Raw genomic sequence first — 56575 nt, 5'->3', positions numbered from 1 at the left:
GTCCACGAAGACGTAGCCCGCCAAGGCCGCCGGTGGGATCTCGCAGAAGTCGTACTCGACGGCGTCAACGCCCGAGCCGATGACGATCTCGCTCAACAGGTCGTTGGTGGCGACGCCCCCTTCGGAGCCCACCACTTCACCGCCGTCAAAGTAGCCCGTGGGCTGCAGCTCGCGGACGGTATAAGTGCCCGGCCGCAGGTTGTCGAAGCGGTACTGGCCCGCGTCGTCGGTCGTCGTCGTGGCGATGACGACGCCCTCGTCGTTGAGCAACTGCACCGTGACGTCGGCGAGCGGCAGCTTGTTGTCGCAGTCGCAAGAGCAGTCACCCGTCGGCGACCAGTAGACGCCACCCGCGATCGAGCCCGGCAGGATCTCGCCGAAGTTGTACTCGATGGCGTCGTCGCCGTACTCGAGCACCACGTCGCTGATCGAGTCGCCCGGATTGTTCGCGACGCCCCCTTCGGAACCCGGCGTGTCGAGGCCGTCGAGCCAACCGGCGGGATGCACCTCAACGACGCGGTACGTGCCGGCGTCGAGGCTCGTGAACTGGTAGAAGCCCGAACTGTTGGTCACCGCCGTCAGGCCCGTGTCGGTCCCGTCGCCGCGGAGCAGCTTGACGGTGACGCCGGGGATCGGTTCTTCGCCGAGGTCGCGGTTGCCGTCGTTGTCGCGGTCGTGATAGACGTAGCCGCTAAGCTGCGCGCCGACCTTCTCGCAGAAGTCGTACTGCGTGCCGTGCTGGTCCGATCCAATGAGGATCTGCGAAAAGAGGTCGTTCGACTCGACGCCGCCGGCCGTGCCGACGCGTTCGCCGCCGTCAAACCAACCATTGGGCTGCAGTTCGCGGACTTGGTACTCGCCCGGCGCGAGGCCATCGAAGCGGTACTCTCCCAGCTCGTTGGTTGTCGTCGTGCGGAGGACGTTGCCCTCGGCGTCGAGCAGCTGGATCGTCACGCCGGCGATTAGCACGTCGGGCGAATCGAAGTCGCAGTCGGGGCCGTAGTTGCCGCCGACGCGGCCCGAGATCGAACCGGGGAGCAATTCGCCGAAGTTGTACTCGACCGCGTCGTCACCGTATTGGATGACGATCTCGCAGATCCTGTCTCCGGGGTTGGTCGCGTTACCGCCGACCGAGCCGGGAGTGTCGATGCCGTCGAGCCAACCATCGGGGTGCTCCTCGACGACGCAATACGTGCCGGCCTCGAGGTTCGTGAACTCGTAGTAGCCGTTGGAGTCGGTAACGGCGCGGAGACCCGTGTCGGTCCCATCTGGGCGCATCAGCTTGAGTGTCACCTGCGGGATCGGCTCTTCGCCCGGTTCGCGCGAACCATCGTTGCTGCGGTCGTGGTAGACATAGCCACTAAGCGAGGCGCCGATCTTCTCACAGAAGTCGTAGTTGATGGCGTGGACATCGGAACCGATGTAAATATCGGTGATGTAGTCGTCAGTGACGGCGCCGCCAGCCGTACCGGCGCGTTCGCCACCGTCGTAGTAGCCCTCGGGCTGGAGCTCGCGGACCTGGTACTCGCCCGGCGCGAGGTTGTCGAACTTGTAGCGCCCTTGGGAGTCGGTCAGCGTCGTGCGGAGGATATTTCCGCTCGAGTCGAGCAACTGGATCGTGACGCCGGCGAGCGGGACGTCGGGGTTGTCGAACTTGCAGTCGGGGCCGTTGTTGGCGCCGACGCGGCCCGCGATCGAGCCCGGCAGCAGTTCGCCGAAGTTGTACTCGACGGCGCGGTCGCCCCAGTCGAGCGTGGCGCCGGTGAGCAGGTCGTTGGCGACGTCGCCGCCGTTCGAGCCGATTGTGTCCTTGCCGTCGAGCCAGCCGTCGGGTTGGGTCTCGCGCACGCCGTAGGTGCCGGCCGCCAAGTCGATGAACTGGTAGTAGCCCTCGGCGTTGGTCGTCGCGAAGACGCCGGTCCCCTGCCCCGCGGCGTTCAGCAGCTCGAGCGTGACGCCGGCAATCGGCGTCTCGTCGGTGTCGAAGACGCCGTCGTCGTCCTTGTCGTGGTAGACATAGCCCGAGAGGCGGGCCAGCTCGACCTGTGGCGCATGCGCGACGGCGCCCGCGGTGCGGACGGGGGTCAGCGGATCGTTGGGGTCGTCGTAGCCGTCGCCCGGCAGCTTCGACAGCTGCGCGCCGGCGGCCTGCTCCGCGCCGGCGAAGCGGCTGTCGAAGAAGTCATAGTAGACGCCCGTCAGAGTCAGATCGACAAAGCCCGGCGCCGAGAAGTCACCCGTGAGGATCGAGCCTTCGAACTCGCCGCCCTCGGCGAAGGCGTTCGAGTTGAGCCCCTCGATTGTCTGGCCGTACTCGTCGACATCGATCGAGAAGACCAGCTCTTCGCCCGCCTCGAAACCATCGAGGTTGATGACCAGCTTGGTGCCGCCGTCGATGACCTCAAACGACGTCACGCTGAAGCCGCTGCTGCTGACGACACTGAACGGCGAGTTGCCGAACGAGCCGGCGCCGCCGTCGGCGATATCAAAGAAGATGTCGCCCGCGGTGACGCCGTCGCCGAGCTTGTCGCCGTCGATGACGATGCGGTCGAGCGTGGTCCCCGCCGCGCCGCCGACAAACGAGACGCGGATCGTGTCGGGGGCGTCGTCGCTCCCCGACAGCGCGTCCTCCAGATACACGGCGCCGAGCAGCACGTCGGCCGCCATCATGCGGCGGTCCTCCATCTGCTCGACGTTCATCCGCCGAAGCGGCGTGCGTCGCGGGGCGCGCGTGACGTGACGCGACGGACGGTTAGTCAACTTCGTGAAAAGTCCCACAGGGTTTCCTCCTTGAAACCTCGGTGAGTGGCGGTTGTATCTTCGCTCCCGCGGCCCGGCTGCCTAGGCAACCGAGGGGCCACGGTCGTTGCTAGCGGGTCGGCTTGGCGGTTGGCTTCGCCGCGGTGCTCATCACTGGGAGTCTCGCCGGATCGATGTCCCAGACGCGGACTGTCGTGTCAAACGAACCTGAGACGATCCGCCGCCCGTCGGCACTAACGGCAAGAGCCGCCACCGTGCCCGTATGGCCCTTCAGGACATAACGCTCGGCGCGGGTGTCGGCGTCCCATAGCGTGATTTCGTTTTGCGTGTCGCCCACCGCTAGCAGCTGTTCGTCGAGGAACGCCAGCGAGTGGATCATGCCCGGACGCACCAAGAGTTCGTCCGGGGCGCCGGCGCCGAAGTCGTTGTCATTGCGACGCCACAACCGCACCGCGGGGCCGTCGCCGCCGGCGGCGAGGACTTCGCCATCGGGCGAGAACACGAGCGCGCGGACGCGACGGCCGTCGGTCGGCAGGTCGCGCGGACCTCCCGACGCGGTCAGGTCCCACATCCGGATGATCCCGTTGCGGCCCGCGGCGGCGATCCACCGGCCGTCGGGCGAGTACGCCACGGCGCGGGTGTCTTCGCAAGCACAGGGCCGCTCTTCCGGCGCCGACTCGTGTCCGGTCGTGAGGTCGAACATCCGTAGCGAGTCGCCAAAGCCCGCCGTCGCCAAGCCGGCGCCATCGGGCCGCCAAGCGACCGCTTGCAACGCCCCGGCCGCCAGCTTGCGGACCGCCGGCTCCGCCGGGTCGGCCGTCAACTTCCACAGGCAAACCGTGTGATCCGCCGAAACCGTGGCGAGCCGACCGTCGCCGGCGAAGCGGGCCGACCGCACCCAGTCGCCGTGCGTTTGCAGCGTGTGCAATTCGGCGCCGTCCGCAGCGTTCCAGACGCGGACCTGATGGTCGTCGCCGCCGGCCGCGATCTTCGAGCCATCCGCCGAGATCGCCACGGCGGTGATCACCGGCGAACGCCGCTGGTTCTCGTCCAGACCCGGGAGTTGAAGAACCAGCCGTTCGGCCGGCGAAGACGCTAGCACAGCGCCGGCGCAGAGCGTTAGCGCGAGCGTCGTAAGAGCTCGGGGCAACGAGGTTCGCACGTCGTTCTCTCCCGCAAGGTTTACCTAGAAGACACAGACTCTTCTTCGGTATCGACGCGCGGGCGTCCGACGTTTGACTGATTCGACGCGGGTTTGGAGCTTCCGTGACGCTGGCGCCGCAAGCAGAAGGAGCGGCTAGGTGGCGTCGGCATCGGACTTAGCGGGCTGTTCGATACCGTCGGTTGAGCCTGATTCGCCGTCGGCTTCACCCGCTTCGGATGCTTCTGAATCCGCCTCCGCTGACTCGGGCGCCTCTTCCTCGGCCGAGGGCGCTGGCTGCTCTCCTGCGGCTTCGTCAGTGCTGGCGCCGCCCTCAGCGCGGACTCGCTGAAGGTGCTCGCGAAGCGGAATCTGCAACTTCTGCTCGCTATCGAACTTCTCGATGATGTCCCAGAGCGGGAAGTCCTCGGGAATGCTCTCGTCGAGCTGTTCGAGCACATCCTGGTATTCGTAGATAAACACCATCACGTCGTCGCCGGTGGTGCCGTCCTGGTTCGTAAGGGCAGGGAATTCCTCAAAGACATCCGCCCAGCGCTCGAACGCCTCTTCGTAGAGCTCCTTCGCCTGGACGGTGTCACCCTCTTCCAGGAACAACCGCCTCGCCCGGTAAAGCAGCGTCCGCGCCGAAACGGCGGCGGTGGACTGCTCAAATTCAGTCCGCAAGGCCCAGTAATCGTAATTGGTGGTGTCCTTGTAATTGCGGATATAGCGGACGAGGGTCTCCTTCTCTCTCAGTTCTGCGGCTACCTCTCGCGCTTCACGGGCTTTGGAAGGCTCGAGCTCACCGGCCTTGGCGGCGAGCTTCTCCGGCGTCACCTCCATCGCGTTCTGCGCCTCGTAGTAGAGCTGAGACTGCTTTTCGTCGAGCTCGGCGGGCGGGATTTCTAGCACCGCCTCTTGCTCGGGCGTGAGATTCTCGCGGGCCTCGGCCTCGACCTTCTCACGCAAGCCATCGACGATGCCTTCGAGCTTGACGGTCAACCGCTCGACCTCTTCGTTGAGGTATTGCTGATCGTTGAAGATCAGGATCTTGCCCGTCGAGTGCTCGATGGGGATGTTGCCGAACTCCCGCCAGTCTTGCTGGGCGACTTTCCAGGCGGCGACGGCCGTGTCAAAGAGGCCCTCGTCCTCGATCGCTTCGGCGTAGTTCATCTGCGACTTGGGCGCGCTAGAATAGAAGATCGCGGGGCTCTTCTTGTCGAGGCTTTTGCCGAGCTCATCGACCGAGCGAACCGCCTCGAGGTACGCCTTCTTGCTCACCAGCCAGTTGTCGCGGTCCGCGGGCGTACGGTCTTTGGGGTGGTACTCATCATCTGCCTTGAAGAGCCGGCGGTATTGCACTTTCTCATCGGCGCGACCGACCTTTTGGCCGAGCACCCAGCCGTGCTCCCACTCCAGGTGCGGGTTGTCGCGGTTGTAATCGAGACCATCCTCGAGGAACTGAATGCCACGACGGACCCAGAAGTAGCGGTCGTGGTAGTCGTCGAACTCGACCGAGACGTTGTAGCTGAGGTTCCAGCTCTGATATTTCCAGAACGTGACGAAGTTCGGCTGGAGCTTGGCGAGTTGCTCGAGCGTCGCGGTCAGGTTAGTCCAGTCTTCTACCTTCTTGTAATAGTTGGCGTTGTTCCAGAGGAACTGCACCGCCAGGCCACGGAGGCCCAGGGTCGCCAGCTTGATCGTCTCACTGGCCGGGTCGATCTCGCCGAGGCCTGCCTGGCTTAGCCCGTTTTCGGCGCGGAGCTGCGCGAGCTTGCCCCCCTTCGAATCCACCGTCGCCGGCGCGCTCAGGAGCGACAACGGGAACAGCAGCATCGCGATGATGACGCCGTAGATGACTTTGCGGAAGAAGCTACTGCGACGGTTCATAAAGGGGCTGCCAGACTGGAGGGGCAGATTGCGGCGCTATTGGACTTACGCTTTCGCGATCTCTCGGGTTCGCAGACAGAAGTAACCAACGATCGCCATGCCAACGACGTACGCCAGCGTGACCGTCAGGTCTTGCAGGACGGCGTCGGTGGGGATCGAGAACCCGTCGGCGACGTAGCGCACACGGTCGAGGTAGGTGCTGAAGTCGGGCAGGACATACGACAACGCCTGCATGGCCTTCTTGAGTATGCCATCTACGCCCTGCATCGCGCTGACGGCGGGGCTCGGCTCAAACGGACTCATGACGTTCATTTGCGTCACGATGCGGACCAGCGACTCGACCGGACCGCCGCCGTAGGACTCGCCAAGAGCGATCTGCACGAAGAAAGCCCGGAAGAAACCGAGGATGATGAACGTGATGGCGGTCACCATCGCGATGGGGCCGCTGAGGAAGGTGCTCATCAACACCGCCACGGCGATGACGATGACCATCTGCATCCAGATCGCCAGGAAGCCCTTCACGAAGTTGGCTAGCGGCAGTCCTTCGGGCAGCCGAATAAAGCAGTCGGCCTGGGCGAAGCCGAAGTACTGACCGCGATCAAGGCATTGGACGATGACCTCGATCCGTCCGTCCTCGGTCACGAGGTCTTCGAGGATCGTAATATCGTTCTGATCGGTGTCGGTTTGCTCGTTGGGGAATTCGAACGAGTCGATTTGGGCGTCCTTGGCGGGGAAGATCCGCAGGGTCGTCTTCACGCCCGTATCAGGGTTGCGGAGCTGGATGCTCCCTTGGATCGCCTGCTCGATGATGCCCTTGTACGAACGGTAGACGCGGACGATCAGCGAGACGGGGAGGTACTTCGACCCGTCCTCGTACTCCATCAGCGTGTTCTCGTTGACGCCGGTAAAGGTCCAGACCGCCGACGCCTGGGTGGCGCCCTGAATGAAGCTGCGGTAGGCCCACTCGTTTCCGACGCTGATGCCCTTGGCGACCTTCACCCCCTGAGGGTTCAGGAAGTACAACTTGCCCCGCAGCGGCACTCGGGCCCTCAAGTAGCCCTCCGCCGAGCCGACAACGATGCCGCCCGCGTCGTCCGAAGAAAGCTGGTGATAGTGCTCGTTGATCGTGTCGGTGACGCCAACACCGTCGGCATCGACGCTGAAGGGGTGCGAGTGGTAGGCGTCGTACGAGGTCTCGCCGTCCTTGCCAATCGTCGCGCCGGACGCGTCACGGACGGCCTCGATCGAAGCCTTATCGACCGTATGCGTGTGAGACAGTGCGCCGTTGACGAAGAACCAGCTCGCCACGGCCATAATCGCCAGCAGCACGCTGCCGAGCGCCGTGAAGCCGATGATCCGTCCCAGGACGATGTCAATCGAGCGGACCGGTTTCGTAGCGACCGTGTAGAGCGTCTTCTGCTTGATATCGTTCGGGAGGCTGAAAGCCGCCAGCACCAGCGACAACAGCAGCATCAGGTAGCTCGTAGCCGTCGTCACGAAACTCAGGTAAAGCCGGGCGGGCTCGCGGTTGTCCGTGCCGAGGTACCAGCTCGCAAAGAGCAGGATCATTGCGAACACCACCAGAGCGACCCAGACGCGGCGGCGGAGCGATTCCTTGATCGCCAACGACGCAAGGGCGCCAATCCGCCGCGGTGAGAAGCGGAACAGGTCGCCGAAGCCGCCCACCAGCGTTCGGTAGGTAATTTCACCGGCCCGCACAGGCCCATGACGCACGAGCGACACTACGAACCCGCCCACCAAGGCGAGTACGAAGACCGTCAGGGCGACGATCCCGAACTGAACCAGCGCGCCCCGACCATCGACAAACGACGCGCCGTCGCCGCGCCACAGCCATTGCAGGTAGGGGAGGACTTCGTTCTCGACGACCATGGGGGGAGGGGCTGTCAGCTATCGGCTGTCGGCGGCTAGCCGACGTGGGATCAATCTGAATCCAAGCGTGGGGACTAGGACGCCGCGGTGGGCGACGGCGGCTGGTCACTTCCGCCCGAGGACTGGTGTCCGACGACACGCCGGCCCGGACGGACCTCGCTGTCGCGGACGATCGACAAGAACAAGTCCTCGAGCGTCGTCGTCGGGTTGTCCATCTCCAACAATTCACCGCTGTGTCGTTGGATCACGTCGCGGAGCTCGTTCTTGCAGGCGTCGCTTAGGTTGCGGGCGCGGACCTGTGTCACGTCGTCGACGGTCAGCAGCGAATCGACGCGGCCGAGCTCCTTGAGCTCGCCCTGGTGCAGGATCGCGATCCGGTCGCACACGTCCTGCACGTCGGCGAGGAGGTGGCTGCACATGACGACGGTTTTGCCCTGGTCGCGGAGCTGGAGGATCATGTCCTTCATCTCGCGCGTGCCGATCGGGTCGAGGCCGCTGGTGGGCTCGTCGAGCAGGATCAGCTCAGGGTCGTTGATCAACGCCTGGGCGAGGCCGATACGTCGCGTCATGCCCTTGGAATACTCACGCAATTGCCGCTTACGGGCGCGGTCGATGCCAACGAGCTTGAGCAGCGACTCGATCCGCTCCTTGCGGACCTCCGCGGGGATGTCGAAGAGCCGGCCGTAGAAGTCGAGCGTCTCCTCGGCGTTGAGGAACTTGTAGAGGTACGACTCCTCGGGCAAGTAGCCGATCCGCTCGTTCTTCGAGACGTCGGTCGCCTCTTTGCCGAAGACCAGCGCCTGGCCGTCGGTCGGGAACAAGAGACCAAGCAGCAGCTTGATCGTCGTGGACTTGCCCGAGCCGTTGGGGCCCAAGAGGCCGAATATCTCGCCCTTGTAGACCTCAAGGTCAAGGGCCTTCAGGGCGCGGACTTTCTGACGGCCCCAGAAGTCGCGGTAGACCTTCGACAGGGCGCGGGTCTCGATGACGGCTTCGCCTGACATCGGTTCCTCGGTGGATGATCGGGTTGGGCGCGAGCTGCCGGTCACTCGCGAGTTGTAAGTCAATACGGCGAACGGCCTTACCCACGGGCCGAGGCCAATCCGCCGAGCCTCCACTATAGGCCGGGGGCTAGCAGGCGCACAAGCATCCCGCTGCTTCGCAAATGACCAATGTCCAAGCCCCAATGACCAATGGGTGATGCTGCACCGGTCCTATTGGTCAATGGGGCTTGGTCATTGGTCATTCCGCCTCACACGAGGCGGAGCAGGGCGTATTTCTTGCGGCCGCTGCGCAGAACGATTACCGTCTCGCTCGCCAAATTGGCGGCGGTCAGGGTCCGGTCGAGCCCCTCGACGCGGCGGTTGTTGACGTACGCGCCGCCCTGCTCGACGGTTCGGCGGGCTTCGCCCTTGCTCTTCGCCAGCCCGGCGGCCACCAGGGCGTCAACGACCGGCAAGCCGGCGCCGTCGAGCTGTGCCCGCGACAGCTCGCCCGTGGGCACGTCGGCGAAGATCTGGCCGAGCGTCTTGTCGTCGAGTCCGTCGATCTCGGCGCCAAAGAAAATCTCGGTAGCTCTTTGGGCTGAAGTGAGACCCTCGGCGCCATGGACGAGCCTCGTCAGCTCCTCGGCAAGCCGTTTCTGGCTTTCGCGGGCGGCGGCGTTCTCGGTGCGGGAGGCGTCGAGCGTCGCGATCTCCTCCAGCGAGACCTCCGTGAGCGTCCGCAAACAGCCGCCCACGTCGGCGTCATCGACGTTCACCCAGTACTGGAAGAACTGGTAGGGGCTGGTGCGCTCGGCGTCGAGCCAGATGGCGCCCGACTCGGTCTTACCCATCTTCGAGCCGTCGCTCTTGGTCAAGAGCGGCCAAGTGAAGCCGAACAGCGGCAGCTTCTCGCTCGAAACGCCCATCCGGCGGGCGAGGTCAATACCGGTGGTAATGTTGCCCCACTGGTCGCTGCCGCCCGCCTGGAGCTGGCAGCCATGCTCGCGCGCCAGGTGCACGAAGTCATACGCCTGCAACAGCATGTAGCTGAACTCGGTGTAGCTGAGCCCCGCGTCACTCCCGAGGCGGCTCTTCACCGAGTCCTTTTGCAACATCACGTTGACCGGAAAGAACTTGCCGATGTCGCGTAAGAACTCGAGGTACGTCCACCCGCCGGTCCAGTCGAAGTTGTTAGCGAGCACTGCGCCCGATTCGAAATCCAGAAAGCGCTCCATCTGCTTGGCGATGCACGCGACGTTGTGCTCCAGAGCGGCCTTGTCGAGCAGGTTGCGTTCGGCGTTCTTACCGCTGGGGTCGCCGATCATGCCCGTAGCGCCGCCAACGACGGCGATCGGCTTGTGGCGAGCCTTCTGGAACCGCCGCAGCGTGATCAGGCCCATCATATGCCCGACGTGCAAGCTGTCGGCCGTCGGATCGAACCCGGCATAAAGCGTCCGCGACCCGCCAGCAAGCCAAGCGCCCAGCCCCGGATCGGTCGCCTGATGCACAAGGCCACGGGCTTCGAGTTCAGCGTAGAAGTCCATTTAAGTTCTTTGCCCGCGAATAAGCGCGAATGAAGGCGAATAGGTTCAACTTGATGGTGATCAGCGCGAAAGCGCTAGCCGTTTTGATTCGAGCTTGGGATGAGAACCGAAATTGATGAGTAAGCCAAGCTCCAGTCCGGTTGCATTGAGATAGTTGAGGACTTGAGCTTCGTGCTGATCAGCGAGGCGATCAATGGCTTTGATCTCAATCAGAATCTTGCCGTAGCAGATGAAGTCAGCCCGGTAGGTCTGTTGTAGCGGCCTGTCACGGTAGCGAAGGAGCAATTCAGACTGTGCTACGAAGGGTATGCCCAAGTCCAAAAACTCGATCGCTAAGCACTCTTGATAGACCGCTTCGAGAAAACCCGCTCCCATTCGGTTATGGACTTCAAAACAAGCCCCCATGATCCGATAGCTCTCGTCGGGATAAAGCATGCTTATCCTTCATTCGCTTTTATTCGCGTCATTCGCGGGCTCCCTTTTCTAACCCCAAATGTCGTCTTCCTCGAACACCTGTGCCGCTTTCTTCACGGCAGGCGGCTTGGAGGCGAAGATGGAGGACGCCAGGACGAGGTCTTCTTGTGTCGTGATTTTGAGGTTCTGCGGTGAGCCCTCGACGATCGCGACCGGCTCGCCGAGGCGTTCGACGAGTTGGGCGTCGTCGGTGACGGCGGCGCACGCCGAGGCTTCGACCGCGCGGCGGTAGAGGCCGAGCTCGAACGCCTGCGGGGTTTGGGCGGCCCAGAGACCCTCGCGCGGCTCCGTCGCGGTGATGCGGCCATCGACCACGCGCTTTAGCGTTGCGGTGACGGGGGTTGCGAGGATGGCGGCGCCGGTTTCAACCGCGGCAGCAAAGACGCGGTCCACTTCACCGGGCGTCACCATCGGACGGGCCGCGTCGTGGATCGCGACGTGCGTCGCTGCGGGCGAGACCTTCTCCAAGCCCGCTCGCACCGAGTCGGCGCGCTCGGCGCCCCCTTCGCAGAACTCGACGCCCATGAACATCAGGTTCGCGCCGAACTTGCGGGTGAACTCTTCGCGGTCCTCCGGCGCCACGACGACGATCGTCTGACAAACGTCGTCGCGGCCCGTGAAGCGCTCGACCGAGTGCAGCCACACCGCGCGGCCATCGAGCATCACGAACGGCTTCTTGTAAGTCGAATCGCCGAAACGGGAACTGCGTCCCGCGGCGAGCACCAGCACCGCAAACTTGCTCACGCTTGTCCTTCGTTGGTCGGATGTGAAGAGGTGAACGCCGCCGAGTAATCAACGAACTCACCGGCCCAGCTCACGAGCATCCGCAGCGCCGTCGCGCTCACTTCGCTCGGCATGCTAGGCAGCGCTTTTGATTGTGTCACCACTTGTGCCGTATCGAGCGGCAAGTGAACGAACCCCACCCGCGCCGTGTGCCCGGCCGCCTCCATCAGGTGGTGCGACCAGTACATCGACGCATTGCAGAGGTAGTCGCCGGCGTGGAGCGACAACACGGTCGGAATGCCGCACTCACGCAGCCGTCGCGTCCAATCGCCCAGCGGCAAGGCGCTGCGGTAAGCCAGCGGGCCGTTCTCTTCGAGCGGTCGGATCACCTCTTGCGGTTCTCCAACGACTCGGCACGCGTTCAGCGCGAACTGCTCGAGTTGAATTACCGGCGAACCGGACGACTGCCCGACGTGCAGCACGACGTCGTACGACGTTTGCAGATCATTCGCAAGCCGCGACTTCACCTCGTTGTAGTCGACGGGGTAGAGCCGGGTCGTGACGTCCGTTGTCGGTGGCAAGTCACGCATCAACGCCTGCAGCGCGAGCCAACTGGAGTTCTGTTCCCAGTCCGCGAAGGGCTTGAAGGCGGTGAGCAGGATTCGCGGCATGTTCTGGCGGAGCCGAGGCTGTTCTCTGTGGGAGGGGTTTCCAAGCCAAACTGTGGGAGGGGTCTCCAGACCCCGATTACGTGCACCATGTCGAATCGGAATGGAGACCGTAATCGGCGTCTGGAGACGCCTCCCACAACTGTAAGGGACCCCGCCCACATTCGTATCTGAAGGTATTAGCTAGAGCTTAGCCCACGCAGCCCGCCGATGGCGGCGATTAACCGGTCGGCCGCTTGTTCCACCTCCTCCGCCGTCGTAAAGCGTCCCAGGCCGATCCGCAGCGTGCAGCGGGCCTGGTCGGGCGTCATACCCAGGGCCCGCAGGACATGGCTCGGCTCAGGGTCGGTCGCCGAGCACGCGGCGCCGCTGCTGACCGCCACGTCCGGCATGCGGAGCATCACCGTCTCGCCATCGAGCGCCGGCAACGCGATGTTAAGGTTGTGCGCCAGCCTATCGCCAGCGAGCGTGGGCCCCACCAGCCGTATGCCTTCAACCTCCGCGATGAGCCGTTCGAATAGCCCGTCCCGAAGGACGCGCAGCCGTTGCGATTCGCTTGTCAGTTCGGCCTGGCATAATTCAATCGCCTTCGCAAAGCCAACGACACCCGGCACGTTTGTCGTCCCGCTCCGCCGGCCGCGTTCTTGCCCACCGCCGGAGATCTGCGTTTCGAGCCGCACGATCGGGTCGCGCCGCCGCACGTACAGGGCGCCGATTCCCTTCGGGCCGTAGAGCTTGTGAGCCGTGAAGCTCATCAGATCGACGCCCAGCTCGCGGACCGAGACGGCGATCTTGCCAATGGCCTGCGTTGCATCGCAGTGCAGCAGCACGCCACGCTCACGGCAAACGCGCGCGATCTCCGCGATGGGCTCGATGACGCCGATCTCGTTGTTGGCGAGCATCACCGATACCAGACACGTCTGGTCGGTGATCGCGTCGGAGACTTGCTGCGGATCGAGCCAACCCGCGAGTGGCGAGCCATCTTGTTCCACATCGAGCAGCGTCACGGCGTAGCCGCGTTTGGCGAGCCGATCAAGCGGGTCGAGCACCGCGCGGTGCTCGGTCGCCACGCTTACCAAATGATCACCGCGCCGCTTCGGGCGCTCGGCGACGCCGCGGATCGCCAAGTTGTTGCTCTCGGTGGCGCCGCTGGTGAAGAAAATCTCTTCGGGGTCGGCGTCGATCGCGGCGGCGATCGTCTGCCGGCTCGCCGCGACCGCGTCTCGCGCCGCCTCGCCGAAGGGATGCACCACACTGCCGGCGTTGCCATAATGCTCGGTGAACCACGGCAGCATCGCCTCGACGACCCGAGGATCGACGCGTGTCGTCGCGTGGTTGTCGAGATAAATCACTGCGAAGGTGGGTAGGACGATAGGACCGTAGGGATCTTACGAGCCATATCCTAACATCCACGGCAAGGAGAGCCCTCAACGCAAGTCGGGGGAGGCCCCTTAGTACCCGCTGCACTCCAACGATTGGCGTCGCGGGATCTCGGCCTTCCTTGCTAGCGGCCGTACAGCGCCCGGATCGCAATCTGCGACCACGACTCGTACGAGTCGATCTCCGCCAGGAGTTGCTCGACGGGGAGGAATTGGCCTTCGGCGAGGGCGAGCTCCGCCGACGACACGACGGGCTCCTCCAGCTCGAAGACGTGGACCACGCCAAGGTGGACGCGGCCCACCGGCGTTTCATCGTCGTTGATCAGGCCCACGAGCCGCTCGGTGTAAGCCGAGCCGATGTGGACCTCTTCGGAGAGTTCCCGCTCGAGGCCGCGGCGGTAGAGACCCTCGTCGGCGTGGGCGGTGTCGTGCGTCGCATCGTCGGACGAGATATGCCCGCCGACGCCGACGCTCCGCTTGGCGTGCAGCCGCTTTTCGCCGCCGCCCCCGCCGCGGGTGTACGAGAAGACCGTCACTGTGCCGTCGGCGGCCGTGTGTTGCAGCAGCACGTAGGCGATGAGCTGCTTGTAGCTCGGGTCTTCTTCCATCGGCCCCCGCGGCTTGTAACTCAGCCGCTCGCACCGCAGCAGCGGATCGAGGTAGCGCTCGATGTCCGTCGAGATGCCCTGGAAGCGGCCGAGTTCGTCGAACACCTCAGCGGGGACAACAAGAATCTGCTCTTCGGCAACGGCTTCCATGCTTCTCTTCTAAAGAAAGGAGATGGTGGGGATGGCAACTAAGCTAGCGATGCGGGCCTGCTGTGCAAACCGGCCACGAAGAGGGGTGCCGCAATTGAGGAGATAATGGGGATGGTCGATTGGTTAGTTTGGCGACATCGTTGGGTGGGGCGTGTTGGGAACAAAAAATCTGATTGCTTCGCTCACCATCCCGCTTCGCTGTCTCTAGCCGAGAGGCCATCCCCCTTGTCTCCAATTTCATCCCCACTATCTCCTTTCCTGCATTCGACGCGACTTCCGCTGCGACTCCGGAGGCTGACGCCGCCCGGCTCAGTTCCCTCCTGTACGCTGAGTTGTTTCGTGGGTCAGCGATCAATCTCCCCCATCACGATGTCGAGCGAGCCGACAATCGCGGGGATGTCGGCGATCAGGCAGCCGCGGCCGATCTCGCTGATCGGGGAGAGGTTGCTGAAGCAGCTGCTCCGCGCGCGGGCACGCCAGGGGGTCGCTGTGCCGCCGAGGCTGACGAGGTAGAAGCCCATCTGGCCGCGGGGGGCTTCGGTTTCGAGATAGACTTCGCCCGACGGCAGTTTGTCGGTGAGTTTGAACGGGGCGCCGTGATTGCGGGGCAGCACGTCGTCGGTCTCGTGGTAGCGGTGAATCGCTTGGCGCACGAGCCAGATTGACTCGACCACTTCGAGCATCCGCACATAGAACCGGTGCCAACAGTCACCGAGCACCGCTTCGTACGGCGGCGCCGGCGCGCCGGGCGGGACGACGTACTCGCCATCGCGTTGGCAGACGACTTTGAAGTCGTAGCCCTCGTACATCCGCGTGTAGCACGGGTCCCCATCACGGCGCAGGTCCCAATCGACGCCACTAGCGCGAAGCACTGGGCCGCTCGTGCCGTACGAGATCGCCTTCTTCCCCGACAGAACGCCGACACCCGCGGTCCGCTTCACGAAGATCGCGTTGCTGGTGAGCAGCGTGTGGTAGTCGGCGATGATCGGCTCGAATTCGCTGAGCACCTTGAGGCACCGGTCGGTCCAGCCCGCGGGCAAGTCGGCCGTCGCGCCGCCGGGAGTCAGGTAGCTGTATGTAAGCCGCGCGCCGCACGCCGCCTCGAAGAGATCAAGGATCCGCTCGCGCTCGCGAAAGGCGTACAAGAACGGGCTGAACGACCCCAGGTCGAGCCCATAAGCGCCCATACCCACGAGGTGGCTGGCGATACGGCCCATCTCGGCGATGATCACCCGCAGGTGCCGGCCACGCTCGGGCGGCTCGTACCCCACCAGTTTCTCGACGGTCAGCGACCAGCCGAGATTCATATTCATCGCCGCCAGATAATCCATCCGGTCGGTGTAAGGAATCCACTGCCGCACGGCGAGGTTCTCACCGATTTTCTCCGCGCAGCGGTGCAAATACCCAATGTGCGGCGTCACCTCCGACACCACCTCACCGTCCGTCCGCAACACCAACCGCAACACGCCGTGCGTGCTCGGATGCTGCGGACCCATATTGACGAGCATCTCGTCCGTACGGACGTCGAACTCGACAGTGCGGGGGTCTTCGACGGTCGTAGGCATTGCGGATTGAGGTTTTCGGATTGCGGATTGAAGTCAGCGAAGGGCTACCTACTTGGAATCCGCAATCCGTAATCCGAATTCCGCAATGGTTCTCAGCGTCCCCGAATCCCGTCGTACTCCAACGGCGACTGGTAGTCCTTCCGCATCGGATGGCCATGCCAGTCGTCGGGGCAAAGGATCCGCTCGAGGTTCGGGTGGCCGGTGAACCGCACGCCGAAGAGGTCGTAGGCCTCGCGCTCGTGCCAGTTGGCGGTCTTCCAGACCTTCGCGACGCTCGGGACCTCGGGCAGCGACCCATCAACAAGCCGCGGAACGCTCAGCTTGAGCGTCAACCAGTGCTTCCGCGTGAGGCTCGACAGGTGATAGACCACTTCGAGCCGCTCGTCGCCGACCGCGGCGGCGAGCTTCTTGTCGGCCGGCGGCAGGTAATCAACGACGGTGAGGTCGTTGAGGAAGTCGAACAGCAGATCGGGGTCGTCGCGCAGGAACTTGGCGACCTTCGCGATCTGCGCCGCTTCGACTCGCAACCAACGATCGGAGTGCTCACTGGCGCCTGCCGTTTCGGCCGGCTGCGAGACCGCTTCGCCAAACTTGGCATGGAGGCGATCGAAAGCTTGATAATCGGGGGTCATGCGATGGCTCAAGCGGCTCGCGGCGTTGTGGCGGACTGATCGTAGCCCGGCGCGGCGTTTACGGTCGTGCGGACCCAGTTGAGGTCGCCCCGGCTCCAGACGTAAGCGAACCCCACCATCAGCACCGCGAAGAACACGAGGATGTCGGCGAATAGACCCCAGGTGAGTGTCTGAGCAGCCGCGGCGACGTCGGCGGCCGTTGCGCCGGCGGACATCCCCAGTTCATTGAGCTGCTGCACCAACGCCGCGTTCCACACCTCGGCCGCAGGCCCTTCGGCCGTCGCGGCGGCGTCGGCGGTGGAGACGAGGTGCGTCGCTTTACCGAACACTACTGCCCACGGGAAGAAGAACGCGACTTCCACATCGAAGACGATGAACAGCAGCGCCACGACATAGAATCGGATGTCGAATTGCACGAAGCTCGACCCGATGACCGTCTCGCCGCATTCGTAGATCTCGCCCTTCTCGACGCTCGGGTTCTTCGGCCGGAGCAATCGACCGAGCGTTAAGTTCACGAAGACAAACAACACCGCCGCCGTCGCGAACAGCACGAGGTAGGCGGCGATCGACGTGGGGGTGGCCATGCAGAGAGGGCTGTCGGCAATCGGCGGTGGGCAGTTGGGTACAGTCGAAGCGGGTCGCGTCGCGTCGACGCGGTAATCAAATCCGTACGACGTTTGGCCCGCCATCGACCGGAGCGGCCACCGCCTTTGAGGCGGCCACCGCCGTAGGGTTGAGTGTCGCCTTCCCCCACGCCACCTCAAGGGGGAGCCGCGAGAAATCCACCACGGCGCCGTCGCGCGTGTAGCTCGACAGGTCGTGCGTCGCGCCCATGAAGATGCAATCGACGGGACACGGCTCGACGCAGAGCGCGCAGAACATGCATTTGGTGTAATCGATCGAATATCCCGTGACGCGGAAGCCCTTGGCGCCTTCGGCGCGTTCCTTTCCGATATAGATGCAATCGACCGGGCAGGCTTTCGCGCACTGGTCGCACGCAATGCACGTCGTCAGATCGAACCGGTGGTAGCCGCGGTACCGGGCCGCGACGGGGGCCCCCAGCTCGGGGTACTCGAACTCTTCGGTGAAGGTTTGCTTCCCCGCTTGGTGGGTCCGCACCCACGTCCGGAGGGTCGCCGCCATGCCACGAGCGACCGACGTCACGGCCGTGACGAGATTCGTAAACCAGGGCCAGGCGGGTCGGCGGGCGACGGGCATCGCGGACGGTTTAGAAGGGAGATGCGGCTTGCCGCGGTCTGGTTTCCGGGCGCCGGCAGGCGTCCTATCGGCGAATCTGGGCAGAATCCTGCCGAAAGGGCGCCCGTTCTGGACGTTTCGCCAGCTGGATTCTTGACTGTCAACCCCCTGACCGTAGATTAGGGGTGTCAACTTCTGCGCTGCCTGGGTCTTGCGACCCCGACGGCATGTCGGTCGTCCCGCCGCTTCTCGGCGAGCCGACCCGTGTAAAGCGTAGGAGGTTGCGAGGGCTGCTCGACACGTCACACCGAGTTTTCCAAACGCGTCCATCCAACTCACACTAAGGCGGCCGGCGTTTAGCCTACAACTGCTTACGGCTGTGCGTCTGCGACCTACCCCAAATCTGAGCGTCCGAGCGGCTGCCAGGAAGTCCCTCCCGACAAAGCGAAGGAATCGAAATGCTGGTCCTCTCTCGTAAAAAGAACGAGAGCATCGTCATCAATGATGACATCACCATCGTGGTGGTTGAAATCCGCGGTGACAAGGTGCGTCTCGGCATCGAAGCGCCAAAAGAGGTGCCGGTGCATCGCAACGAAGTCTATGAAGCGATCCGCAAGAGTCAGTCGCCGGAGTCGGCTGCTGATGAAGCGCAGACCGCTGAATCATGATTTTTTACCGCGGTCAGGCGTGGTGACGCCGTCGTCGGAGCGGGCGATTCTGCTTTTGCCGCTGCACAAACGGCGCCGGCGGGTTGACCAAGCGGCCTGCCCCTTTTAATTTCTCTCGACCGACGCACGACACGGCCCACTTCGCCGCCCCGGCGATTCCCTTCGCGCGTCCGATTTCAGACGGCCCCATCGTCTAGTGGTCTAGGACTCCGCCCTTTCACGGCGGCAACACGGGTTCGAACCCCGTTGGGGTCACTTAGAGGCTCTCCCTACGCGACCCGTAGGGAGAGCCTTTTTCGTTTCACCCCCGCCGATCGCCTGCGATCCATCTAGGTGCGAGAGCTGTCTACCTGGACGCTCGGGAACTTCTTCGAGATTCTCGGCGAGCAACAGGGCAACAGGGATAGCGACTGCCTCGGCTTCAGCTTCTTACCACAGGGGCACGGAGCTACGCACAGAGAAATCTACCTCTGTGCCTTCCTCCGTGCCCTCCGTGCCTCTGTGGTTAATCCATCGAAGCAGAGTCGCCTTCACGGGATGCCGGCTGACTGGCTCGCCCTTTGCTTCGCTCGCGACCGCCCCGAGCCCTCTCAGGCTCCGGTTCTCATTCATGGTGGTCCGAAGCGAAGGAAGATCAGTCGTGTCGAAACAATCCACGGGCAAGGGTGGCGAAACGCATCAAACGGCGACTGGCGACGAGCCACGGCTGACGACGAATCAAGGCGTCGTGGTCTCCGACGATCAGAACGCGCTGACCGTGGGCCACCGCGGGCCGCAGCTGCTGGAGGACTTTCACCTCCGTGAGAAGATCACCCACTTCGACCACGAGCGGATCCCCGAGCGTGTCGTTCACGCCCGCGGCTACGGCGCGCATGGCTACTTCGAGCCGTACAAGTCGCAAGCCGACCTGACAAAGGCCGCGTTCCTTCAGAACCCGAAAGAGCGCACGCCCGTCTTCGTCCGCTTCTCGACCGTCGCCGGCCGGGCCGGTTCGTTCGATACGGCCCGCGACGTCCGGGGCTTTGCGGTGAAGTTCTACACGAGTGAGGGCAACTACGACCTCGTGGGCAACAACATCCCCGTCTTCTTTATCCAAGACGCGATCAAGTTCCCGGACCTGATCCACTCAGTGAAACCCGCGCCCGATCGTGACTTTCCGCAAGCGCAGTCGGCACACGACTCGTTCTGGGACTTCATCTCGCTGACACCCGAAAGCACCCACATGATGATGTGGGTGATGTCCGACCGGGCGATCCCGCGGTCGTTCCGGATGATGGACGGCTTTGGCGTCCACACCTTTCGGATGATCAGCACTAAGGGGGACGTAAAGTTCGTCAAATTCCACTGGCGGCCGAAGCTCGGCGCGCTGTCGCTCGTCTGGGACGAGGCGGTGGTGATCAACGGCGCCGACCCCGACTTCCATCGGCGCGACCTGTGGAGCGCCATCGAGCGCGGCGACTTCCCCGAGTGGGAGCTCTCCGTGCAGGCCTTCACCGAGAAGGAGGCCGAGGGCTTTGACTTCGACGTGCTCGATCCGACTAAGATCGTCCCGGAAGAACTCGTGTCGCTGCGGCCGCTGGGTCGGATGGTGCTCGACCGGAACGTCGACAACTTCTTCGCCGAGACCGAGCAGGTGGCGTTCTGCCCCTCGCACGTCGTGCCGGGGATCGACTTCTCGAACGACCCGCTGCTGCAAGGACGCCTCTTCTCGTACCTCGACACACAGTTGTCGCGTCTCGGCAGCCCCAACTTCCACCAGATCCCGATCAACCAGCCGAAGTGCCCCTTCGCCAACTTCCAGCGTGACGGGCACATGCAGATGGCGGCGCAGCAGGGTCGGGTCGCGAACGAGCCTTCCTCGCTCGACGACGGCGGACCACGCGAAGACCCGAAGGCCGGCTTCACGACGGTCCCCGTACGTGAAGAGGGCGACAAGCTACGCGTACGGCCAGAGAGCTTCGCCGACCACTACACGCAAGCCAAGCTCTTCTACAAGTCGCTCACGCCGCCCGAACAGAAGCACATGATCGGTGGGTTCGCCTTCGAGCTAGGCAAATGCCAAGCGCTCGAGGTGCGGAAACGGATGTTGGGCCGGCTGCAACTGGTAGACAAAGACCTCGCCGCGCAAGTCGCCGCGAAGCTCGGCATGGAAGGCCAAGCCGAGAAGCTCAAGCCCGCCGTGCCGGTGGGCGACCCAGAGCCCTCCCCGGCCGTGTCGCAGTACGCAGGATTCGAGGGCGGCATCGCGGGGAAGAAGATCGGACTGCTGACGACCAATGGCGTCGATGCGAAGGTCCTCACCGCGGTCCAGAAGGGCGCCAAGGATGCCGGCGCGGTTGTCGAGATCATCGCTCCGAAAGTGGGGACGATTAAAACCAGCCAAGGTAAGGAGATCGAACCCGATCACTTCTTGACGGGGGCGCCCAGCGCGCTGTTCGACTGCGTTGTCGTGGCGCCCGCCGAGGGCAGCGCCGACGAGCTACTCGCCATGCCTCAGGCGGTGGATTGGGTGCGGATGGCGTACGCCCACCTCAAGGTGATCGGCGTCTCTGAGGCGGCTGCGCAGCTGCTCGACCGCGCCCAGATCGAACGCGAGGCTGAGGGCGTCGTGATGCTCGGCAAACCGGCAGACGTCGCGAACTTCTACGAGACGGCGTCGGCGAGCCACCGCGTCTGGCAACGCGAGCCCGCTTAGCAACAGCGCACATGCATGCGACGGGCCATTACGGGGCTACGCCTACACGTAGCGGCTCCCATCCGTAAGGTCTGAGCCGTGGGCGGCAGCCCTCGGAGTGCAGCGTGACACGTCCTCCACTCCGAGGGCTGCCGCCCGCGGCTAAGACGCTACGCATAGCGAGTGCGCTCTAGGCCCTGATTGACGCTACGCCCGCCGAGGGCGCGCCGCTTGCGCCCGTGTTGACAATCACCGGACGCGGAGCCGAGGGCGGCTCCGCGGCCGCCGCCGAAGCCGAACCGAGGGGCTTGTCGGCGCCGGTGATCAGGCGGGCCGAGCGGTCGTAGCTGACGTAGCTCCAGCACCACTGGATCAGCACCAGCACGCGGTTGCGGAAGCTGACGATCTTCATCAGGTGGATCACCAGCCACAGCGCCCACGCCACGAAGCCAGAGAACTCGTACTTGCCGATCTGCGCGACCGCCGAGCTGCGGCCGATCGTGGCGAGGCTCCCCAGGTCGCGGTACTTGAAGGTCTTGGCCTGCTTGCCGCGCGACCGACGGACGATCTCCTTAGCGGCGAACTTCCCCTCGGCGATAGCGACCGGGGCGACGCCCGGCAGCGGCTTGCCGTCTTCGCCGGTGCGGTGGGCCATGTCGCCGATGACGAAGACCTCCGGTTTGCCGGGGAGCGTTAGGTCCTCGTTGACCATCAGCCGCCCGGCGCGGTCGGTGCTCGCGCCGGCGGCGTCGGCGAGCTTCTTCGCCAGGGGCGAGCATTGCACGCCGGCGGCCCACAGGATGGTGTGCGTCGGCAACTTGTGCGTCACGTCGCCGAGGCGGTACTCGACCTCCCCGGACCGCATCTCGGTGACCATGGCGCCGGTCACCACCTCGACGCCGAGCTTCTCGAGCGAGGCCCGCGCCGCGTCCGAGAGGTGCTCGGGGAAGGCAGACAAGACACGCTGGCCAGCTTCTAACAGCACGATCCGGGCGCTATGCGGATTGATGCTGCGGAAGTTGTCGGTGAGGCTGTGACGAGAGATCTCGGCCATCGCGCCGGCAAGTTCGACCCCTGTGGGCCCGGCGCCGACGATCACAAACGTCAGCCACGGCGCGCGGGCCTCGGGCTCGTCCAAGCGCTCGGCCGTCTCGAACGCCGTGAAGACGCGGCGGCGGGCTTCGGTGGCGTCCTCGATCGTCTTCAGCCCCGGCGCGAACTGCTCCCACTCGGGCCGGCCGAAGTAGCTGTGCGACGCGCCCGCCGCGACGATCAGTGAGTCGTACCGCACCTCGCGGTCCGCCAGCTTCACCCGGCGGCGATCGAGGTCGAAGCCGGTGACCTCGCCCATCAGCACGCGGCAGTTCTTCTGCCGCGCCAGGATCTTGCGGAGCGGCGCCGCGATGTTCGCGGGCGACAGCGAACCCGTCGCCACTTGGTAGAGCAGCGGCTGGAAAAGGTGGAAGTTCCGCTTGTCGATCAGCGTCACCTCGACGGGTGAACCCTTCAGCGCGAGCGCGGCGTTGAGGCCGGCGAAGCCTCCCCCGATGATGACAACGTGATGCAAACGGCCGCTGGGGAGCGGAACAGCTGGAACACTCATGGCGGGACCCGCGAGGGGCAGCGGAGGTGGGGGACGCGCTCGTGCGCGCCTTTGTCGTGCAGCGCCGCGGGTCGATCGAGAAACTCGATCGATGGACCCGGGCGGAGCACGACGGTGGGGAGGCGCGGCAAGCAAACCCCGCGCCACTGCGTTCTACGCTAGGAAGTGCGACGAAACGCCGCAAGGCGCCGCGGCAACGGTTGCCGCTTTTCGCATCGCCATGTCTGAATAATGGACAACCGCGTCGTCATGGCTGCCCAGAAAGCACACACTCGCCGTTTGATTGGAAATGGCTACAGTTGGGTTTTCACCCGCCTCCTCCCACACCTTGCCATCCATGCCCGGCGAGTCCGCAACGCAGCCTTACGACGCCGTCCTCGTGGTCTCCTTTGGCGGTCCCGAAGGCCCCGACGACGTGATGCCGTTCTTAGAGAACGTCCTGCGGGGCAAGAACGTGCCGCGCGAGCGGATGCTCGAAGTGGCGGAGCACTACCAGCACTTCGGCGGCGTCAGCCCGATCAACGAGCAGTGCCGGCAGCTGATCGCGGCGCTCGAAGCCGAACTCGCCGAGCACGGCCCGCACTTGCCGATCTACTGGGGCAATCGCAACTGGCAGCCGCTGCTGCCCGACACGCTGCGCCAGATGCGTGACGACGGCGTGCGTCGCGCGATCGCGTTCTTCACCAGCACCTTCAGCAGCTACTCCGGTTGCCGGCAGTACCGTGAGAACCTCGCCGCCGCGCAGGCAGCAGTCGGCGAAGGCACGCCGCAGATCGACAAACTGCGGATGCCATACAACCACCCCGGCTTCATCGAGACGTGCGCGGATCACTTGCGTAACACGCTCGAGCAGGTCCCCGCCGACCGGCGCGGCGCGGCGAAGGTGCTGTTCACCGCGCACAGCATCCCGATGGGGATGGCGGAGAATTGCGGCTACGAGAAGCAACTGCTCGAGGCGAGCCGCCTCACCGCCGAAGCCGCCGGCGCCACGGACTGGGAAGTCGTCTACCAAAGCCGCAGCGGCCCGCCCCAGCAGCCTTGGCTCGAGCCCGACGTCTGCGACCGCATCGAAGCGTTGCACGCCGCGGGCGCGCTCACCGACGTGGTGGTGCTGCCGATCGGCTTTGTCTCGGATCATATGGAAGTGTTGTTCGACCTCGACACCGAGGCCAAGCAGCTCTGCGAGTCGCTAGGCCTCGGCTTCTACCGCGCGTCAACGATGGGGACGCATCCCCGCGCCGTGCGTATGATTCGTGAACTGATCGAAGAACGGATCGAGACCGAGCTCGGCGAGACGCCCGACCGGCCCGCGGTGGGGCGTTTCCCCGCCAACCACGACGTGTGCCCGCAGGACTGCTGCCTGTACACACCCCGCCGCCCTGCCCCGTCACCCTCCCCCTCGTAAAGTGGGACCGCGCCATGAAACGCCCGCTCGGTAAATCGGCGATCGAAGTCACGCCTGTCGCGCTCGGATGCTGGCCGCTGGCGGGCGTGACGACACTCGGCGCCACGCACTCGGGCGGCGTCGCCACGGTGCGCGCGGCGCTCGACGCGGGCATCAATCACTTCGACACCGCGTTCGTGTACGGCCCCAACGGCGAGAGCGACCGCATCCTCGCAGAGGCCCTTCGCGGCCGCCGCGACGAGGTCGTCATCGCCTCGAAGTGCGGCATCCATTACGAGTCACGCGACGGCGCCGAGCCGACGATGCAAACCGACGCCCGACCCGAAACACTGCGTCGTGAGTGCGACGAGTTGCTCCGTCGGCTCGAGACCGATCACGTCGAACTCTTGTACTTGCACTCGCCCGACCCGAACGTGCCGATCGCCGAGTCCGCCGGAGCGCTCGCGGAGCTGATGGCGGAAGGCAAGACGCGCTCGGTCGGCGCCTCGAACACGCAGCTGGACGAGACGAAGGCGTTCGCCGCCGCCTGCCCGCTCGCCGCCGTGCAGCTTCCCTTCAACATGCTGCAGCGCGACATCGAGCAGCACACGCTCCCCTGGTGCGTCGAGAACGGCGTCGCGGTAATGGCCTACTGGCCGCTGATGAAGGGCCTGCTCGCCGGCGGCATGGACCGCGACAAGCCCCTCAACCCAGACGACAGCCGCCGCAAGTACCCGATGTACGAGGGGGACGAGTGGCGGCGGAACCAGGACTTCGTGGACGCGCTCCGCGGCGTGGCGGACGAGGCCGGCGTCACCGTGGCCCAGCTGGTCGTAAACTGGACCCTCAGCCAGCCGGGCATCACCAGCGTGCTCTGCGGCGCCAAGCGGCCCGAGCAGATCCGCGAGACGGCCGGCGGGATGGGTTGGGAGCTTTCTGCCGACCAGGCCAGCCGGGTCGCCGCCGCGATCGCCGCCCGGGGCGAGGCGGCCGCCAAGCGTTCGTTCACCTGAACCCCATAACGCGTGTTTCCCCCGCGGCCGGGGCTGGTATACTTCGGAGAGTGACAAGTCGCCTGAGCAGGCCCCGCGAGAGGCCCGCTCGACCCTCTATACGGAGCTGTGTGAAGATGTCTGTCGTCCTGACCGAACGTGCCGCCGAAGAAGTCAAGCGGATCATCGACCAGCAGAAGCTGGAAGAAGGCGCCTTCCTCCGCGTCGGCGTGACCGGCGGCGGATGCAGTGGCTTCAGCTACTCGCTCGGCTTTGATAACGAGTACGACGAGAAGGCCGACAGCAAGGTCGATCTCCACGGCGTTCAGGTCGTGGTCGATAAGAAGTCGGCCCTCTATCTCGATGGCACGACCGTCGATTTCTACGACGGCATCGAGAAGCGTGGCTTCACATTCGAGAACCCGAACGCCGTGAAGTCGTGCGGCTGCGGCAGCTCGTTCCAGGCCTGATCGCCCCAGCGGGCCTCAGCAGCCGGTCAACCCGCACAGCCGTCGCAGACGGTCGCGTCCGCGGCTATCCGCTCCACGGCGGTACGCCGCAGGACGTCACCGGGAGCAGTTGCGTGTTACGTTTCAGTTGGTGGGCCGCCCATCGGCCCGCCAACGCATGAAGCCGCTCGTCTCTTCGCCCGCAGGACCGCCATGCGATGCCTTCGCCGCCCGTCGCGTTTCGTCCGAGCTCTGCGTGAAGTACTCTGCGCCGAGGAAGGGGCCACCGCCGTCGAGTACGCGGTGATGCTGTCGCTGATCGCAGGCGTGTGTATCGCCTCGGTGCTGGTGATGTCCAATGCCGCTGGCCAGAGCTTCGACGACTCCGCGACGCAACTTAGCAGCGTGCTAGGTTCCTGAGCAATCTTGGGACTTTGGCCGAAGCTGTAGCATCTAGGCCATAACTTGCCGGCGCCTAGGCGTTTGGACCTTTGACCTGCGGCATTGCGCGTGCGCATTGGGCACGTCGGCTTCGGAAGATAACCGAATCTTGAGCAATTTCGGGTTTCCACCAATCGGAGTTGAAGGCTCCGCCAAGCAACGCCGATAGCTCTACCGACTTGTGTTCAAGAGAAGCGCCCGCAGCGACGAGCGCGACACGTCACGCTACACGACAGCGCGGCCCTTTCAATGTGGGATAGCCTGCCCCTTATCCCACGGGAAGGGCCGCGCTTTTCATTCCCTTGTTCCTGCGAGCACGAATCAGACGATCAGCATCGCGTCGCCGTAGCTGTAGAAGCGGTAGCGTTCTTTGATCGCCTCGCGATAAGCGGCCCTCACGAGGTCCACGCCGCCAAATGCTTGGACGAGCAGCAGCAGCGTCGTCCGCGGGAAGTGGAAGTTTGTCATCAAGGCGTCCACCGCGCGGAACTCATGCGGCGGGCGGATGAAAAGGCTCGTGTCGCCGCTCCAAGGCGCGACCGCTTGGCCTTCGGCCGCGTGCTGAGCGGCCGTCTCGAGCGTCCGAACCGCCGTGGTCCCCACCGCGACGACGCGGCCGCCCTGCGACTTGGTGCGGTTGATCCCCTCGGCGGCGGCCGGGAGCAGTTCGCCCCACTCGGCGTGCATCGTGTGGTTTTCGACCGCATCGGCCTTGATGGGCCGGAACGTGCCGAGCCCCACGTGCAACGTCACGGGGGCAAACTCAACGCCGACCCCTTCGATCTGCCGCAAGAGCGGTTGAGTGAAATGTAGCCCCGCCGTCGGCGCCGCCACCGCGCCGGGCTTGCGCGCGAACACCGTTTGGTAGCGGGCCACGTCGTCATCGACCATCTTGCCGTCGCGGATGTAGTGCGGCAGCGGCACGCGGCCGACACGCGCGAGGACCTCGTCCAGCGGCCGGCCGCTCTCGGGCCTAGCGAGCCACTGCCCCTCGCTGAGCTTTTCCAACAGCCACAGCTGCTCCGCCTCGCGGTTCTCACGGTCCACGAGAGCGACTTTCTCGAAGGGCTCGAGCGTGCCACGGGTCTTGCAGACGATCCGCCAGTCGCCGCTAGGCTCGGCCGAAAGAAACAACCCTTGCCAGGCGCCGCCCGTCTTTAGCCGCGTGCCGGCAAGCGTCGCGTGCAGCACCTTCGTGTCATTGAGCACCAACCGGTCGCCGGCGCGCAACAGCTCGGGCAGGTCCCGGACGTACCAGTGCGACAGCGATTGCGACTCGCGATCCACGACCATCAGCCGCGCGTCGGCGCGGTTGGCGAGCGGCTCCTGCGCGATCAGCTCGCGCGGCAAGTCGTAGTCAAACAACAGCGGGTCGCTCTCGGGCATGATTGGCTTCGTCGCGGAAAGTTGGGGGCGAACCATCTTAAGGCGAGCCGCGGTCCGCGACGACCGGGCCACGACGCGACAGCCGGCGGGAGCTACGATGACAGCTTCCTGGAGAGCCCGCGACGCGAGTCGTGGGAGTGCCGTTGGTACCCGGTTCACTCCCACGACTCGCGTCGTGGGCTCTCCGTTGATCGCGATCGCTCGCCAACTTTACTGCGCCGCTTTTAGCATGCCCCCCACTGTCCACATCCCCGTCATGCCCGCCGAGGTGCTCGAGCAGCTCGACCCACGGCCCGGCAAGGTGTTCCTGGACGGGACACTCGGCGGCGGCGGGCACACACGGATGCTAGCGGAGCGCGTAGCGCCGAATGGCCGGGTCGTCGCCGTCGATCGGGACCCGGGCGCCGTCGAGAGAGCCGCTGAGACGCTGCGGGGGCTGCCGATCGCCGTAGCCTGCTCAAGTTATGCCGAGGCCCCAGAAGTGCTCGCAGAAGCCGCCGTAGGGCCTCTGGATGGCGTCCTGTTGGACCTGGGGCTTTCTAGCGACCAACTCGACGACCGCCAGCGCGGCTTCAGCTTCCACGCCGACGGGCCGCTCGACCTGCGGTTCGACCCGACCGAGGGGAAACCCGCCGCACAGCTCATCGCCCGCCTGTCGGCCGAGCACTTGGCCGACGTGATCTATCGCTACGGCGAAGAGCGCTGCAGCCGGCGGATCGCCCGGGCCATCGTCGCCCGACGGACCGAACGACCGATTACGACCGCCAACGACCTCGCGGATGTCATCCGCCGCGCCGTGCCACGGGACTACGACGCCCGCCTCGACCCGGCGACGCGGACCTTCCAGGCGTTGCGGATCGCCGTCAACGAAGAGCTCCACCAGCTGGAGATCGCCCTCCGCCGGCTGCCGGCGCTGCTGGCGCCGGGCGGCCGCCTGGTGATCATCAGCTTCCACTCACTCGAAGACCGGATGGTCAAAGAGGCCTTCCGCGCCGACGACCGCCTCAAGGTCCTCACGAGCAAACCGCTCCGACCCACCGACGAAGAAGTCGCGGCGAACCCGCGCGCCCGCAGCGCCAAGCTGCGCGTCGCTGAACGAGTGGGCTGATCGGGTAAAATGACCAATGAAGGAGCTACGGCTCCACTGGCATTGGTCATTGGGGCTTGGTCATTCGCAGATGTCGTTGAACATTCGCCGTTGACGCACGGCGGGGCGGCTGCGACAAGCCTCTTGCTATGCCGCCCGACTCTCCGCTCCGATCGCGACGCTCACGCCCTTGGTACGCTACCGATTCGGGGCGCGCCGGCCTCGTGCTATCGGCCGTAACGATCGCCGTGCTGGCGATCGGTTTCGCCGTGATCCAGAGCACTCGGTCTAATGACGATGTCGAGTCGACCTCGAGCCGAAAGAGCGCGGAGACGGCGATTCCGGCCCCGGCGGAACCGAACACCCGCGAAGAGATCATTGTCCTGAGCGGGTCCGCGCCGAGCCCCACCCAGCTCCCCGCGACAAGTCCGCAAACTTCGGCGAATTACCCCCCGCCGAAGTACGGAGACGAGGGAGCCACGCTCCCTTTCACCGCCGAACGGCCCCGAGACGCCGCGACAGATCGGCTGTGACTCGGACGACTTGCCGTCCGACACTCACAAAAAAACCGACCGCCGCCAGTACGGGCGACGGTCGGTGCGATTTCGCAAAAGAGCCGACAAAAGCGGCTGAAGCTCCCCCGGTAGGACTCGAACCTACGACCCAGCGGTTAACAGCCGCTTGCTCTACCAACTGAGCTACAGGGGATCAGCGAGACTCAAAAGTATGTCGTCAGTGGCCGGCGGCGTCTAGACCCGTGGATGCCGGAACCCGCCCGAAGGTTCACCCCACCGGTTCAGGCTGCGAGGCTCGCGAGGATTGCAGCGATCCGGTCGGCGATCTCGTCGGGCTCGGCCATTCGCCCGGCGCCCCTGTCGCGGCAACTGAGCCAGCCTTCGCCCGGATCGACGAACAGAGCGCCATCCTCGCGGAGCTGGGCCACGTTCCGCTCAACGGCGGGTTTGCGCCACATCTCGCTGTTCATCGCCGGGGCGTACAACACGGGCCCGGGGAACGCGAGCAACAGCGTGCTCAGCAGATCGTCCGCCAGCCCGTGGGCCGCCTTGGCCAGGATGTCGGCGGTCGCCGGGACGATGGCGAGCAGGTCGGCCTGCCGCGCGAGCTCGATGTGCGGCCCCAGCGGGTGCTCGCTGAGGTCGAATGAGTCGGTCAGCACCCGCCGACCCGACAGGGCCGAGAATGTCGCCTCGCCGACAAACTTCTGCGCCGGCGATGTGAGGACAACGGAGACGCCGTGCCCCGCCTGCGCGAGCCGACTGGTCAGGTACGCGGCCTTGTAAGCCGCAACGCCGCCGGAGACGCCGAGGAGGATGTCTGCCATTAGAGAGGCTAGGTGCTTGAGGCTAGAGGCTAGGGAAAAGCGCTGACGCGATGACTAGGGGGTTATTTCCCTTACCTCTAGCCTCTTACCTCTAGCCTCTCCTCTCAGATGCTATCGAAGTCGAAGTCGATCGAGCTGCTGCTAGCGCTGGAATGGTCGCTGGCGATCTGCACTTCGCTCGCGGCGTCGAGGTAAATCTTGTCCTGAAGGATCTCCTGGACGACGATCTCCATCTTGTCGTGCGTATCCACGTGCACCAGTGGGCGGGCGCCGCCGTTGAGGGCCACCAGCCGCTTTTGGATCAGCGTCGACAGCTTGAAGCGTCCGCCGACCTTGTTGACGATCTCTTCTTCTTTAAGCGCTTCAATCATGGGAGGGGGCGGTGGGCAGTGGGCAGTGGGCAGTGGGCAGTCTGTTGAAGACTGCGTAAATCACTTAGCTGTAGCGAGTCGGCGTCGGTGACGGCGACTGTCCTTCAATCACTCTTTCGGAAGGCCCGCTTCCACGAGCAAGTCGTAGATGTGGTCGATCGCGTCGTCGAGGCCTTCGTTGACGACGACGTGTTGGTATTGCGGCGCTCGATCGAGTTCGTGCTCGGCGACTTCCAGCCGCCTTGCCACCGACGTTGCGTCCTCGGTGCCCCGTGACTCGAGCCGCTCGCGGAGAACGCGGAGGGCGTCGGCCTTCTCCGGCGCCGCCGTCACGAACACGCTCACCGCCGCGGGGTAGGCCGTCAGCACCCGTTCGGCGCCATCGACATCGATCTCTAAGAGTACCCACTGCCCCTTTTGAAGGCTAGGAGTCACCTCCGCAAGCAGCGTGCCATACCACTGGCCACGGCCGAAAACCTCGATGCATTCGAGAAACTCCCCCGCCTGACGCCGGCGGGCGAACTCCTCGTGGGTCAGGAAGTGGTACTCCTGGCCGTCCGTTTCGCCGGGCCGGGGCGGGCGGGTCGTCGCCGAGACGCTCAGCCGCATGCGGTCGCCCGTCATCCGCAGCAGCTTGCGCACGATCGTGCTCTTGCCGACCCCGGAGGGGCCGGAAAGGACGACGAGTTTGCCGGGGTGCGAAGCCATTAGCAGGCCGAAGCCATTAGCGATTGGTCGTTAGCCGTTAGCGAACTGCCGTCAGCTAACTGCTAACGACTAATCGCTAACCGCTTCTACTCCACGTTCTGCACTTGTTCGCGGACGCGTTCGAGCGAGGTTTTCATCTCGACCACCCGCGCCGAGATCTCGGAGTCGTTCGCCTTCGAGCCGATCGTGTTCACTTCGCGGCCCATCTCTTGCGTGATGAACTCGAGCTTGCGGCCGACGCCTTCCTGACGGGTCGGCGCCTCGTTGATGGCGGCTTCGAACTGCACGAGGTGACTCCGCAGGCGGACGATCTCCTCGGAGATGTCGCTGCGATCGACGAATAGCGCGACCTCGCGCACCAGGTCCGCCGGTTCGAGCGTCACGCCGACCTTCTCGATCGCCTGGCCGACCCGCTCTTGCAGCCGTTGACGGTAGGCGTCCGCCACCAGTGGCGAGCGGGCCTCGACGCCGGCGAGTTCGGACTCGACCACGTCGGCCTGCGACCGGAGGTCGGCGGCGAGGGCCTCGCCTTCGCGGCGACGCATCTCGTCGAGCGAGTCGAGCGCGGCGAGGATCGCCTGCTCCATTGTCGGCCAGTCGGCCTCGGGATCGGCGCTCGACGCGTCGGGCGTGCTGATCACGCCGGGGAGCGTCAGCAGCTTGTCGATCGTCACTTGCGTGTGGACGCCGCCGAGCTTGGTGAGCTGTTCCTGGTAGTTCAGCAGCACCTCGCTATTGATGCGATAGTCGGCGGCGCGCGAGCGGCGTTCGACCCGAACGTTCAGCTGCACTGTGCCGCGACGCACCCGGTCGCGCACGAGGCGCTCGACCTCGGGCTCGAGGTTGTGATACCCGTCGCTCGAGCGGTAGCTGATCTTGAGGTGGCGGTTATTGATGCTCCGCACCTCGGCCACGACGATGATCGTCGGCGATTCGGCCCGGCCTTCGCCGAAGCCGGTCATGCTCAGCAGCATGGAGAGATTCTCCTCGGCGTCTCGCCGCGTTGAATGGAAACGCGGGCTTACTCGTCGGCCGGCTGGTCAGCCGTGGCCTCATCAACAGCGGACTCATCGGCAGCGGGCTCGTCTGTCACCGCCGGAGCGCTGTCGTCGCCCGCGGGGCCGCCGGTTGCGGTCTCGGTGTCGGTCGAGGCGGCGTCTTCCGTCGCGGCGCCGGCGTCTTCGGTCGAGGCTGCGGAACCAGCCAGCGCCGCGTCCGAGTCGCCGAAGGCGTCGCCGCGGTGGGCCGCCCAGATCGACGCCAACAGGCAGAGCGTGATCCAGATTGCGGCCGCGACGATGGTGATCTTCGTGAACGTGTCGCCCGCCTTGGCGCCGAACGCGCTCGACCCGCCAGGACCGCCCAGCGCGCCGGCCAGACCACCGCCACGGCCGCGTTGCACGAGCACCAGCAGGATGATGAAGACCGCCGTAACGGCCATCACCAGCTGGATCAGCACGGGCGGAAAGAATTGAAGGAAGTTGGCCATTGCGGAGGGGTTTAGGGGCTGAGGGGTTGAGGGGCTGAGGGAAGATGATAGAGGAGCCGCTAGCAGGCTGATGAAGCGTGAGAGTGAGAACTCACACACCCCTAGGCCCTTAGCCCCTCATCACCTCAGCTCCTCCTCATACTTATTTTGCTTTGGCGATGCCGAGGAAGTCTTCCGGCTTGAGGCTGGCGCCGCCGATCAGGCCGCCATCCACGTTGGGCTTCGCCAGCAGCTCGGCCGCGTTGCCGGGCTTCATGCTGCCGCCGTAGAGGATGCGGACCTCTTCGGCAAGCTGGGGAGTGTAGCGTTCCGACAGCAACCGGCGAAGGTCAGCGTGGACCTCCTCGGCTTGCTCGGGGCTGGCGACCTTGCCCGTGCCGATCGCCCAGACGGGCTCGTAGGCAATGACGACGCTGGTGATCTGGTCGGCCGTAATGCCGTCCAGCGAGCCCTCGAACTGCGTCTTGATGACCTCGGCTGTCTTGCCGGCCTCACGCTCTTCGAGCAGCTCGCCGACACAGACGATCGGCGTCAGGCCGGCCGCCAGGGCCTTGTGGGTCTTCTTGCTGACGTCGGCGTCGGTCTCGCCCATCAGCGCGCGGCGCTCGCTGTGGCCGAGGATCACATACTCGGCGCCGATGTCGGTGAGCATCGCCGTGGAGGTCTCGCCGGTGAAGGCGCCGTTGTCCTCGGCGTAGACGTTCTGCGCGCCCAGCGCGACGGGGCTGCCAGCGAGGGCCTCGCCCACGACCGCCAGGTAGATCGTCGGCGGGCAGACCACGAGGTCCACGCCGTCAACCTCCGCAGCGCCGGCCGCGACGCCCTTGGCGAGCGCAACCGCCGCGGCGCGGTCGGTGTTCATCTTCCAGTTACCGGCGATCAGAGTTTTACGCATGGGAATTTTTTGCACTGCTTTTTAATTAGCCACAGATGAACGCAGATGGACGCGGATGTCATTTCCGCTGCAGTATCTAACGTTTCAATCAGCGGTGTTCAAATCAGAAGGAAATACGCCAACAATCCCAAAATACAAATCTCAACAGAACGATCGTGAACTAACCGGCGCCACGTTGCCCCGCCGTTCGACATCCGTGTTTATCTGCGTTCATCGGCGGCTAATACTAAATTGTCTTCCCAATCGCTTCCGCGACCTTCTTGATCTGCTGGCACAACTCGGCGTACTGCTCGGGGAGCAGCGCCTGCGGGCCATCGCTCATCGCTTCTTCGGGGCAGCTGTGCACTTCGATGTGGACGCCGTCGGCGCCGGCCGCGACGCCTGCCAAGGCGCACGGCGGGATCAGCTCGGGGCGGCCCGTGGCGTGGCTCGGATCGACGATCACCGGCAGGTGCGACAGGGCATGCACCTGCGGCACGGCCGCCACGTCGAACATGTTCCGGCAGGCGTTATCGAAGCCCTTCACGCCGCGTTCGCAGAGCACGACGTTCGGGTTGCCCTGCGAGAGGATGTACTCGGCGGACATCATCATGTCCTTGACGGTCGCCGCCATGCCTCGCTTCAGCAGCACGGGCTTGTTCGTCTTGCCAACTTCGGTGAGCAGCACGAAGTTCTGCATGTTCCGCGCGCCGAGCTGAATCATGTCGCTCCATTCGGCGACGAGCTCGACGTGCCGCGGGTCGATCGCCTCGGTGACGACCGGCAGGCCGTGCTTGTCGCCGACGCGGCGGAGGACCTTGAGGCCCTCGTCGCCGAGGCCTTGGAACGAGTAGGGGCTCGTGCGCGGCTTGTAAGCTCCGCCGCGGAGGACCGTGGCGCCGGCCGCCTTGATGGCGCCGGCGATCTCGTCGAGGCGCTCCTCGGACTCGATCGCGCAGGGACCGGCGATCATGCCGATGTGGCCGCCGCCGAACTTCGCCGCCGTCGCGCCCTTGCCGACCGAGATGATCGACGGCTCGGGGTGCGCGGTCTTGCTGGCGAGTTTGAACTCGGGCTGCACCGGCACCACCTCCGCCACGCCGGCGATCGCCGCTAGCGGCGCCGAGCGGATGATCTCTTCGTCACCGATGACGCCGATCACCGTGCGGTACGTGCCGCGGCTGATGTGGGGCTTCAGGCCGAGCTTCTCGACGCGTTCGACGACGTGGTCGATCTGGGCGTCGGTCGCGGTTTCCCGCAGGATGATGAGCATGATAGGAGCGGAACGTCGTGCAGACGGTGAGTCGCGTCGTGCCGACGCGGAGCTACTCAGCCGAGCCCAGCACTTTAACCCAGCACCTTGGCCCGCGCGTAGGACCCCAGCACCCGAAGCTGCAAGCATTTCTTCCCCAGCGACGCCACCGCCCGCCTGACGCGGAGGTCGGCCTGGTGCCCCATCAGCTCGACAAAGAAGAGATATCGCCCCCCGGAGAGGTCCTGGGTGCGGCTCCCGGGGATGGGGAAGGACTCGATCCAAGTCAGGTTGAGCTTCTGCCTTTTGAAGATCGCCATCCCGTCGGCCAGGGCGCCCGGCTCGTGGGCCAGCTCGAACATCAGGGCCGTTTTGTCGTCGCCCGTCTTGGGGGCCCCGGTCGGATACGTGTTCACCGGGCCGATGACGGCGAACCGGGTGACGTTGTCCTTCTGGTCCTCGATATGGCGGGCAAGCGGCTCGAGGCCGTGGCGGCGGCCCGCTTGTTCGCTGGCAATCGCCGCGACGCTCGGGTCCTCGGCCGCCAGCCGGGCCGCGTCGCTGGTGCTGGCGTAGGGGACCGCTTCGACCCCCGGCAGGTGCTCGGCCAACCAGTGGCTGCACTGGGCCAACGCCTGCGGCTTGCTCACGACGCGGCGGATCGCCGACCGCGGGCCCTGCCCCAGCAGGCAATGGTGGATCCGCATCGGGGCCTCGCCGCAGATATGCACCATCGAGCTGGCGAACGCCTCCAGCGTGTCGGTCACCCGGCCGTGGGTCGAGTTCTCCAGCGGCACGACGCCCAGCTCGCAGGAGCCCTCGGAGACCTCTTGGAACACTGCGTGGATCGTCGCCACGGGGACGAGGTCCGCCGCCTCGCCGAAACGCTCGATCGCTGTCAGGTGGCTGTAGGAGTCCTCGGGGCCGAGGTAGGCGATCCGCCGCAGGCCGATGGCGGCCCGGCTGGCGGCGACCACTTCGCGGAAGACGGCCCGCATCGCGTCGTCGGAAACCGTCCCCTTCCCCGCCGCGACGGTCGTGGCGGCGATGTCGGCGGGAGCGTTCTTCAGCTGGGCGTGCTGCGCCACCAGCCGCGCCACCAGCTCCGTGCGTTCGGCCACGGCGTCGGCGATCTGCCGATCTAGCACCCGAATCCGCGTACGCAGCGCCTTGGCGCCGCCGGTAGGGGTCGTTTTCGGGGCGGCTTTCTTGGCCATCGCGGGAGCACCTAACGGATTACAGCATCGGGACTTGTGTCGGAAATCGTCGGGCCCAACTGCCACTTTGACACTCTACCACAACCCCACAGCCGGGGGCGGCAGCCCCCGGGTCCCAAAATGGCAGCCGCCATCAGGACGGATGGGGTGGCGGTACGCGTCGTAACTCTTGCTCCCGCATTGGCTTATGTCAAGCGGCCGCGGAGGGGCCATGCTGGCACGGACTTTGCGTTTCCCGCAGGTGGCCCCTCTTAGCAGAGGTACAGCCAGAGGTTCACCCGCGGCTAGCGCCGACGGCTCATTTTGACGCAAGCGTCATCCAACGTGAGCCGTCGGCGCTAGCCGCGGGTGGCCCCACGAGTTGCTGCCCCCAAAAACCAACGAACCCAATCGCTGCGGACCCTTCCGTGGGACCCCCCTATTAGGGACCCCCTCCCAAGGAAACAGCCGCAGATCAATAGGACCGGAAAGGAGCCATCTATGGCCGCTGGAGAAAAGATCATCGGCATCGACCTCGGCACCACCAACTCGGTGGTCGCTGTGATGGAAGGTGGCGAGTCGAAAGTCATCGCGAACGCCGAAGGCAACCGCACCACCCCGTCGGTCGTCGCCTTCACCGACAAGGGCGAGACCCTCGTCGGCGAGCCCGCCCGCCGTCAGGCCGTCACCAACCCCAAGCGCACGGTCTACTCGATCAAGCGCTTCATGGGCCGTCGCCACGACGAGGTCGAGAGCGAAGAGAAGATGGTTCCCTACGAGATCGTCGGGGGCGCCAAGGACTACGTGAAGGTGAAGGCCGGCTCGGAAGAGATGACCCCGCCGGAGGTCTCCGCCAAGATCCTCCGCAAGCTCAAGGAAGCGGCCGAGTCGTACCTGGGGCACAAGGTCAACAAGGCGGTCGTCACCGTCCCGGCCTACTTCAACGACGCCCAGCGTCAGGCCACCAAGGACGCCGGCGAGATCGCGGGCCTCGAGGTCGCGCGGATCATCAACGAGCCCACCGCGGCGGCGATCGCCTACGGCCTCGACAAGAAGGGCCAGGAGACGATCTGCGTCTTCGACCTCGGCGGCGGCACGTTCGACGTGTCGATCCTCGAAGTCGCCGACGGCGTCTTCCGCGTCATCAGCACCAACGGCGACACCCACCTCGGTGGCGATGACTTCGACGAGATGCTGATCAACCACGTCGCCGACCAGTTCCAGAAGGAACAGGGCATCGACCTCCGCAAGGACACGATGGCCCTGCAGCGCCTGCAAGAGGCTTGCGAGAAGGCGAAGAAGGAACTCTCCAGCGCCCAATCGACCGACCTCAACCTGCCGTTCATCACGGCCGACGCGTCGGGCCCGAAGCACTTGCAGATGACGATCACCCGGGTCGACTTCGAGAAGCTCGTCGATGACCTGGTGGAGCGTTGCCGCGGCCCAGTGATGAAGGCGCTCGATGACGCCAAGCTCGACCCGTCGAAGATCGACGAAGTCGTCCTCGTCGGCGGTTCGACGCGCATCCCCAAGGTGCGCGAGCTCGTCAAGCAGATCTTCAAGAAGGACCCGCACCAAGGCGTCAACCCGGACGAAGTCGTCGCCGTCGGCGCCGCGATCCAGGGCGGCGTCCTGGCGGGCGATGTCACCGACGTGCTGCTGCTCGACGTCACGCCGCTGTCGCTTGGCATCGAGACCCTCGGCGGCGTCATGACGAAGCTCGTGGAACGCAACACGACGATCCCCGCCGAGCGGAAGCAGGTCTTCAGCACGGCCGACGACAACCAGACCGCCGTCACGGTCCGGGTCTTCCAGGGCGAGCGCGAGATGTGCGCCGACAACCGCATGCTCGGCCAGTTCAACCTCGAGGGCGTCCCGCCGGCGCCGCGCGGCGTGCCGCAGATCGAGGTCAAGTTCGACATCGACGCCAACGGCATCCTCAGCGTCGCGGCCAAGGACCTCGGCACCGGCAAGGAGCAGACCGTCACGATCGAGCAGTCGTCGGGCCTCTCCGACGAAGAGATCGAGCGGATGAAGAAGGACGGCGAAGCGCACGCCGCCGAGGACAAGAAGAAGCGCGAGCTGGTCGAGGCCCGCAACTCGGGCGAAGCCCTCGCCTACTCGGTCGAGAAGACTCTCAAGGAGCAAGGCGACAAGGTCAAGGACACCGATCGCGCGCCGATCGAGGCGGCGATCGCCAAGGTCCGCGAAGCGGCGAAGACCGACGACCTGTCCGCGATCAAGAGTGCGACCGACGCCTTGCAACAAGCTTCGCACGCCATGAGCGAAGCGATGTACAAGGCGGCCGCCGGCGGCGCAGCCGGCGCGACAGCCGCGGCCGACGCGACGCCCGCCGCAGAGGACGATGCGATTGATGCGGAGTTCGAGGTGAAGGAGAGCTGAGAGTTAGCCGCGGATGGTCGCGGATAAACGGAGATAGATTGCGTAGCGCGATAGCCGGGGGCGGAAACGCCTCCGGCTATTATTGTCCTTAAACTAATTAGCCATTCCGAGCCTGCTGCTTCAACGATGGAAGACGAACTCCGGTACAGCGGCGTATGGCATTTCAATGCGGATACTCTGCACAGCCTTGACGATTCGTTGCAGAAGATTGCAGACGAAATGTCGCTTGCGGAGAGGGATGATGCAGAGGCTGAGGTAATCGAGACATTTCGTAAACAAGGAGTCGAAGTTCCTACTGGCGAATTACTTGAACAAAAGAAGAGTGAAAAGATTGAGGAGTGGCAGGCATACAGTAGTCGGCGCTTTGCCAAGAGCGTGTCGATTTCATTCACAGACGACTCCACGCTCGCCTTCAACTGTTTCGGCGAAGCCATGTCTGATGTGGAAGTCTCCTCTCGTACTCCGGAGAGCTTTCATGTCAAACTCTCACGAGGCCAAAGATCTTTTCAATTTCGTTTACACTCCTGGGGAAGTAAGCTAGACGATGCCGTGATCGAAGCGGGCCCTGGCTCGTTACCCACGGCCCGTGCATTTAGGGACATGTGCCGAAAGAGCTTAAACTCTTCCAGAGTCAATGCGTGGAGGGTGTGGCTTCGCAAAACTCATCCGCTGGCACCTTTACTCGTACTTTCAACTGTTTTTGTCTGCGCTTTCTGGAACGAATACGTCAGAAACAGCCCCACAAGAGCTGCCGCGGAACGAAACGTCGCTGATATCGAAAAACTTGTCGAAGGGGGAATCGACTCCGCAGAGGAGTTCAAAGCGATTGAACTGCTGCTTCGGCGGGAAGCAGGCGTTTATGATTTAGTCGATGTTCCAAAACCGAAAGACTGGCAGTTGATTTACCCTCTAATCGCCGCAGCATGCGCAGTCACCTTGGCCTATTGCCTCGTTGCGATGACTCCAAAAACGACAATTGCAATTGGAAAAGGTGAAGCCGAACTGGAGCATAACGAACAAGTATTTAGCATTGCTAAATGGATTGCCATCACCGTTGTGGGCACTGGAATTGTCCTCCCCTTGGCGAGGCAGTTGATATTCATGTAACTCTCGGAAAGTGGCTTGAGTCGAAGGTCGGGTGCCATGCTCACACCCGATAGGGGATGAGCATGTGAAGTGGAGAAAACTGTCGATCGTGATTCACATGCCCATCCGCTGCGCGGGTGGGCATGGCGCCCGGCCCCGTATTCGACAGCCCCGGAGGGGCGGCAGCAACTCACCACGCTACGCTGCTGTCGCCCCTCCGGGGCTTTCGTGAATTACAATCTCGCTTCCAGGGGCTCGCGCCCCTGGCTACGCGCTTTCGCCCCTCCGGGGCTTTCGGCTCGCGGCGTTCGCCTGCGTGACAGCTTTACACGCACTGCGTTTGCTCGCAGCTCTACCTTTAATCACATCGCCGAGTTGAGAGCTTCTTGAGATGCCATCGACGTTCAGCAGCTTGTCGTACCACCTCGTGTTCAGCACGAAGCTAAGGCAACCGCTGTTGACGGTTGAGATTCGACCGCGCGTTTACGAGTACATCGGTGGCCTCATCCGAGCCGAGGGCGGTTCGCTCACCCAGATAGGTGGCGTCGAGGATCACGTCCATCTGCTGCTCAAGCTCAAACCGACGCACACCGTCGCCGACTTCGTGCGGGTGCTCAAAGCGAACAGCTCGAAGTGGATCAACGACGAAGGGCGCCTCGACGGCCGCTTCGCATGGCAGGAAGGCTACAGCGTGTTCACCGTGAGCCAATCACAGGTCGAAACGGTGCGGCAGTATCTCCAGCGGCAAGAAGCCCACCACGCCACTCGGTCGCTTGCCGACGAGTTGCAGCAGCTCTGCGAGCGACACGACGTTGATTTTGATCCAAGGTCGCTTGAGTAGCGCCGTCCTCTGAATCACGGACCCGGCGCGGCTGCACGGCTCGGACGTTTCGGCAGGACTCGGTGAGTTCGGTGGATTGGAGCCCCTGGACATCCGCTCAGACGCGACAGAAGGGCCCTAGCAGGCTCTCTTTGCCCCGTCTCGGCGTCTTTGCCGACCCGGCTTGCGGACGCGGCAGAGGGCCCTCTACGGGGCTCACAGAGGGTCTCTCTGGAACCCCTTGATTGCTAGGCCTTGATTGCTAGGGGAGTTACTGGGGCATTGGGGACGCTACGTGGCGATGCCGGCATGGCGGTAAAGACAAACGACAACGGGCGATCGATCTTTCGATCGACCGCCCGTGGCGTTCTTGTTGGCGCCCCCCCTAACCCCACTACATCGTCGAGGTCGGCTGGGCCGGGTTGAGGGCGATCGGCCCGCTGGTCGGCGCCGGAGCGGAGCGCGGCGTCGGGGCGACCGTCAGGTTGGCCAGCTGGCCGGTGTAGGCGTCGACGAGTGTCAGCGGCGCCAGGCCCTCGGGCGAGACAGCCGACTGCACCAGGGCGGCGCCGTGCTCGTTCGACTCGGCTTGCGACAGGTTGACCGCGCCGGCCACCAGCAGCACGTCGCCGACCTTGAGGCCGTGCGATTGGGCCGGTCCGCCCGGCGCCAGCGACGCGACCCGCAGGCCGACGCCGAAGGGAGACTGGACCCGCTCGCAAGCCATTCCGAAGTACCAGGCGGGGGCCGGCTGGCAGTGGCAAACGCCTTGGCAGTGGCACGTCGGCGGCGGAGTCACGACCACCGGCGGCGGGCAGACGACGGGCGGCTTGTGGCAGACGACGGGCGGGTGCACGACGGGGGGCTTCGGCGGGTGAACAACAATCGGGGGCTTCGGGCAAACGACCGGCGGCCGAACCACTGGCGGCTTGGGCGGGTGGATCACGATCGGGGGCTTAGGCCGAACGATCGGGGGCTTGGGCGGGTGGATGCCGATCGGCGGACGCGGCTTGATGACGGGTGGCTTGACGCGGATGTTGCCGTGGCCCGGCAGGCTGATTTTGACGCCGCCGCCGCGGACCTGGACGCCCGGCTTGTTGCCGCCTCCGATCTGGACGCCGCCAAAGTTGACGCCGAAGGGCTTGCCGGCTTCGGCGGCCGCGGTGAAGGCGAGGATCGTTGCGACGGCGGCGGACAGGAGCGGGCGGTTCATGACAGGGCTCGTTGAACTAGAAGTGAGGGTGGCGCCATTCCGTGGCAGGTGGTTTCCGCCTCCCCCTCTAGCGACCTACATGCCAGCACAACGACCAGACTGGCAGCCGCGACCTAAGTGCTATCGCCGTAGCCACTTAGAGAATACGCAATTGATCGGATGCCCGAAGACGCCGCGACGAAATGAAGTCACAACGACATCACACCCTGGCAGTTCGATGTCAAATCGACACCACCAAGACGCTGGTCGGCGACCACAGAAAACCCGGCCTGCTGCCGCGCCCGCGTCGCTGCACGCTGACTAGGCCGACACGTCGAGATTCGCGCCTTTGCCTTCCGCCGCTCCGCGGGGCGCGGCGGCGTCGAGCAGGGCGAGGGCGGCGTCGCCGGCGGCGCGGTGGGCGCCCTGCATCTTGGCGGCGACGGCGTAGGCGATCTTCGTCTGCGTCGCGGCCTCTTTGGCCGCCAAGACGCTCTCGATCGCCGCGTCGGAACTCATGTGGCTGATGCTGCTCATACGACGTGAGTATCGGCCGCGGAGACGGGACGGCTCGGGTCGAGTTGCTCGGCGACGTCTCGGTTGCCCGTGACGGGGCCAACGCAGGTCGCCCAGGCGTTACAACCGGACGCGACGGCACGACGAATCGATTCCGGCGACGACGCTACAGCGCGAGTTCGTTCCCATCGTTGCGCGCGGCGTAGTTCGCCCATACCGTCGGCTCGACGTCGAAGCTCATCAGATGCACCGACGCGTCGCAGCGCACGGTCACGAGGCCCGCCGAATGAGCGCCGCCGAAGTTTTGCAGGTAGTGCTTGCCCTTCTTGTCGGACTGCGGATTGCGGCGGTCGTACTCGGTGTCGCGGCGTGGCGGGAGGCTGCTGCTCGCGGCGCGGACATTGTCGTAGTCGAACCCGACGTACATCGAGCCGTTGTCGCCGGGGTTGTCGTGGGGGACGCCGTTGGTTTGGTTGTCGTGATCGGAGTCGATCGACGCGACGTCGTAGTAGATCGTGTGGACCCATTTCTCGGCGGCGAGCATCGTCTTGGACGCGCCGTCGGTGAGCTGCGCGACGCGCGCGCCGGAGTGGTCGCCGACGACGCCATTCCAATATTCGCGGAGCCACTTGTCGTTGCTCACCCAGCGGCAATTGGGGAAGAGGCCCGAGCACTGCGAGCCCTCGAAGGGCGTGTGTATCCACGGGCCCTTGTTCCTACCGCCGACGGCCATGCGGTTGCCGGCGTTGGCGGCGTAGTCGGTCTTCGCGGCGACGCTTGGTGGTGAGAAGTTGAGGCCCTCTTGGTCGAACGCGGGGTACGCCGTCGCGACGCGGCGACTGGGGCAGTTCATCGTCGGCATCGGCACAGCGGCGAGCAAGGCAAGCGCGTCGCGCAGCGGAATCATCCCCGTGACGCCGACGCCGGGGAGCGTCTGAGGACCCGTCTCCAAGTAGGGCGCGATCTGATAAACCCAACCGCCGGGCTGACGGGCGCCGAAGCCGACGTTGGGGTCGCCGATCCAAGCCGCGTTCCAACCGCCGGTCGGATAGACGCCGTGCGTCGATTCGTAGTTGAGCGCCGCGATGCCGATCTGGCGGAGGTGGTTCTTGCACTGCGTGAGCCGAGCCGCCTCGCGCGCCGCCTGGACGGCCGGCAGCAAGAGCGCGACGAGAACGCCGATGATCGCGATCACCACGAGGAGTTCGACCAGCGTGAAGCCAGCCGTGCGACCGGTGGGTCGGACGTGCCAATGCATACAGGGCGGTCGGGTCTCGATGCGTGAGGAGAGCGCCACCAACGGCGCGACACGTTCACGCTACCGGTTTTGGCTCAAGCGACGCTAGCGCGAAGAGGCCTTGAAGCCAGACACGGGGGAATGCTCGTTGGGGGACCGGGCTCGCGGGAAAGTGTACGTTTGTTCTTAGAATTGGCCGCGCGAAGTGGTAGAATGCGAGCCTAATCGATTCCAATCGATCGACATCCTCCCTTGCGTCTTGCCGCCCCTTTGCCATGCCCCCGATTCGACAACTACTGACGTTCGCTCTGCTGACTGTGGTCGCTATGGCGACGGCGCAAAACCCCATCGCCGAGGGCTGGTACGCCGACCCCGAGGCAGCGGTCTTTGATGGCGCGTATTGGGTCTTCCCGACCACGTCGGCGGCGTACGACGACCAGCTGCACTTCGACGCGTTCAGCTCGCCGGACCTGGCCAACTGGACGAAGCACGAGCGTGTGCTGACGTCGCAGGACATCGCTTGGGCCAGGCGGGCGATGTGGGCGCCGTGTTGTGTGGAGAACGACGGGCGTTACTTCCTGTTCTTCGCCGCGAACGACCTGCAGCGCCCCGGCGGGCCGCTCTATGACGCGGGCGACAAGGCGAGCCTCGCCGGTGGCATCGGCGTCGCGGTGGCCGACAACCCCGCGGGGCCGTACGAGGATTACCTCGGCAAGCCGCTGGTGGGCGAGTTCCACCACGACGCGCAGCCGATCGACCAGTGCGTTTTTCGTGATGACGATGGCACGCATTACTTCTTCTACGGCGGGTGGGGCCACTGCAACGTCGGCCGGCTTAACGACGACTTCACGGGCTTCCTTCCCTTTGAAGACGGCGAGCTCTTTCACGAAGTGACGCCGAAGGGCTATGTCGAGGGGCCGCTGATGTTCAAACGGGAGGGTCGCCCGCGGAGCGAGGTCTTGGCGGCAGCCGAGCCGAGCCCGCCGAAGTATTACTTCATGTGGTCCGAAGGGGGCTGGGGAAATTCGTCGTACCGCGTCGCCTATGCGATCGCCGACTCGCCGCTGGGGCCGTTCGAGCGGATCGGCACGATTCTCGAATCGGACCCCGACGTGGCGACCGGCGCCGGCCACCATTCGGTCGTGCAGTCACCCACCAGCGGCCAGTGGTACATCGTCTACCACCGCCGCCCGATCCCCAACGAAGGCCGAGACCACCGCGTGACCTGCATTGATAAGCTGGAGTTCAACGACGACGGGACGATCAAGCCGGTCAAGATGACGTTTGAGGGAGTGAAACCCGACCCGGCAGAGTGAGAAACAAAAATTGTGGGAGGGGTCTCCAGACCCCGATTACGGTATCCACTCCCAAACGGCATGGTGCGCGTAATCGGGGTCTGGAGACCCCTCCCACAGAACGATTTTTCGCAACCCCTGCGCCATCGATTGCGTACACCAAGAGGCCTCCGCCGCGCCCAAATCCTTCCCACTTCCAACTTCCGACATCCTACTTCGTCCCATGCCTTTCCGTTTCGACAAGCTGACCATCAAAGCCGGTGAGGCGGTGCAGCACGCGCAGGAGCTCGCCGCCGAAGCGGGGAACCCGCAGGTCGAACCGATGCACCTGCTCGCCGCGCTCTTGGCCGAGAGCGAGGGCGTGGTGCGCCCCGTGCTGGAGAAGACCGGCGCCAATGTCGGGCAGCTCGAACAGATTGTGCGCGCCGAGTTGGGGCACTACCCGAAGAGCAGCGGCGGCGCCCAACCGCAGGCTTCTCGTGAATTGATGAAGGTGCTCGAAACGGCCCAGGCCGAGGCCGGGACGATGAAGGATGATTACACGTCCACCGAGCACCTGCTGCTGGCGCTGGCGAAGACGCCGGGCAAGGCGAAGGACACGCTGAAGCTCAACGCGATCGAAGAAGACGATCTGCTGCAGGCGCTGCGGCAGGTACGCGGCAGCTCACGCGTCACCGACCAGTCGCCCGAGGGGAAGTTCCAGGCGCTCGAAAAGTACGGCATCGACCTCGTCGAGCGCGCCGAGCAGGGCAAGCTCGATCCGGTGATCGGCCGCGACGCCGAGATCCGCCGGGTCATCCAGGTGTTGTCGCGGCGGCGGAAGAACAACCCGGTGCTGATCGGCGAGCCCGGCGTCGGTAAGACGGCGATCGCCGAGGGCCTCGCCCTGCGCATCGTGCACGGCGACGTGCCGGTGAGCCTCAAGAACAAACGCGTCATCGCTCTCGACATGGGCGCGCTGGTGGCTGGAACCAAGTTCCGCGGCGATTTTGAGGAGCGGCTCAAGGCGGTGCTCAAGGAGATCGAGGACGCCGCGGGGAGCGTCATCCTGTTCATTGACGAGCTGCACACCGTCATCGGCGCCGGGGCGGCCGAGGGGGGCGCCGACGCGGCGAATCTCTTGAAGCCGGCCCTCGCGCGCGGCGACCTGCGTTGTATCGGCGCGACGACGCTCGACGAGTACCGCAAGCACATCGAGAAAGACGCCGCCCTGGAGCGGCGGTTTCAGCCGGTGTTCGTTGGCGAGCCGAGCGTCGAAGACACACTGGCGATCCTGCGCGGCCTCAAGCCGCGTTACGAGGCGCACCACAAGGGCGTGAAGGTGAAGGACTCGGCCCTCGTGGCGGCGGCGGAGCTGTCGAGCCGTTACATCGCCGATCGGCAACTGCCCGACAAGGCGATCGACCTGGTGGATGAGGCGATGAGCCGGCTGGCGATGGAGCTCGAAAGCGTCCCCGCCGAGATCGACGAGCGGCAGCGGCGCCTCGTGCAGCTGGAGCTCGCCGCGCGGCAACTCGCCGACGAAACCGAAGAGCATGCCAAGCAGCGGCTCGCCGACATCAACAAAGAAATGGAGTCGGTGCGCCGCGAGTTGGCGTCACTCAACGAACAGTGGGAGGGCGAGAAGATCGGCGTCGGCTCGACAGCCGACGTGCGGCAGCGTCTCGAGACCGTCAAGCACGACCTGGAGCGGCAAGCGACGACGATCAAAGAATCGCAAGCCGCGGGCCAGCCGGTCGCGGAGTCGGCCTATCAAAAGCTGTATGAACTCGATGTCGAGCGTAAGAAGCTCGAAGAGCAAGTCGCCGCCGCCGACGCGGCGCCAACGAGCGCGAAGCCGGACGAGCGCCGCAAGCTGCTGCGCCAAGAGGTTGGCCCCGACGAGATCGCCGAGGTGGTCAGCGCGTGGACAGGCGTGCCGGTGACGCGGATGCTCGAGACGGAGCGCGCGAAGCTGCTGGTGCTCGAAGAGCGGTTGCACCAACGCGTCATCGGCCAGGACGAAGCCGTCGAGGCCGTCTCGAACGCCGTGCGTCGCAGCCGCAGCGGCCTGCAGGACCCGAACCGCCCGATCGGCAGCTTCTTGTTCTGCGGCCCTACGGGCGTCGGCAAGACCGAGCTCTGCAAGGCGCTCGCCGAGACGCTGTTCGACAGCGACCAGGCGATGGTGCGCCTCGACATGAGCGAGTTCATGGAGAAGCACACCGTGAGCCGGCTGATCGGCGCCCCTCCGGGATACGTCGGCTACGAAGAGGGTGGCAAGCTCACCGAGGCGGTCCACCGCCGGCCGTACGCGGTCGTGCTGCTCGACGAGATCGAGAAAGCGCACCGCGACGTGTTCAACGTGCTGCTGCAAGTGCTCGACGACGGGCGTTTGACGGATAGCCACGGCCGCACGGTCGACTTCACGAACACGATCATCGTGATGACGTCGAACATTGGCAGCCAGTACATCCAGCAGATCGCCCAAGAGGGCGGCACGCCGGACGAGATGCGCGAAGGGGTCGAGCAGGCCCTCGCCGGGCATTTCTTGCCGGAGTTCCTGAACCGCATCGACGAGGTGATCGTCTTCCACCCGCTGAAGCGCGAGGAAGTCCGCCGCATCGTCGATCTGCAAGTGACAGCGCTGGCGAAGCTGCTGGAGCGCAATGGTTTGGGCCTCGTCGTGACGGACGCGGCCCGCCAAGAGGTCGCCAACCGCGGCTATGACCCGGCCTACGGCGCCCGGCCGCTGAAGCGGGTCATCCAGCAGCAGTTGCAGAACCCACTGGCGTCGGCCCTGCTACGCGGGGAGCACGCCGAGGGGGCGACGGTGACGATTGACTTTGTAGACGGGGAGTTCGCGTTTGGGATTGAGTGAGGGGGGCGGAATCAGGTGGTGAGCGGGCGTTGCAATTAGTCCCCGGTCATTGACCGGGGGCTAAATAAGGGTGGGGGCCCCATCTTGCCGCGAACGTGCCCCCTCGATTATCCTTTCCGGGCTACGGTTCCCCCGATCCACGACCCCCTACAACGACCAATCCCTATGGCAGGCAGCGAGCGTCAGCGCGAGCTCCGGCGGCGCCGGAAGCGTAAGGAAAACCTCACCGCGATGAAGGCGAAGCTCGCCAAGGCGACGCCCAGCGAGAAGCTGGAAATGGCCCGCAAGCTGCGGCTGATGACCACGGGCAGCGAAGAGCTGATCTCCCGCTGGGGTCTGATCGAGCGGTGATGCGGGCTGGTGGCCCGCGGCTGTCAGCTATCGGCTGTCGGCTGTCGGCTAACGAAAAGCCGACGGCCGATAGCCGACAGCCAACAGCCCTTTTCCACTCCGGTCGGGTGGCAGAGCGGTTGAATGCACCGGTCTTGAAATTGCGACGGAACGCGGGGAATATGCGTTTTCCCCCGTGTTTTTGATGCTTCGGGGACCGCTAGACCATGCTAGCCCGGCTGACCGGGTGTCGTGGTGTCGTCAATTTTTCGGGCTTTTCTTTTGCCCGCTGCGTACTGGCGTCGTCGCTCGCGAGCCTCTGGGGTCTCGCCAACCCAGCGATAGACCGTCTTAGACGAGAGCCCCAGAATCCCAGCGGCTTCCTGCTGGGTCGCTCCAATGCTCAGCAGGAATGCTGCGGCTTCTTTCTTCTCGTCATTCGTCATCTTCGTTGCGAGCGTCAACGATCGCAGACGCTAGGCGAGGTGCGACTTCGTCAACGATCTGATTTTTCATATCTGGCGCAAGCCGATTGAGCGCATCAGCGAGAATGATGATGATTTGCTGACCTAGTTTGGCGATCGCCGTTTTGTTCAGCACTTGGTTTCGGAGAATGTCCAATTCTGCCAAACGTCGTTCGAGCTTTATCAGCGTTGATAGCCCGGTCTCTACAGCCTTCAGCGCGACGCCTGGATTGTCGGCATTGGCTTCAACCGTGCTTTGCACAAGCGTTCGCAACAACGCGATATCGGCTGCCATGTCGTGAAGCGCTTCGTGGTCGCCCTTGTAGCGTTCGTAGGTTTCCCGCATGGCGGGGTTCGATAACTCATAACTCATTTTGATTTCCTTATAAAGAAAGAATCCCGCATGCCAGGATTTCTGGCATGCGGGACATGATTAGTGGCGTCGTTTACCTTGTTTCTTCGGCGCATCGCCGACCGTCAGCACTTTCTTGATGATGCCCATATTCAGGTTGTAGGGGGTCAAATCAATCTGCACTTCGTCACCGGGGACTGGCTTTTGGCTACGCTTGCGGGCGTGTCCGCCACGATGGCAACGGACTAAGTGACCGTTTTCAAGTTGGACTTCGTAAGCGTTCGCGTTGAAGACTGTCACTACCCTACCGGTGACGGTTAGCATTCCTTCTTTCATCGCGATTCCCGCGACTCAAGAAACTTGGCATTGATGGCGTCTTCGGTATCGAACGAAAACTTGCCAGCCCCTTCGCGCTTCAGCACGATTTGCTTCGCGTCGGCGAGACGCATAAGTTTGCCGTTGGTCATGCCCAACTTTGCAGCGATAGAATCGAGTGTGTAAACCATTTTGGATTTCCTGTTTGTGGAAAAGGTGAAAGAAAAGGAACCGCTACCGTGGGTAATCGGTAGCGGTCCCAAAAGTTGCACGGATGCGACGACGTGCAACAAAACGGCGCGTAATCACTCCAAAGACCGCGCCGAAGATTGATGGGGTCGCCCGGGTGACCGTGGACGACCCCGCGACGGCAAGCCGCCGCATTGGCGAGCGGGGAACGACACCCGCCGCCTCATATAAACCCACGCGCGCTGTCTTTAGTGCGCCACCGCGCGCGTGGGAACGACCCCGGAGCATTGCTTCTACGGTGTCGTTTTGATTCGCTTACTTTCTGCCGAACAGATTGTCGAGTTTGCCCGACGCCCTCGCTTCCATATATTGCGAGTCAGTCATCCGCGCGACGCCACTAGCGCCTGCCGCCAGCGGATCGCTGCCCCGTGGTGGGCTCGTTGTGCCCCCTACGCCACGGGCGATCGTTGGCGCGAACAAGTTAGGGCTGCTCTCTCGCAACGCTTCAACGGCTGCCGATAGATCGGCTGTCGGCACGTCTGCAAGCATCGCGCCGACAATCTCAGACGACGTAGCACCGGAAGCCGCAACGGCACGCGCTAACGCGACTTCCCGCACGTTCGATTCGTACGCTGTGCGGTAGTGGTCCGCTTCTTTGCTAGTGGCAGCAATTCTCGCTTCAACTTCGGCTCTGGCGTCGAACGGCTCGGCTAGTTTGGCTTCAAGCGTGGCTTGCTCGGTCGATAGCGCTTCGATTGCTGCGATTTCCGATTGATGCTGCTCTGCTAACGCGTCGTGTTCTGCTTGCAGCGATGCAATTTTCTTGGTGGTGCTGGCGTTTCGCCTCTGGCAAATATCGTGAATTTCGTCCTGCGTTAGGCTGACAATCTCATTCGGCATGGCTCACCTCCGCAACGTCGGCTGGGATCGGCTCTAGTCCGTTGCTGTATGCGTCAAGGTCGGCTGCTTGTTGCCGCAGTTCGTCTTGTCGCATGGCGACAGCCGTCTTTCGCTCGGCTGCTAGTTGCTTCTCGCCATCTAGGACGCTCGCCATCATGCCGAAACCGGTCTCTGCGTCGCCGTTCCGCAACTGCCGTAGAGTCAATTCGACGCGCACCAGTCGGCTTGGATCGTGCGCGTCGTGGTGGATCAAATGGTCTTTGAGACGCTCCATTTGATTTATGGCATCGCTAACCTTTGGTGGTGCTGCCTCTGGCTCTGGCTGTTGCTCACGGTCTCTGATTTCTTTCGCGAACATCGCCAATCGCGCGGCTGGCGTAGCGGGTAGTTTCTTTTGCCCGCGAGCGTCCAAATCAGAAATCAACCCATCGAGACGATGGGCGTCGGCTGCAATCTTGGGAACGACGGGAGTATTGCGGAGCATGTTGACCGCGTTGCGATCGCCGCCGCGCTGACGAACCAACGCTTCAAGGTCGGAAATTCTCCCGACGCGCGCGACCTCTGCGATTTGCACTCTGACGCCAGCCGCCTTGGCGTTCATTGTTTGAAGAACGGCGGCTTCGTTGGTTGGATCAAAAGTGACGGTCTCGCTCAACAGCGCGTGGCGCGCTGTCTTTGATCCGTCTGGATTGGAAGAGATTTTTATCATCTTGGTATCCTTGTTGGTTGTTTTCTTAGTTGTTTGAAAAGAAGCGACGCCCCCGATCACGTTTACATGTGGGGGCGCCGCTCTGAGCCGATCCGGCTTGCATTCCGCATTGCGAGACGTGGCACACTTCCCGCGCCGCGTACGGATCAGTCGTTACGGTTCACGACAAGAGCGTCGCGTAGAAGAAGTGACGCCCTAGATATGGCGTCGGCGATGACAATTTGCGCTGCTGCCGTCAGCACCGCGTCGTTTGTCGTGTGCGGGGCGTCAATCGTGACGCGCCGCACTTGCTCGATTGCTTCGGCAAGTCGAGAAGGTTCGGCGGATAGAACACGCCGAATCAGTTTTTCATCATGCAATTGGGGTTCCTTTTCATATCGGTTTGAGCGCCCATACCTTGACGCCTCCGCTTGTGGCGACTGCCACAAACTTGCGTCCGTCAATGGGTCTCTCTTGGAATCTGTTCATAAGTTTGCCGAGTCTTAGTGCTCGACCTTCGTAAGGGACGGTTTCCAGGGCGTCTTTGAGCAAGGGGAACTGTGTAGCTAGCTCGATCGCCTTCGAGACCTTCAAGCCAACGCTCTCTGGGTCGGCTTCGTTCCATCCTGCCGCCAATAACTTCAACTGCGCGGCTTCGGGGTCGCTCTCTTGCAGGCATTCCCGAGCTAGATACGGGTCCGCCCAACCGGCGTAGACAACGGCATTACGGACAAGGTCGCTCCAATTTTGGAACGACCCATAAGCGGGCAACCCTTGATCGGGGCGACCCGCTTTGCAATACGATTGAAGGATCGTCAGCACTGCGCTAATAAGTTGCTCGCGATTATCCAAGGCAAACTGGCGAAGGTCACCTTCGTTGAAGTCGTTCCGCTCTTGGGGTCTTTCGACGGTCGATAGCAAACGCACCGGCTGGGTGCGTCGAAGCATTTCGGAAGTAAGTTGAATATTGTTGCCCGTGGCAATCGGTGTCCACAGAATCGGCGCTTGAATCATTTCGGACTTGCCTAGAATCCGGTCTTGCCATGTCGTGCCGGTCAGTGCTGCATCAAGCGACGCGCTTTGCAACGTCTCGCCAGACGCCACGTTGTCGATCAGAACGACTTGCGATCCTTCGGCAACGATCGCGGTAATCGTCTTTCGCCACTCGGCATCGGAATCGGGCGCTGCCTTCGTGAGAACGTCGCGCCCTGAGAAGGTGAGAGAAACCAGATTGGCGAGCAACGTCTTACCGCTGCCCGCCATGTTCGCCTGTATCAGGAAAATCGGCGTCGGACCTTGGAAAGCATGCCGGGCGAACGGGGTGAGCAGCGCCGCGACGTATCCGGCTTTGTCGTTCTCCGATGCAAACGGAAAATCCGCGATCAAGTAATCAATCGCTTCCTTGGCTCCTTCCAGCGTCATCGGCTCTAGGTCATACTGCCTTGTGAGGAAAAGCCCGCTTGATGCGTCGAATCCTTTCTGGTCCAGAATCTCGCCACCCGGCAAAAGGACCGGGGATTCTACCAACGCTTGAAGCCGTGGCACCTTCCACCGGTAGCGTGCTGCTACCATCCTCACAATCTTATCAGGGATGAACGATTCGACGGTGCGAAAGGGGTCTTTCTTCGTTGGCTTCGGTGCGGTGTAGGTCGCTTGCTTGCTCAGCAATTCGCAAAGAGCAGCATCGCTCAGTATCTGGATATGCGGTCCCTGCTCACCAATCGCAATGCGACTTAGCGCGTTGCCATGCTGGTAGGTATTTGCTGCGCCGCGTAGTGAACGCGTCGCCTTATCTACCACGTCACATTCCGGCGGACGAATAAGAATTGTCGGCTTGGGCAAAGGCTCCTTGCCGACATCTATTTCTGCTGGTTGGTAGTACAGCCAGTAGAATTGCTGCGTGTCGATTGGCTCGGCGTTGCAGTCGTCTGCTGTCAGAGCCGCGCTGTAATGTGCGTAGGCTTCTTCCCGGGTGAGCCCATGCCGCGCCAGCACTTCGCAGAGTAGGCGCATGTAATCTCGGCTATTTTTTTCAATGCGAAAACATTCCGCGAGAATGTCGGTTTCGACATCCTCCATAAGTTCAAAGTGGTCGATCATGTTGTGTCCTTGGTGTCCTTGTGTCCCTAGAAGTTAGAAAAGCCCCACAGCCGGTGAAGGACGGCACCGGCTGCGGGGGTAGCCTCACGCAACGTCAGAGGATTGACGCGGGGGCTGTTGTTGTCTGTTTTCTTTCGGCACCCGACGATCAATGTCGGGATGCGCGTAGTAGCGTTGCTCCATCGCGTCCAACCGCTTTTGCACTTGCCATTCAGTGATACCTAGTTGCTCTGCAACGTCGGCAACATGGATTGGCTTTATCTCTTCGCAAGCGTGAATGATTAGGTCCGCGTCGCCCATCCTGGCGCGAATGATTGCCTTATCAAGTTCATCGGCGCAGATAGATTCCTCCAAGAAAACTATCGTCTCTTCCGCTTCGATTAACTTCTCAGTGCCGGTACGCTTTGCGTACCAAGTACGTTCTCCCTCCGTCCAATTCTCAGTCAGCGGCGCATATACGTCGTTGATACATTCAAAGTTGAATTGCGGTAACTCTTCCCCTCGCTCTACCCACTCGCGGCGCGTACTCGCCGGCATATGAATAGCCTTGTGGTGCTCTTGCCAATAATCTTCGATGGCATCCTTGATCGCCTTGCGGACGTACTTAACAGGCTTGCTAAGTCGGTGAATGTCCGGCTTGCCCCTGTCGTCGAGAGCAAGCAAAGGAATCAATGCCTTCGCGCCCGCCCCAAGTAGATCGTTGCGCCAGTCGGCACAATAACTATCGCCCTTGTAATAAGCGGCGAGTCTGTCGGCGACGCAAGCCGCCACGATACCTAGGTATCCCTCAACCTTGGGCTTGTACGCTTTGCCCTTTTCGCCAGAGTTGGCGGTTTTAGATAAGTCCGTTGCTTTCTTCATTGACGTTTCTCATTGTCTGCTGGTCTCCCTGAGTGTGAATGGACATAAAATCCCTTAATATAGAATACCACGGATTCACTCGCAAATCCAGTTAATTCTGTGTAAATTGTGTAAATACACCTTGCGGGGAGGTTCGGGGGAGGTTAATGACGTCTTGAGGGGGGTGAGGGGGGTTGGCTTTCATCCAAAAACACAACCCACCTAAACAAACACTCGGCAATTGCAGACCCAAGGGGGGTCAGTAGGGTAAGTAGGGTAGTTTCACTCATTTCCATATAGGAATGATTTATGTAGACATACAAAATATTTCTATCAGTCCTTAAGGTAAAAGCACCCTGCTTACCCTACTGACCCCCCTTGAGCCTGGAAAAGACGGCGTTTTTGTAGGTGGGATGCGTTTTTCGCACCCACCTCACCCCCCCTCACCCCCCTCAAAACTGACCGAACCTCCCCCGAACCTCCCCGGGTTCATACTGCGCGCGTCACAACCGGCATTTCTGATACATTCATTAGACACCCAACATCCCCTACAACCCGACCCACCCCAACCGTTACACCTGGAATCCGACCCAATAATCCCTTTAATACATACCCCGCTCACAGCCGTAATATCCTGAAATCTGCTTGACAAGATTCTGGCACGACATTTTCGGCGAGTGAATCGTCGATCCGTTCGCCCCGTGGGCTCTGTGAATGTCCGAAATACGGATTCGCCCCCATTTCATAGGAAATGAGGGGGAATCCGTTGGACTTTGGACCGTGTCGGGGTCATATTTGAGTAAAGAGGGGGAATCCGTCAGTCCAGAGAACGCACCATGACGACTTGGAAAGTAGACCGCGAACGAATCTTGACCGCTGCCGAAGTCCGGCTTGTGCTGGACGAACTGACCCGCAAAGCCCGCCGATCGGCGCTGACCCGCCGGCAACTGATCCTGTTCCGTCTAGCGACGTGCTGCGGGCTCAGGGCGAGCGAATTAACGGGTCTGACGCTCGACAACGTCCGGCTAGGGGCTCGCCCGTCGATCCGGGTTCCCAAGTCCATCGGTAAGGGCGGGAAAGCCCGCACTGTGCCGCTCCATTGGGACGCCGCTACGCTCGCCGACCTGAAAGATTGGAAGGCTCAGAGGATCGCTCAGGGAGCCACAGGAAGCGACCTTTTCGTCTGTACGTCCACGGGGAAGCCGATCGCCCGGAAAGACGCTAGGCTCGCGTTCCAGAGCGCCTGCAAGCCTCTGGGGCGGCATGTCACCATTCACGACGGACGGCACAGCTTCGTAAGCCATGCCTTGCATGCGGGGCGTAGCATCGTGGAAGTCCGCGACGCCGTCGGACACAGCAATATCGCCACCACGTCGCTATACGCCCATCTGGTGAGCGACGACGACTCAGTCGTCGGCAATCTCTTCTAGGTCTGCTGTCTGTTGCAGGTCGATTCATCGCCCGCCAACGCATCGCGTCTGCTGTCTCACCAGAGCACGGTGAGCGACGGTGTCGGTTGGGAGGGTGGGGTGAGAAGTGGCGAGAATGCGGGGAATGTTGGTTATGCCGATAAATAGCCCTATCCACTGACCGCGTGCTACATGCCCAGAGCCCACGGGTGAGGTAACGCCGCAACAGCGGCTTCCGGCGTGTCGCTTCAAGTCAACGCCAAGCCACGACGCCGTTAAGAAAACGCCGTCTTTTCCGATTGGCACAGGGAATGCAACCCCTATCGGGCATTACCCCCTGTTTCTTTTCAACCGGAGAATGCGACTTATGAGTGATGGCGAACTATTTGTTTCCGGCTCTGATGATGGTTTAGAAGGAATTGACCCTCAATCTAACCACCCGGCATATCAAAAGGGATATAGCATTGGGCAGGAGTGGGCGAACGCCCCGCGTTACGAGCCAACTTTGGAAGACGCAGAGGATTACTTCAATGATCCCGACAATATCGCATACCACTTAGAGGTATGGGCGGAAGACTCAGACGACATGCACCTTGTCGCGTCGGGAACACTCGAAGATTGCTATCGGACCCTTTCCAAGTGTGGCGGAAAGGGCGGCTATACAATCTACTGCGTCGTTGATGGCGTTGACTTGAACGGTGGGTTTGATAACGGTCGTCGAGACGACGGGAAGCGATTTGAGGATTTGGCATGACAGACTTGCAACTTCCTAACGTAGAGCCATTCCTACACAAGCGAGCCCTAGACTTCTTTGATGCTGGTGACGCATCTGGAATGCTTGGCTGTTTTGAAAGCCCGTGGGGGCTTAATATTGTCTATACCAATATCAATTCGCTTATAGATCGTGGCATCTATGAAGCCGCGCTATTGGATGCGTATGTAGGCACCAGCACAAACAACCGTCACTGGTCTATCAAGAACTTGCCGTTTCTATTCGGTCTAGCCGACAAGCAACGCCTACTGGAATCTGGCGACCCGCTGCCAGAGGGTGACGCCTTCACAATTTTCCGGGGCGTGTCGGGGAAGAACCCCTACCGCAAAGTCCGATCCTATTCGTGGACGCTTGATGAAGAGAAGGCGTCTTACTTCGCTAACCGGTTCTTCCTGGACGATCCAGCCGTCTACGTCACCACGGTGAATCGTGACGAGATACTGGCGTTCTGTAATGAGCGGGAAGAACAAGAGGTAATTTGCTTGCCGCATAGCTGCAAGCGTTTGGCTGTCGGCAGTAACCGCACACTGCCTACGGCTTCAATCCCGTGCGGAGTATAAGGAAGGCTATGGACGAGTTAGAAGAGATTGCGATTGCGGCGTATTTCAGGGACTTCCCAAATGGCGACCAACCATCGGCGCAATCAAGTGGCAACAAAGTGGCTCTGTACAACGTCAACGGACCACTTGCGACTTACGTTGTTGACGAGACAGGGAAAGCAAGCCGAGTACGATAACTAGGGAGCCCGCCGGAGTCGGCGGGCTTTCTTCTTTCTAGGACTGACCATGATTCGCACGCTATTGATTGTCGCTCTGCTGGCGTCGCCCTCGCTAGCCTCTGAAAAGTTGAAGGGGTACGTTCGCCATAACGGGCGAGTCTATGCCGTGATAGAAACGACTACCACGAAGCAAGCGAAGCCACGAAACGATTTTTACGCTCGCGCACGGGCGGGATACCTGACAGCCAACTACGGCAAGGCAGGATCAATCACAGTCAAGCCAACGACAACGACCCGGCGAGTTTTTGTGCCGATTAAGTGACAGCCCTTGAGTCGGCACAAAGTCGCGGTGGTCTTGGAAGTTCCCGAGACTGCCAGCTAGAATCTTGCGGATTTGAGTAAGGCTTCGACTAGTCGCGTGTCGTCTACCCACAGAGGCACATTTTGGACTGTGAGTTTGAAGAGAAGCAGTACGAACAACATCTCAACAATGAGTTGTTGAGTCGCAAGCATCTGCTCTATGTTCCCGGTCAAGTATTGGAAGGGAAGCTTGGCTTCGATGCAGC

The 56575-nt window shown here is 63.3% G+C and carries 55 protein-coding genes and 2 tRNA genes (2 of these 57 cut by a window edge); 19 read left to right on the top strand and 38 right to left on the bottom strand.

The window, feature by feature from the left end:
* From Spa11_RS06365 to Spa11_RS06295, 15 genes are all read right to left on the bottom strand, one after another.
* On the bottom strand, positions 1-2778 hold the 5' portion of the coding sequence (locus Spa11_RS06365; protein WP_145109546.1) for an SdrD B-like domain-containing protein. The gene continues 1692 nt to the left of window position 1, outside the view; only the first 2778 of its 4470 coding nucleotides appear in the window; its start codon is at positions 2776-2778; its stop codon lies beyond the left edge, outside the window.
* A gap of 91 nt (positions 2779-2869) precedes the next feature.
* Complete coding sequence (locus tag Spa11_RS06360; RefSeq protein WP_197529784.1) at positions 2870-3910, bottom strand: WD40 repeat domain-containing protein; 1041 nt, start codon at positions 3908-3910, stop codon at positions 2870-2872.
* A 147-nt stretch (positions 3911-4057) separates the two neighbouring features.
* Positions 4058-5791: a hypothetical protein gene (locus Spa11_RS06355; RefSeq protein WP_145109540.1), complete on the bottom strand. Its 1734-nt coding sequence runs from the start codon at positions 5789-5791 to the stop codon at positions 4058-4060.
* 45 nt (positions 5792-5836) lie between these two features.
* Positions 5837-7681: a hypothetical protein gene (locus Spa11_RS06350; RefSeq protein WP_145109537.1), complete on the bottom strand. Its 1845-nt coding sequence runs from the start codon at positions 7679-7681 to the stop codon at positions 5837-5839.
* A gap of 74 nt (positions 7682-7755) precedes the next feature.
* A complete protein-coding gene (locus Spa11_RS06345; RefSeq protein ID WP_145109534.1) occupies positions 7756-8685 on the bottom strand; it encodes an ABC transporter ATP-binding protein in 930 nt (309 codons plus the stop codon).
* A 248-nt stretch (positions 8686-8933) separates the two neighbouring features.
* Positions 8934-10211 (bottom strand): tyrosine--tRNA ligase, encoded by a 1278-nt coding sequence (gene tyrS / locus Spa11_RS06340; RefSeq protein WP_145109531.1) that lies wholly within the window; start codon positions 10209-10211, stop codon positions 8934-8936.
* A 60-nt stretch (positions 10212-10271) separates the two neighbouring features.
* Entirely contained in the window at positions 10272-10646 is a 375-nt protein-coding gene (locus Spa11_RS06335; protein ID WP_145109528.1) for a GxxExxY protein, read from the bottom strand.
* Between the two features lie 48 nt (positions 10647-10694).
* Complete coding sequence (gene ispD / locus Spa11_RS06330; RefSeq protein ID WP_145109525.1) at positions 10695-11429, bottom strand: 2-C-methyl-D-erythritol 4-phosphate cytidylyltransferase; 735 nt, start codon at positions 11427-11429, stop codon at positions 10695-10697.
* Positions 11426-12079, bottom strand: coding sequence for a pyroglutamyl-peptidase I family protein (locus tag Spa11_RS06325; protein ID WP_145109522.1), 654 nt, complete (start codon positions 12077-12079; stop codon positions 11426-11428). The genes ispD and Spa11_RS06325 overlap by 4 nt, the downstream gene beginning before the upstream one ends.
* Before the next feature lie 176 nt (positions 12080-12255).
* On the bottom strand, positions 12256-13428 hold the full coding sequence (locus Spa11_RS06320) for a cysteine desulfurase family protein (protein WP_145109519.1): 1173 nt from the start codon (positions 13426-13428) through the stop codon (positions 12256-12258).
* Between the two features lie 152 nt (positions 13429-13580).
* Positions 13581-14213 (bottom strand): phosphoesterase, encoded by a 633-nt coding sequence (locus tag Spa11_RS06315; RefSeq protein WP_145109516.1) that lies wholly within the window; start codon positions 14211-14213, stop codon positions 13581-13583.
* Between the two features lie 344 nt (positions 14214-14557).
* Positions 14558-15778: an NADH-quinone oxidoreductase subunit D gene (locus Spa11_RS06310; protein WP_145109513.1), complete on the bottom strand. Its 1221-nt coding sequence runs from the start codon at positions 15776-15778 to the stop codon at positions 14558-14560.
* Positions 15779-15870: 92 nt separating this feature from the next.
* Positions 15871-16410: an NADH-quinone oxidoreductase subunit C gene (locus Spa11_RS06305; protein WP_145109510.1), complete on the bottom strand. Its 540-nt coding sequence runs from the start codon at positions 16408-16410 to the stop codon at positions 15871-15873.
* 8 nt (positions 16411-16418) lie between these two features.
* Complete coding sequence (locus tag Spa11_RS23575) at positions 16419-16994, bottom strand: NADH-quinone oxidoreductase subunit A (protein WP_145109507.1); 576 nt, start codon at positions 16992-16994, stop codon at positions 16419-16421.
* Positions 16995-17070: 76 nt separating this feature from the next.
* Complete coding sequence (locus Spa11_RS06295) at positions 17071-17628, bottom strand: 4Fe-4S binding protein (protein ID WP_145109504.1); 558 nt, start codon at positions 17626-17628, stop codon at positions 17071-17073.
* 437 nt (positions 17629-18065) lie between these two features.
* Between Spa11_RS06295 and csrA the strand changes: the two genes are divergently transcribed.
* From csrA to Spa11_RS06280, 3 genes are all read left to right on the top strand, one after another.
* On the top strand, positions 18066-18275 hold the full coding sequence (gene csrA, locus Spa11_RS06290; protein WP_145109501.1) for a carbon storage regulator CsrA: 210 nt from the start codon (positions 18066-18068) through the stop codon (positions 18273-18275).
* Positions 18276-18457: 182 nt separating this feature from the next.
* Positions 18458-18530 (top strand) — tRNA-Glu (locus tag Spa11_RS06285).
* A gap of 385 nt (positions 18531-18915) precedes the next feature.
* A complete protein-coding gene (locus Spa11_RS06280) occupies positions 18916-20970 on the top strand; it encodes a catalase (RefSeq protein ID WP_315851345.1) in 2055 nt (684 codons plus the stop codon).
* Positions 20971-21139: 169 nt separating this feature from the next.
* Here the strand turns inward: Spa11_RS06280 and Spa11_RS06275 are convergent, their stop codons facing one another.
* A complete protein-coding gene (locus Spa11_RS06275; protein WP_145109495.1) occupies positions 21140-22552 on the bottom strand; it encodes an NAD(P)/FAD-dependent oxidoreductase in 1413 nt (470 codons plus the stop codon).
* A gap of 337 nt (positions 22553-22889) precedes the next feature.
* Here Spa11_RS06275 and Spa11_RS06270 point away from each other — a divergent pair, with 337 nt between their 5' ends.
* From Spa11_RS06270 to Spa11_RS06255, 4 genes are all read left to right on the top strand, one after another.
* Positions 22890-23957, top strand: a complete 1068-nt coding sequence (locus tag Spa11_RS06270) for a ferrochelatase (RefSeq protein WP_145116918.1) — start codon at positions 22890-22892, stop codon at positions 23955-23957.
* 14 nt (positions 23958-23971) lie between these two features.
* Complete coding sequence (locus tag Spa11_RS06265; RefSeq protein ID WP_145109492.1) at positions 23972-24949, top strand: aldo/keto reductase; 978 nt, start codon at positions 23972-23974, stop codon at positions 24947-24949.
* Positions 24950-25065: 116 nt separating this feature from the next.
* Entirely contained in the window at positions 25066-25398 is a 333-nt protein-coding gene (locus Spa11_RS06260) for a HesB/IscA family protein (RefSeq protein WP_145109488.1), read from the top strand.
* A 192-nt stretch (positions 25399-25590) separates the two neighbouring features.
* Complete coding sequence (locus Spa11_RS06255) at positions 25591-25797, top strand: Flp family type IVb pilin (RefSeq protein ID WP_145109485.1); 207 nt, start codon at positions 25591-25593, stop codon at positions 25795-25797.
* Between the two features lie 342 nt (positions 25798-26139).
* Here Spa11_RS06255 and queA read toward each other — a convergent pair whose 3' ends face one another.
* Positions 26140-27204 (bottom strand): tRNA preQ1(34) S-adenosylmethionine ribosyltransferase-isomerase QueA, encoded by a 1065-nt coding sequence (gene queA, locus Spa11_RS06250; RefSeq protein WP_145109482.1) that lies wholly within the window; start codon positions 27202-27204, stop codon positions 26140-26142.
* Positions 27205-27433: 229 nt separating this feature from the next.
* On the opposite strand from queA, the gene rsmH reads away from it, so the two are divergent.
* A complete protein-coding gene (rsmH, locus tag Spa11_RS06245; protein ID WP_145109479.1) occupies positions 27434-28312 on the top strand; it encodes a 16S rRNA (cytosine(1402)-N(4))-methyltransferase RsmH in 879 nt (292 codons plus the stop codon).
* 128 nt (positions 28313-28440) lie between these two features.
* Positions 28441-28824 carry a hypothetical protein gene (locus tag Spa11_RS06240; RefSeq protein ID WP_145109477.1) on the top strand — a complete coding sequence of 128 codons (384 nt, stop codon included), beginning with the start codon at positions 28441-28443 and terminating at the stop codon, positions 28822-28824.
* A gap of 102 nt (positions 28825-28926) precedes the next feature.
* Here the strand turns inward: Spa11_RS06240 and Spa11_RS06235 are convergent.
* The 9 genes from Spa11_RS06235 to pheA form a co-directional block, all read right to left on the bottom strand.
* A tRNA-Asn gene (locus Spa11_RS06235) sits at positions 28927-28999 on the bottom strand.
* Positions 29000-29087: 88 nt separating this feature from the next.
* A complete protein-coding gene (locus tag Spa11_RS06230; protein ID WP_145109475.1) occupies positions 29088-29633 on the bottom strand; it encodes a flavoprotein in 546 nt (181 codons plus the stop codon).
* Positions 29634-29737: 104 nt separating this feature from the next.
* Positions 29738-30004, bottom strand: coding sequence for a DNA-directed RNA polymerase subunit omega (locus Spa11_RS06225; protein ID WP_145109473.1), 267 nt, complete (start codon positions 30002-30004; stop codon positions 29738-29740).
* Between the two features lie 108 nt (positions 30005-30112).
* Positions 30113-30712, bottom strand: coding sequence for a guanylate kinase (gmk, locus tag Spa11_RS06220; RefSeq protein ID WP_145109471.1), 600 nt, complete (start codon positions 30710-30712; stop codon positions 30113-30115).
* Positions 30713-30798: 86 nt separating this feature from the next.
* Positions 30799-31686: a YicC/YloC family endoribonuclease gene (locus Spa11_RS06215; RefSeq protein ID WP_145109469.1), complete on the bottom strand. Its 888-nt coding sequence runs from the start codon at positions 31684-31686 to the stop codon at positions 30799-30801.
* Between the two features lie 47 nt (positions 31687-31733).
* Positions 31734-32201 carry a preprotein translocase subunit SecG gene (gene secG, locus Spa11_RS22815; protein WP_197529783.1) on the bottom strand — a complete coding sequence of 156 codons (468 nt, stop codon included), beginning with the start codon at positions 32199-32201 and terminating at the stop codon, positions 31734-31736.
* A 142-nt stretch (positions 32202-32343) separates the two neighbouring features.
* On the bottom strand, positions 32344-33096 hold the full coding sequence (tpiA, locus tag Spa11_RS06205) for a triose-phosphate isomerase (protein ID WP_145109467.1): 753 nt from the start codon (positions 33094-33096) through the stop codon (positions 32344-32346).
* Between the two features lie 226 nt (positions 33097-33322).
* A complete protein-coding gene (gene aroF / locus Spa11_RS06200; protein WP_145109465.1) occupies positions 33323-34348 on the bottom strand; it encodes a 3-deoxy-7-phosphoheptulonate synthase in 1026 nt (341 codons plus the stop codon).
* A gap of 74 nt (positions 34349-34422) precedes the next feature.
* Positions 34423-35544 (bottom strand): prephenate dehydratase, encoded by a 1122-nt coding sequence (pheA, locus tag Spa11_RS06195; protein ID WP_145109463.1) that lies wholly within the window; start codon positions 35542-35544, stop codon positions 34423-34425.
* 453 nt (positions 35545-35997) lie between these two features.
* Between pheA and dnaK the strand changes: the two genes are divergently transcribed.
* The 3 genes from dnaK (at position 35998) to tnpA (ending at position 39853) form a co-directional block, all read left to right on the top strand.
* Positions 35998-37926 (top strand): molecular chaperone DnaK, encoded by a 1929-nt coding sequence (gene dnaK, locus Spa11_RS06190; protein ID WP_261342292.1) that lies wholly within the window; start codon positions 35998-36000, stop codon positions 37924-37926.
* Positions 37927-38052: 126 nt separating this feature from the next.
* Complete coding sequence (locus tag Spa11_RS06185; RefSeq protein ID WP_145109458.1) at positions 38053-39033, top strand: hypothetical protein; 981 nt, start codon at positions 38053-38055, stop codon at positions 39031-39033.
* A gap of 370 nt (positions 39034-39403) precedes the next feature.
* On the top strand, positions 39404-39853 hold the full coding sequence (gene tnpA / locus Spa11_RS06180) for an IS200/IS605 family transposase (protein ID WP_145109456.1): 450 nt from the start codon (positions 39404-39406) through the stop codon (positions 39851-39853).
* Between the two features lie 373 nt (positions 39854-40226).
* On the opposite strand, the gene Spa11_RS06175 is transcribed toward tnpA, so the two are convergent.
* From Spa11_RS06175 to Spa11_RS06165, 3 genes are all read right to left on the bottom strand, one after another.
* Complete coding sequence (locus Spa11_RS06175) at positions 40227-41045, bottom strand: PDZ domain-containing protein (RefSeq protein WP_145109454.1); 819 nt, start codon at positions 41043-41045, stop codon at positions 40227-40229.
* Between the two features lie 300 nt (positions 41046-41345).
* Positions 41346-41561 (bottom strand): hypothetical protein, encoded by a 216-nt coding sequence (locus Spa11_RS06170; RefSeq protein WP_145109452.1) that lies wholly within the window; start codon positions 41559-41561, stop codon positions 41346-41348.
* 145 nt (positions 41562-41706) lie between these two features.
* Positions 41707-42798, bottom strand: a complete 1092-nt coding sequence (locus Spa11_RS06165; RefSeq protein WP_145109449.1) for a DUF1559 family PulG-like putative transporter — start codon at positions 42796-42798, stop codon at positions 41707-41709.
* 254 nt (positions 42799-43052) lie between these two features.
* On the opposite strand from Spa11_RS06165, the gene Spa11_RS06160 reads away from it, so the two are divergent.
* The 3 genes from Spa11_RS06160 (at position 43053) to Spa11_RS06150 (ending at position 47283) form a co-directional block, all read left to right on the top strand.
* On the top strand, positions 43053-44093 hold the full coding sequence (locus Spa11_RS06160) for a glycoside hydrolase family 43 protein (RefSeq protein WP_145109446.1): 1041 nt from the start codon (positions 43053-43055) through the stop codon (positions 44091-44093).
* A 202-nt stretch (positions 44094-44295) separates the two neighbouring features.
* Complete coding sequence (gene clpB, locus Spa11_RS06155; RefSeq protein WP_145109443.1) at positions 44296-46932, top strand: ATP-dependent chaperone ClpB; 2637 nt, start codon at positions 44296-44298, stop codon at positions 46930-46932.
* Positions 46933-47097: 165 nt separating this feature from the next.
* Positions 47098-47283, top strand: a complete 186-nt coding sequence (locus tag Spa11_RS06150) for a DUF6800 family protein (protein ID WP_145109440.1) — start codon at positions 47098-47100, stop codon at positions 47281-47283.
* A gap of 209 nt (positions 47284-47492) precedes the next feature.
* Here Spa11_RS06150 and Spa11_RS06145 read toward each other — a convergent pair whose 3' ends face one another.
* From Spa11_RS06145 to Spa11_RS06110, 9 genes are all read right to left on the bottom strand, one after another.
* Positions 47493-47708 carry a helix-turn-helix domain-containing protein gene (locus Spa11_RS06145; protein WP_145109437.1) on the bottom strand — a complete coding sequence of 72 codons (216 nt, stop codon included), beginning with the start codon at positions 47706-47708 and terminating at the stop codon, positions 47493-47495.
* Positions 47698-48099 carry a hypothetical protein gene (locus Spa11_RS06140; protein ID WP_145109434.1) on the bottom strand — a complete coding sequence of 134 codons (402 nt, stop codon included), beginning with the start codon at positions 48097-48099 and terminating at the stop codon, positions 47698-47700. The genes Spa11_RS06145 and Spa11_RS06140 overlap by 11 nt, the downstream gene beginning before the upstream one ends.
* 60 nt (positions 48100-48159) lie before the next feature.
* Positions 48160-48414, bottom strand: coding sequence for a S1 domain-containing protein (gene infA, locus Spa11_RS06135; protein ID WP_145109431.1), 255 nt, complete (start codon positions 48412-48414; stop codon positions 48160-48162).
* Positions 48411-48584, bottom strand: coding sequence for a hypothetical protein (locus Spa11_RS22810; protein ID WP_197529782.1), 174 nt, complete (start codon positions 48582-48584; stop codon positions 48411-48413). Before Spa11_RS22810 ends, infA begins: the two co-directional genes overlap by 4 nt.
* 313 nt (positions 48585-48897) lie before the next feature.
* Positions 48898-49482, bottom strand: coding sequence for a hypothetical protein (locus Spa11_RS06130; protein ID WP_145109428.1), 585 nt, complete (start codon positions 49480-49482; stop codon positions 48898-48900).
* Complete coding sequence (locus tag Spa11_RS06125; protein WP_145109425.1) at positions 49472-50191, bottom strand: hypothetical protein; 720 nt, start codon at positions 50189-50191, stop codon at positions 49472-49474. Before Spa11_RS06125 ends, Spa11_RS06130 begins: the two co-directional genes overlap by 11 nt.
* A gap of 146 nt (positions 50192-50337) precedes the next feature.
* Positions 50338-50550 carry a hypothetical protein gene (locus Spa11_RS06120; RefSeq protein WP_145109422.1) on the bottom strand — a complete coding sequence of 71 codons (213 nt, stop codon included), beginning with the start codon at positions 50548-50550 and terminating at the stop codon, positions 50338-50340.
* Positions 50551-50563: 13 nt separating this feature from the next.
* A complete protein-coding gene (locus Spa11_RS06115) occupies positions 50564-52270 on the bottom strand; it encodes a hypothetical protein (RefSeq protein WP_145109419.1) in 1707 nt (568 codons plus the stop codon).
* Between the two features lie 84 nt (positions 52271-52354).
* Entirely contained in the window at positions 52355-53131 is a 777-nt protein-coding gene (locus Spa11_RS06110; RefSeq protein WP_145109415.1) for an AsnC family protein, read from the bottom strand.
* Between the two features lie 815 nt (positions 53132-53946).
* On the opposite strand from Spa11_RS06110, the gene Spa11_RS06105 reads away from it, so the two are divergent.
* From Spa11_RS06105 to Spa11_RS06090, 4 genes are all read left to right on the top strand, one after another.
* A complete protein-coding gene (locus Spa11_RS06105; RefSeq protein WP_145109412.1) occupies positions 53947-54540 on the top strand; it encodes a tyrosine-type recombinase/integrase in 594 nt (197 codons plus the stop codon).
* Between the two features lie 346 nt (positions 54541-54886).
* Positions 54887-55273, top strand: coding sequence for a hypothetical protein (locus tag Spa11_RS06100; RefSeq protein WP_145109409.1), 387 nt, complete (start codon positions 54887-54889; stop codon positions 55271-55273).
* Positions 55270-55851 (top strand): hypothetical protein, encoded by a 582-nt coding sequence (locus Spa11_RS06095; RefSeq protein WP_145109406.1) that lies wholly within the window; start codon positions 55270-55272, stop codon positions 55849-55851. Before Spa11_RS06100 ends, Spa11_RS06095 begins: the two co-directional genes overlap by 4 nt.
* 602 nt (positions 55852-56453) lie before the next feature.
* Positions 56454-56575, top strand: the 5' portion of a protein-coding gene (locus Spa11_RS06090) for a hypothetical protein (protein WP_145109403.1). The gene runs 772 nt beyond the window's last position; 122 of the gene's 894 nt are visible here — the first part of the coding sequence; the start codon lies at positions 56454-56456; its stop codon lies beyond the right edge, outside the window.

Origin of the sequence: Botrimarina mediterranea, from assembly GCF_007753265.1 — a bacterium.
GTDB lineage: Bacteria > Planctomycetota > Planctomycetia > Pirellulales > Lacipirellulaceae > Botrimarina > Botrimarina mediterranea.
Note: the sequence above shows the minus strand (reverse complement) of the source record. Positions and strands in the feature narration are given on the sequence as shown.

Bases quoted from the DNA above. Each gene is read 5' to 3' on its own strand.
- Spa11_RS06355 (WP_145109540.1), bottom strand. From the start codon at position 5,791: ATGAACCGTCGCAGTAGCTTCTTCCGCAAAGTCATCTACGGCGTCATC.
- Spa11_RS06350 (WP_145109537.1), bottom strand. From the start codon at position 7,681: ATGGTCGTCGAGAACGAAGTCCTCCCCTACCTGCAATGGCTGTGGCGC.
- Spa11_RS06345 (WP_145109534.1), bottom strand. From the start codon at position 8,685: ATGTCAGGCGAAGCCGTCATCGAGACCCGCGCCCTGTCGAAGGTCTAC.
- tyrS (WP_145109531.1), bottom strand. From the start codon at position 10,211: ATGGACTTCTACGCTGAACTCGAAGCCCGTGGCCTTGTGCATCAGGCG.
- Spa11_RS06335 (WP_145109528.1), bottom strand. From the start codon at position 10,646: ATGCTTTATCCCGACGAGAGCTATCGGATCATGGGGGCTTGTTTTGAA.
- Spa11_RS06325 (WP_145109522.1), bottom strand. From the start codon at position 12,079: ATGCCGCGAATCCTGCTCACCGCCTTCAAGCCCTTCGCGGACTGGGAA.
- Spa11_RS06315 (WP_145109516.1), bottom strand. From the start codon at position 14,213: ATGGAAGCCGTTGCCGAAGAGCAGATTCTTGTTGTCCCCGCTGAGGTG.
- Spa11_RS06310 (WP_145109513.1), bottom strand. From the start codon at position 15,778: ATGCCTACGACCGTCGAAGACCCCCGCACTGTCGAGTTCGACGTCCGT.
- Spa11_RS06305 (WP_145109510.1), bottom strand. From the start codon at position 16,410: ATGACCCCCGATTATCAAGCTTTCGATCGCCTCCATGCCAAGTTTGGC.
- Spa11_RS23575 (WP_145109507.1), bottom strand. From the start codon at position 16,994: ATGGCCACCCCCACGTCGATCGCCGCCTACCTCGTGCTGTTCGCGACG.
- Spa11_RS06295 (WP_145109504.1), bottom strand. From the start codon at position 17,628: ATGCCCGTCGCCCGCCGACCCGCCTGGCCCTGGTTTACGAATCTCGTC.
- csrA (WP_145109501.1), top strand. From the start codon at position 18,066: ATGCTGGTCCTCTCTCGTAAAAAGAACGAGAGCATCGTCATCAATGAT.
- Spa11_RS06275 (WP_145109495.1), bottom strand. From the start codon at position 22,552: ATGAGTGTTCCAGCTGTTCCGCTCCCCAGCGGCCGTTTGCATCACGTT.
- Spa11_RS06270 (WP_145116918.1), top strand. From the start codon at position 22,890: ATGCCCGGCGAGTCCGCAACGCAGCCTTACGACGCCGTCCTCGTGGTC.
- Spa11_RS06265 (WP_145109492.1), top strand. From the start codon at position 23,972: ATGAAACGCCCGCTCGGTAAATCGGCGATCGAAGTCACGCCTGTCGCG.
- Spa11_RS06260 (WP_145109488.1), top strand. From the start codon at position 25,066: ATGTCTGTCGTCCTGACCGAACGTGCCGCCGAAGAAGTCAAGCGGATC.
- Spa11_RS06255 (WP_145109485.1), top strand. From the start codon at position 25,591: ATGCGATGCCTTCGCCGCCCGTCGCGTTTCGTCCGAGCTCTGCGTGAA.
- queA (WP_145109482.1), bottom strand. From the start codon at position 27,204: ATGCCCGAGAGCGACCCGCTGTTGTTTGACTACGACTTGCCGCGCGAG.
- rsmH (WP_145109479.1), top strand. From the start codon at position 27,434: ATGCCCCCCACTGTCCACATCCCCGTCATGCCCGCCGAGGTGCTCGAG.
- Spa11_RS06240 (WP_145109477.1), top strand. From the start codon at position 28,441: ATGCCGCCCGACTCTCCGCTCCGATCGCGACGCTCACGCCCTTGGTAC.
- Spa11_RS06230 (WP_145109475.1), bottom strand. From the start codon at position 29,633: ATGGCAGACATCCTCCTCGGCGTCTCCGGCGGCGTTGCGGCTTACAAG.
- Spa11_RS06225 (WP_145109473.1), bottom strand. From the start codon at position 30,004: ATGATTGAAGCGCTTAAAGAAGAAGAGATCGTCAACAAGGTCGGCGGA.
- gmk (WP_145109471.1), bottom strand. From the start codon at position 30,712: ATGGCTTCGCACCCCGGCAAACTCGTCGTCCTTTCCGGCCCCTCCGGG.
- Spa11_RS06215 (WP_145109469.1), bottom strand. From the start codon at position 31,686: ATGCTGCTGAGCATGACCGGCTTCGGCGAAGGCCGGGCCGAATCGCCG.
- secG (WP_197529783.1), bottom strand. From the start codon at position 32,201: ATGGCCAACTTCCTTCAATTCTTTCCGCCCGTGCTGATCCAGCTGGTG.
- tpiA (WP_145109467.1), bottom strand. From the start codon at position 33,096: ATGCGTAAAACTCTGATCGCCGGTAACTGGAAGATGAACACCGACCGC.
- aroF (WP_145109465.1), bottom strand. From the start codon at position 34,348: ATGCTCATCATCCTGCGGGAAACCGCGACCGACGCCCAGATCGACCAC.
- pheA (WP_145109463.1), bottom strand. From the start codon at position 35,544: ATGGCCAAGAAAGCCGCCCCGAAAACGACCCCTACCGGCGGCGCCAAG.
- Spa11_RS06185 (WP_145109458.1), top strand. From the start codon at position 38,053: ATGGAAGACGAACTCCGGTACAGCGGCGTATGGCATTTCAATGCGGAT.
- tnpA (WP_145109456.1), top strand. From the start codon at position 39,404: ATGCCATCGACGTTCAGCAGCTTGTCGTACCACCTCGTGTTCAGCACG.
- Spa11_RS06175 (WP_145109454.1), bottom strand. From the start codon at position 41,045: ATGAACCGCCCGCTCCTGTCCGCCGCCGTCGCAACGATCCTCGCCTTC.
- Spa11_RS06170 (WP_145109452.1), bottom strand. From the start codon at position 41,561: ATGAGCAGCATCAGCCACATGAGTTCCGACGCGGCGATCGAGAGCGTC.
- Spa11_RS06165 (WP_145109449.1), bottom strand. From the start codon at position 42,798: ATGCATTGGCACGTCCGACCCACCGGTCGCACGGCTGGCTTCACGCTG.
- Spa11_RS06160 (WP_145109446.1), top strand. From the start codon at position 43,053: ATGCCCCCGATTCGACAACTACTGACGTTCGCTCTGCTGACTGTGGTC.
- clpB (WP_145109443.1), top strand. From the start codon at position 44,296: ATGCCTTTCCGTTTCGACAAGCTGACCATCAAAGCCGGTGAGGCGGTG.
- Spa11_RS06150 (WP_145109440.1), top strand. From the start codon at position 47,098: ATGGCAGGCAGCGAGCGTCAGCGCGAGCTCCGGCGGCGCCGGAAGCGT.
- Spa11_RS06145 (WP_145109437.1), bottom strand. From the start codon at position 47,708: ATGACGAATGACGAGAAGAAAGAAGCCGCAGCATTCCTGCTGAGCATT.
- Spa11_RS06140 (WP_145109434.1), bottom strand. From the start codon at position 48,099: ATGAGTTATGAGTTATCGAACCCCGCCATGCGGGAAACCTACGAACGC.
- infA (WP_145109431.1), bottom strand. From the start codon at position 48,414: ATGAAAGAAGGAATGCTAACCGTCACCGGTAGGGTAGTGACAGTCTTC.
- Spa11_RS22810 (WP_197529782.1), bottom strand. From the start codon at position 48,584: ATGGTTTACACACTCGATTCTATCGCTGCAAAGTTGGGCATGACCAAC.
- Spa11_RS06130 (WP_145109428.1), bottom strand. From the start codon at position 49,482: ATGCCGAATGAGATTGTCAGCCTAACGCAGGACGAAATTCACGATATT.
- Spa11_RS06125 (WP_145109425.1), bottom strand. From the start codon at position 50,191: ATGATAAAAATCTCTTCCAATCCAGACGGATCAAAGACAGCGCGCCAC.
- Spa11_RS06115 (WP_145109419.1), bottom strand. From the start codon at position 52,270: ATGATCGACCACTTTGAACTTATGGAGGATGTCGAAACCGACATTCTC.
- Spa11_RS06110 (WP_145109415.1), bottom strand. From the start codon at position 53,131: ATGAAGAAAGCAACGGACTTATCTAAAACCGCCAACTCTGGCGAAAAG.
- Spa11_RS06105 (WP_145109412.1), top strand. From the start codon at position 53,947: ATGACGACTTGGAAAGTAGACCGCGAACGAATCTTGACCGCTGCCGAA.
- Spa11_RS06100 (WP_145109409.1), top strand. From the start codon at position 54,887: ATGAGTGATGGCGAACTATTTGTTTCCGGCTCTGATGATGGTTTAGAA.
- Spa11_RS06095 (WP_145109406.1), top strand. From the start codon at position 55,270: ATGACAGACTTGCAACTTCCTAACGTAGAGCCATTCCTACACAAGCGA.